The 57,671-nt window shown below is 71.4% G+C and carries 52 protein-coding genes (1 of these 52 running past the window's edge); 26 read left to right on the top strand and 26 right to left on the bottom strand.

What is annotated here, in order from left to right; translation table 11 throughout:
* The 4 genes from BKD26_RS34735 to BKD26_RS34720 form a co-directional block, all read left to right on the top strand.
* Positions 1–1,070 carry the 3' portion of a hypothetical protein gene (locus BKD26_RS34735; protein WP_084906516.1) on the top strand. Its footprint begins 64 nt before the window's first position, so 1,070 of the gene's 1,134 nt are visible here — the last part of the coding sequence; its start codon lies off the left edge, out of view; the stop codon is at positions 1,068–1,070.
* Positions 1,067–1,522, top strand: a complete 456-nt coding sequence (locus BKD26_RS34730; protein WP_084906514.1) for a hypothetical protein — start codon at positions 1,067–1,069, stop codon at positions 1,520–1,522. The genes BKD26_RS34735 and BKD26_RS34730 overlap by 4 nt, the downstream gene beginning before the upstream one ends.
* Before the next feature lie 126 nt (positions 1,523–1,648).
* A complete protein-coding gene (locus BKD26_RS34725) occupies positions 1,649–3,367 on the top strand; it encodes a hypothetical protein (RefSeq protein WP_084906511.1) in 1,719 nt (572 codons plus the stop codon).
* 131 nt (positions 3,368–3,498) lie between these two features.
* Entirely contained in the window at positions 3,499–3,867 is a 369-nt protein-coding gene (locus tag BKD26_RS34720; protein WP_143662753.1) for a hypothetical protein, read from the top strand.
* Positions 3,868–3,948: 81 nt separating this feature from the next.
* On the opposite strand, the gene BKD26_RS34715 is transcribed toward BKD26_RS34720, so the two are convergent.
* From BKD26_RS34715 to BKD26_RS34705, 3 genes are all read right to left on the bottom strand, one after another.
* The gene (locus BKD26_RS34715) at positions 3,949–4,287 is read right to left on the bottom strand and encodes a hypothetical protein (RefSeq protein ID WP_084906506.1); all 339 of its coding nucleotides are present in this window, start codon (positions 4,285–4,287) and stop codon (positions 3,949–3,951) included.
* A gap of 144 nt (positions 4,288–4,431) precedes the next feature.
* On the bottom strand, positions 4,432–4,767 hold the full coding sequence (locus BKD26_RS34710; RefSeq protein ID WP_143662752.1) for a hypothetical protein: 336 nt from the start codon (positions 4,765–4,767) through the stop codon (positions 4,432–4,434).
* Positions 4,768–4,890: 123 nt separating this feature from the next.
* On the bottom strand, positions 4,891–5,337 hold the full coding sequence (locus tag BKD26_RS34705) for a hypothetical protein (RefSeq protein WP_143662751.1): 447 nt from the start codon (positions 5,335–5,337) through the stop codon (positions 4,891–4,893).
* A 346-nt stretch (positions 5,338–5,683) separates the two neighbouring features.
* Here BKD26_RS34705 and BKD26_RS34700 point away from each other — a divergent pair, with 346 nt between their 5' ends.
* Positions 5,684–6,082: a hypothetical protein gene (locus BKD26_RS34700; protein WP_084906498.1), complete on the top strand. Its 399-nt coding sequence runs from the start codon at positions 5,684–5,686 to the stop codon at positions 6,080–6,082.
* A gap of 146 nt (positions 6,083–6,228) precedes the next feature.
* Here BKD26_RS34700 and BKD26_RS34695 read toward each other — a convergent pair whose 3' ends face one another.
* From BKD26_RS34695 to BKD26_RS34680, 4 genes are all read right to left on the bottom strand, one after another.
* Positions 6,229–6,600 (bottom strand): hypothetical protein, encoded by a 372-nt coding sequence (locus BKD26_RS34695; RefSeq protein ID WP_084906496.1) that lies wholly within the window; start codon positions 6,598–6,600, stop codon positions 6,229–6,231.
* 479 nt (positions 6,601–7,079) lie between these two features.
* Positions 7,080–8,693: an IS1182 family transposase gene (locus tag BKD26_RS34690; RefSeq protein ID WP_241518990.1), complete on the bottom strand. Its 1,614-nt coding sequence runs from the start codon at positions 8,691–8,693 to the stop codon at positions 7,080–7,082.
* Positions 8,694–9,126: 433 nt separating this feature from the next.
* Positions 9,127–20,736, bottom strand: a complete 11,610-nt coding sequence (locus BKD26_RS34685) for a hypothetical protein (RefSeq protein WP_084906492.1) — start codon at positions 20,734–20,736, stop codon at positions 9,127–9,129.
* A 77-nt stretch (positions 20,737–20,813) separates the two neighbouring features.
* Positions 20,814–21,233: a DUF6292 family protein gene (locus BKD26_RS34680; RefSeq protein WP_084906490.1), complete on the bottom strand. Its 420-nt coding sequence runs from the start codon at positions 21,231–21,233 to the stop codon at positions 20,814–20,816.
* 211 nt (positions 21,234–21,444) lie between these two features.
* Between BKD26_RS34680 and BKD26_RS34675 the strand changes: the two genes are divergently transcribed.
* The 3 genes from BKD26_RS34675 to BKD26_RS34665 all read left to right on the top strand — a co-directional run bounded on the left by BKD26_RS34675 (position 21,445) and on the right by BKD26_RS34665 (position 24,011).
* Positions 21,445–22,158 (top strand): hypothetical protein, encoded by a 714-nt coding sequence (locus tag BKD26_RS34675; RefSeq protein WP_143662750.1) that lies wholly within the window; start codon positions 21,445–21,447, stop codon positions 22,156–22,158.
* Between the two features lie 63 nt (positions 22,159–22,221).
* Complete coding sequence (locus BKD26_RS34670; protein ID WP_241518989.1) at positions 22,222–23,097, top strand: ParA family protein; 876 nt, start codon at positions 22,222–22,224, stop codon at positions 23,095–23,097.
* Complete coding sequence (locus BKD26_RS34665) at positions 23,097–24,011, top strand: hypothetical protein (protein ID WP_084906486.1); 915 nt, start codon at positions 23,097–23,099, stop codon at positions 24,009–24,011. The genes BKD26_RS34670 and BKD26_RS34665 overlap by 1 nt, the downstream gene beginning before the upstream one ends.
* 55 nt (positions 24,012–24,066) lie before the next feature.
* On the opposite strand, the gene BKD26_RS34660 is transcribed toward BKD26_RS34665, so the two are convergent.
* The 14 genes from BKD26_RS34660 to BKD26_RS34600 form a co-directional block, all read right to left on the bottom strand.
* A complete protein-coding gene (locus tag BKD26_RS34660) occupies positions 24,067–24,306 on the bottom strand; it encodes a hypothetical protein (protein ID WP_084906484.1) in 240 nt (79 codons plus the stop codon).
* 18 nt (positions 24,307–24,324) lie between these two features.
* Positions 24,325–24,636, bottom strand: a complete 312-nt coding sequence (locus BKD26_RS34655; protein ID WP_179166820.1) for a hypothetical protein — start codon at positions 24,634–24,636, stop codon at positions 24,325–24,327.
* Positions 24,637–24,681: 45 nt separating this feature from the next.
* Positions 24,682–25,191, bottom strand: coding sequence for a hypothetical protein (locus BKD26_RS34650; protein WP_084906482.1), 510 nt, complete (start codon positions 25,189–25,191; stop codon positions 24,682–24,684).
* 134 nt (positions 25,192–25,325) lie between these two features.
* Complete coding sequence (locus tag BKD26_RS34645; RefSeq protein WP_084906479.1) at positions 25,326–25,664, bottom strand: hypothetical protein; 339 nt, start codon at positions 25,662–25,664, stop codon at positions 25,326–25,328.
* A 12-nt stretch (positions 25,665–25,676) separates the two neighbouring features.
* Positions 25,677–26,177: a hypothetical protein gene (locus BKD26_RS34640; RefSeq protein ID WP_084906477.1), complete on the bottom strand. Its 501-nt coding sequence runs from the start codon at positions 26,175–26,177 to the stop codon at positions 25,677–25,679.
* Between the two features lie 86 nt (positions 26,178–26,263).
* Complete coding sequence (locus tag BKD26_RS34635; protein ID WP_143662749.1) at positions 26,264–28,633, bottom strand: hypothetical protein; 2,370 nt, start codon at positions 28,631–28,633, stop codon at positions 26,264–26,266.
* 110 nt (positions 28,634–28,743) lie between these two features.
* Entirely contained in the window at positions 28,744–29,223 is a 480-nt protein-coding gene (locus BKD26_RS34630) for a conjugal transfer protein TraB (protein WP_241518988.1), read from the bottom strand.
* Between the two features lie 11 nt (positions 29,224–29,234).
* Positions 29,235–31,448, bottom strand: a complete 2,214-nt coding sequence (locus BKD26_RS34625; RefSeq protein WP_084906473.1) for a hypothetical protein — start codon at positions 31,446–31,448, stop codon at positions 29,235–29,237.
* Positions 31,449–31,755: 307 nt separating this feature from the next.
* Positions 31,756–31,980, bottom strand: coding sequence for a hypothetical protein (locus BKD26_RS34620; protein WP_084906471.1), 225 nt, complete (start codon positions 31,978–31,980; stop codon positions 31,756–31,758).
* A 3-nt stretch (positions 31,981–31,983) separates the two neighbouring features.
* Positions 31,984–32,541: a hypothetical protein gene (locus BKD26_RS34615; protein ID WP_084906468.1), complete on the bottom strand. Its 558-nt coding sequence runs from the start codon at positions 32,539–32,541 to the stop codon at positions 31,984–31,986.
* An 85-nt stretch (positions 32,542–32,626) separates the two neighbouring features.
* Positions 32,627–34,450 carry a hypothetical protein gene (locus BKD26_RS39955; protein WP_084906466.1) on the bottom strand — a complete coding sequence of 608 codons (1,824 nt, stop codon included), beginning with the start codon at positions 34,448–34,450 and terminating at the stop codon, positions 32,627–32,629.
* Between the two features lie 58 nt (positions 34,451–34,508).
* The gene (locus BKD26_RS34605; protein WP_084906465.1) at positions 34,509–34,922 is read right to left on the bottom strand and encodes a hypothetical protein; all 414 of its coding nucleotides are present in this window, start codon (positions 34,920–34,922) and stop codon (positions 34,509–34,511) included.
* A complete protein-coding gene (locus BKD26_RS42150; RefSeq protein WP_277622441.1) occupies positions 34,919–35,044 on the bottom strand; it encodes a hypothetical protein in 126 nt (41 codons plus the stop codon). The genes BKD26_RS34605 and BKD26_RS42150 overlap by 4 nt, the downstream gene beginning before the upstream one ends.
* Complete coding sequence (locus tag BKD26_RS34600) at positions 35,041–35,427, bottom strand: hypothetical protein (protein ID WP_084906463.1); 387 nt, start codon at positions 35,425–35,427, stop codon at positions 35,041–35,043. The genes BKD26_RS42150 and BKD26_RS34600 overlap by 4 nt, the downstream gene beginning before the upstream one ends.
* A 497-nt stretch (positions 35,428–35,924) precedes the next feature.
* On the opposite strand from BKD26_RS34600, the gene BKD26_RS34595 reads away from it, so the two are divergent.
* The 13 genes from BKD26_RS34595 to BKD26_RS34535 all read left to right on the top strand — a co-directional run bounded on the left by BKD26_RS34595 (position 35,925) and on the right by BKD26_RS34535 (position 48,435).
* Positions 35,925–36,740, top strand: coding sequence for a GntR family transcriptional regulator (locus tag BKD26_RS34595; RefSeq protein WP_084906460.1), 816 nt, complete (start codon positions 35,925–35,927; stop codon positions 36,738–36,740).
* 735 nt (positions 36,741–37,475) lie between these two features.
* Positions 37,476–38,771, top strand: a complete 1,296-nt coding sequence (locus BKD26_RS34590) for a hypothetical protein (RefSeq protein WP_084906459.1) — start codon at positions 37,476–37,478, stop codon at positions 38,769–38,771.
* Between the two features lie 87 nt (positions 38,772–38,858).
* Positions 38,859–40,256, top strand: coding sequence for a replicative DNA helicase (gene dnaB / locus BKD26_RS34585; RefSeq protein ID WP_084906457.1), 1,398 nt, complete (start codon positions 38,859–38,861; stop codon positions 40,254–40,256).
* A gap of 22 nt (positions 40,257–40,278) precedes the next feature.
* Positions 40,279–40,752, top strand: a complete 474-nt coding sequence (locus BKD26_RS34580; RefSeq protein ID WP_084906455.1) for a hypothetical protein — start codon at positions 40,279–40,281, stop codon at positions 40,750–40,752.
* A complete protein-coding gene (locus BKD26_RS34575; protein WP_084906454.1) occupies positions 40,749–41,039 on the top strand; it encodes a hypothetical protein in 291 nt (96 codons plus the stop codon). Before BKD26_RS34580 ends, BKD26_RS34575 begins: the two co-directional genes overlap by 4 nt.
* Positions 41,032–41,328: a hypothetical protein gene (locus BKD26_RS34570; RefSeq protein ID WP_084906452.1), complete on the top strand. Its 297-nt coding sequence runs from the start codon at positions 41,032–41,034 to the stop codon at positions 41,326–41,328. Before BKD26_RS34575 ends, BKD26_RS34570 begins: the two co-directional genes overlap by 8 nt.
* A 684-nt stretch (positions 41,329–42,012) precedes the next feature.
* Positions 42,013–42,246 carry a hypothetical protein gene (locus tag BKD26_RS34565; RefSeq protein WP_084906451.1) on the top strand — a complete coding sequence of 78 codons (234 nt, stop codon included), beginning with the start codon at positions 42,013–42,015 and terminating at the stop codon, positions 42,244–42,246.
* 85 nt (positions 42,247–42,331) lie between these two features.
* Positions 42,332–42,901, top strand: coding sequence for a hypothetical protein (locus BKD26_RS34560; protein ID WP_241518987.1), 570 nt, complete (start codon positions 42,332–42,334; stop codon positions 42,899–42,901).
* Positions 42,902–43,040: 139 nt separating this feature from the next.
* Complete coding sequence (locus tag BKD26_RS34555; protein WP_084906449.1) at positions 43,041–43,532, top strand: hypothetical protein; 492 nt, start codon at positions 43,041–43,043, stop codon at positions 43,530–43,532.
* Between the two features lie 183 nt (positions 43,533–43,715).
* The gene (locus BKD26_RS34550; RefSeq protein ID WP_084906447.1) at positions 43,716–44,393 is read left to right on the top strand and encodes a hypothetical protein; all 678 of its coding nucleotides are present in this window, start codon (positions 43,716–43,718) and stop codon (positions 44,391–44,393) included.
* Positions 44,394–44,487: 94 nt separating this feature from the next.
* Positions 44,488–45,366 carry a phosphoadenosine phosphosulfate reductase family protein gene (locus BKD26_RS34545; RefSeq protein WP_084906445.1) on the top strand — a complete coding sequence of 293 codons (879 nt, stop codon included), beginning with the start codon at positions 44,488–44,490 and terminating at the stop codon, positions 45,364–45,366.
* Positions 45,367–45,519: 153 nt separating this feature from the next.
* On the top strand, positions 45,520–46,164 hold the full coding sequence (locus BKD26_RS34540) for a hypothetical protein (protein ID WP_084906442.1): 645 nt from the start codon (positions 45,520–45,522) through the stop codon (positions 46,162–46,164).
* A gap of 615 nt (positions 46,165–46,779) precedes the next feature.
* Positions 46,780–48,435 carry a DNA cytosine methyltransferase gene (locus BKD26_RS34535; RefSeq protein ID WP_084906441.1) on the top strand — a complete coding sequence of 552 codons (1,656 nt, stop codon included), beginning with the start codon at positions 46,780–46,782 and terminating at the stop codon, positions 48,433–48,435.
* 424 nt (positions 48,436–48,859) lie between these two features.
* Here the strand turns inward: BKD26_RS34535 and BKD26_RS34530 are convergent, their stop codons facing one another.
* The 3 genes from BKD26_RS34530 to BKD26_RS34520 form a co-directional block, all read right to left on the bottom strand.
* Complete coding sequence (locus tag BKD26_RS34530; protein ID WP_084906439.1) at positions 48,860–49,447, bottom strand: hypothetical protein; 588 nt, start codon at positions 49,445–49,447, stop codon at positions 48,860–48,862.
* Between the two features lie 204 nt (positions 49,448–49,651).
* Positions 49,652–49,879, bottom strand: a complete 228-nt coding sequence (locus BKD26_RS34525; protein ID WP_084906437.1) for a hypothetical protein — start codon at positions 49,877–49,879, stop codon at positions 49,652–49,654.
* On the bottom strand, positions 49,876–50,289 hold the full coding sequence (locus BKD26_RS34520) for a hypothetical protein (RefSeq protein ID WP_241518986.1): 414 nt from the start codon (positions 50,287–50,289) through the stop codon (positions 49,876–49,878). The genes BKD26_RS34525 and BKD26_RS34520 overlap by 4 nt, the downstream gene beginning before the upstream one ends.
* 203 nt (positions 50,290–50,492) lie before the next feature.
* Here BKD26_RS34520 and BKD26_RS34515 point away from each other — a divergent pair, with 203 nt between their 5' ends.
* Together BKD26_RS34515 and BKD26_RS34510 are read left to right on the top strand one after the other, a co-directional pair.
* Complete coding sequence (locus BKD26_RS34515) at positions 50,493–51,776, top strand: XRE family transcriptional regulator (protein WP_241518985.1); 1,284 nt, start codon at positions 50,493–50,495, stop codon at positions 51,774–51,776.
* On the top strand, positions 51,773–52,306 hold the full coding sequence (locus BKD26_RS34510) for a GNAT family N-acetyltransferase (protein ID WP_084906566.1): 534 nt from the start codon (positions 51,773–51,775) through the stop codon (positions 52,304–52,306). The genes BKD26_RS34515 and BKD26_RS34510 overlap by 4 nt, the downstream gene beginning before the upstream one ends.
* A gap of 370 nt (positions 52,307–52,676) precedes the next feature.
* Here BKD26_RS34510 and BKD26_RS34505 read toward each other — a convergent pair whose 3' ends face one another.
* On the bottom strand, positions 52,677–53,057 hold the full coding sequence (locus BKD26_RS34505) for a hypothetical protein (protein ID WP_084906435.1): 381 nt from the start codon (positions 53,055–53,057) through the stop codon (positions 52,677–52,679).
* Between the two features lie 244 nt (positions 53,058–53,301).
* On the opposite strand from BKD26_RS34505, the gene mobC reads away from it, so the two are divergent.
* The 3 genes from mobC to BKD26_RS34490 are packed head-to-tail and all read left to right on the top strand — an operon-like array spanning position 53,302 to position 56,671.
* The gene (gene mobC, locus BKD26_RS34500) at positions 53,302–53,745 is read left to right on the top strand and encodes a plasmid mobilization relaxosome protein MobC (protein WP_179166818.1); all 444 of its coding nucleotides are present in this window, start codon (positions 53,302–53,304) and stop codon (positions 53,743–53,745) included.
* A complete protein-coding gene (locus BKD26_RS42145; protein ID WP_143662748.1) occupies positions 53,742–55,511 on the top strand; it encodes a mobilization protein in 1,770 nt (589 codons plus the stop codon). The genes mobC and BKD26_RS42145 overlap by 4 nt, the downstream gene beginning before the upstream one ends.
* A gap of 14 nt (positions 55,512–55,525) precedes the next feature.
* On the top strand, positions 55,526–56,671 hold the full coding sequence (locus BKD26_RS34490; protein WP_084906430.1) for a hypothetical protein: 1,146 nt from the start codon (positions 55,526–55,528) through the stop codon (positions 56,669–56,671).
* Positions 56,672–56,733: 62 nt separating this feature from the next.
* Here the strand turns inward: BKD26_RS34490 and BKD26_RS34485 are convergent.
* Positions 56,734–57,671 (bottom strand): bifunctional lytic transglycosylase/C40 family peptidase (locus tag BKD26_RS34485; RefSeq protein ID WP_107418103.1); only part of this gene is annotated, 938 nt, incomplete at its 5' end.

The following is a 57,671-nucleotide window of genomic DNA, read 5'->3' as shown; positions in this document are numbered from 1 at the left end:
TGGACGACGACGCCCCCGGCGCCGGCGAGGTCGCCGTGCACGATCCGGTGGCCGCCGTGCTCGCCGCACTGGACACGAAGGCCGCCGAGGACCTGCACGACTCCCGCCCGCGTAAGACGAAGAAGGGGTACGCCCGGGACTGGGAGCTGTGGCAGGAGTTCCACGGGTGGCTCGAAGAACAGACCGGCACCCGCCTGCCGGACAGTGCCATCACGGTCGGCACCTACGTGGCGTTCGTGAAGTGGCTGGACGAGGTCAAGGAGGCCGCGCCGAACAGCATCGAGCGCCGGGTGACCGGGGTCGCCTCCGAGGCCCGCCGGTACGGCTACACGGTGCCCAAGGTCGCCCGGGCGGCCGCCACCCAGGCGCTCAAGCCGCTCAAGAATGACAAGGAGCGGCAGAAGCGCGGCCGCGGGAAGGCCGCCGCGATCACCCCGGCCGACCTGCGGAAGATGAACACCGCGCCGCGCGAGCGGGAGCCGCAGCCGGACGCCCGGCGCCGCCGGGTGCACATCGTGCCGGAGCTGGCCCGGCTGCGGGACCGGTCGCTGCACACCATGCGCTTCGCCGTCGCGGGCCGCAACGAGGAGATGAGCGAGCTGGACGACACGGGCATCCGGCTCGTGGCGGAGGGCCTGGAGGTGCACGTCCCCAGCGTGAAGGGGCGCCCGGCCCGCGACGTCGTCGTCTCCTACGGCGAGAACGCCGACACCTGCGCGGTGCGCTGCTGGATCGCGTGGCAGGAGGCCAAGCGCGCCGCCGGCGCGGCGCCCGACGGGCCCGCGTACCTGCCCGTCGACCAGTGGGGCAACCTCGGCGCCGAGCGGCTGTCGCCCGACGGCTGCGGCCGGGCCATCTCCCGCTCTGCGAAATACGCGGGCATGACCGGGCGGCGGATCACCGGGCACTCCGGCCGTCGCGGTCTGGTCACCACCGGCCGCCGCAAGGGCAAGCGGCCGGAGAAGCTGCGCACCCAGGGCGGTTGGTCGAAGAACTCGCCCGTGTTCTGGGAGTACGTGGACGAGGGTGAGAAGTGGGAAGACAACGCGACCGAGGGGATCGGCCTGTGAAGAGGGAGCTGGGCGGCACGCTGTACGAGGGCACGCCGCCGGTGGAGGCCGTGCCGACCGGCCTGCCGACGCCCGACGGCGTGATCGCCGCGCTGATCCTGGTGGTGGAGCCGGACGTGGACCAGGCGGAGGTGGACGACTTCGTCACCCGCTACCGCCTGGTCCCCCGGGACCAGACCGCCCGGGCCGCCGACTCGCAGGCCCGCTGGACGCTGGAGCCGGACGGGCGCGTGACGATCCAGCTCCTGTGCGAGGAGAGCGCCGCGCGCATCGTGATCCCCTCGGACCCCCGCATCCACCAGTGGACGGCCCTGGCCCGGCACGGCGGCGGCAGCCTCTCCCTGATCGTGGCCCCCGGCCTGCCCGACACCGACCTTGTGACCATCGGCCGTCACCTCGGGCCGTACGGCGGCCCGTACTGGCACATCAGCGTCGGCTGCATCCCCGTCTGACGCCCGCCCCCGCGCGTCCGGGCGGCCCAGGCCGCGGGCCGTCCGGCACGTACCCAGCAGCCCCCCACTCCTGACCGCGCCGGTCGGTGCGGCGGGAGCGCTGCGCGAGGAACAGGAAGGAAGGCCGTGGCCACCGACCACGCAGAACTCTGGAAGGCGCTGAACCCGCGTCAGCAGTTCTACCTGAAGACCATCTACGACGAGGACCAGGGCCGGGAGGCCGCGCAGCGTGAGGCGGGCGCGTCGGGCAACTGGAACCGCATTCCCGCCTCCGAATGGCGCACGATCGACGCCTACCACGAACCGGCCGTACCCGATCTGGTGGGCCGCACGGACCTGCAACTCCGTTGGCGCGGCGCGGGGCACCACGACCAGGGCACCGGTTCCACCATCAAGGTCCTGGTGTCCCACGGCCTGATCACCACCGACATGCGGCGCACCCGATTCGGGCTGATGCACCAGGTCGCCATGACCAAGCAGGGCCGGGCCCTGATGCGGTGGGTGACCAAGCCTCGCGCCGCCCGGACGAAGGTGCCGCTCAAGGAACGGGCCGCCGAGGTCCTCGGGCAGCTCTACGACGCCTCCAGAAGCCGCAAGGGATATCTGGACTGGATGCGCTCGCCCACCATCGACAAGGAACTCATCCCGCGCAGCCTGGCCCGCTCGCGCGGCGCCTACGCCGGGTTCGAGATCACCGAGGAGGGCATCTCCCACCTCACCGAGCACCACGCCGCCTACGCCGCTGCCTACCCGAAGCTGAACCTGCCCGACCCCTCCGGGTCGGTCGGCTGGCCCGAGGAGGCGGACCAGATGCTCGAAGGCCTGCGGGATGAGTGCTGGTCGCTCGCCCACGCCGCCGAGCGCGCCGGCGAGAAGGCGAAGGAAGAGAGCAAGAAGGCCGAAGGCGAGTTCAGGGAGAAGTTCTACGGGCGGACCGGGGAACTGGCTCTGGCCATGTACCGGGAGGTCTTCGAGGCCAAGAGCGGCCACGCCAAGGCCCTGGCGGACATCTACGGCCGGTACCAGGAGCAGATGCAGGTCGTCCTTGCGGAGCGGCTGCCGCAGTACACGGCCGCCACGCTCGCCGTGGTGACCGCGCTCGTGGAGGGCACCGACCCGGCAGCCGCGATCCGCACCCGGGTCGAGGGCCCGGTTTCTGCACTGCCCGCGTTCACGCCCACCGGGGTGGTCGCGGTCGACGTGGAGGCCGAGCGGCTGCACGAGGAATGCTTGCGCAAGCGCCGCCGCAAGGCGGCCACCACCCGCAGGGGCACGGCGAAGGCGGCCACCGGGCTCCAGGCCGACGCGGTCCCCACCCCGGTGCGCGGCACCGATCTGGAACACCCCTGGGCACTCGCCATGCACCTGCACAAGGCACTGCGGGACGGCTACCTGTACCGGCTGCTCACCGCGCCTCCCGAGGAGACACAGCCGCGCAAGCGGCGCCCGGCCGGGCTGCTCGACAAGCCCGCACTTCGGCTGCTCGCCGCTCTCGTCACGGCCGAGAGCCCCCACCGGTACCACCACGCCCGCAAGGAGGTCGAACGCTACGGCCGCGCCACCGAGGAGGAATTGGCGGCGATTCCGCGCGGGCTGATGGCGTACGAGATCAAGCAAGTAACCCGCAGCACGAAGGCGCCCGAGCTTCTCGTGGGCCGGAGCCTCGCCGAGTACACGAACCTGGTCCGGTTCGACGGCTTCGGGCACTACGGGGACAACTGGCCGCTGCTGCACGTCACCCAGGCCGGGCGGGACCATCTCGATGAACACCGTGCGGCGTACGCCGAGTTCCACCCCGACATCGCCCTTCCCGCCCCGGCGGGCCCGGCCGTCAAGAACGGCTGACGTCGCCCCATCTCCTCCTGCGGCCCGTCCGCCCCGCCGCTCCCGGCGACGGCGCACGGGCCGCGGTGCCGTGCCCGCCCACGACCCGCTTCCGGCCACAGTGCCGCAGGCGGTCGGGCATGCTGGGCTCCGTGGCACACACCGATGACCCGGAAACCTCGAAGACCTCCGAGCCCGCATGGGGCACGCCCGAATACCATCTGCGCGGGCTCAAGCGCGTCGTCTCCACCATCAGCAACGACACCCCAGGCGCTGCGGCGTTCCTCTCGGCGACGGTGGCGTTCACCGGGGATGGGGACCAGGTGAAGGAGGCCGACGTCTTCCAGAAGGCCGCCGACTACTTCCGCCAGCACCCCGAGCTGGCCGTGCACGCGGCGAACTGGACGACGTTCCTCAACGAGAACGGGCTGGTCCGCTACCAGCTAGAGCTGTCCGTTGCGCCCCCTGCGTACATCGACCCCGAACACGCCCGCGATCTCTACCCCCGCGCCGAACAGTAGCCACGGCGGTCAACCACGGGCGCGCGGACCGGCTCAGAAGCCGTTGTGCATCTACCGTGAGTACCGGGCCCAGCGGGGGTTCTACCGCTCGCGCAACTCGTACGGGCTGATCTCCTCGTACCGGTCGTCGGACTCATCCCGGCCGAAGCCTTCTTCCCAACGCTCCGGCCAGTTCGCCGGGCCGCCGACCCGGAACCGATCATCTGCCCATCGAGGTTCCCCCACGCAGAAGGCGTGCACCTGGGGCTGGTCGTCGCTGCTCCGGCGGACGAACTCCTCGTCGTAGATGAGGAAGTGGCCCATGTCGTCGCGGTCCTCGCGAACCTCTTCCGGCAGCGTGACCACGCGAGTCACCTTGTCGTCGTCAACATCGACCTCGACCATCACCGGCACCACATACCGGACCCACCGCTTCGCCACCGTTCCGCCCCTTCTGCCAGGTCATCCGGCTGCAAGCTATCGGGGGGAGTCCCACCAGAGGGAGCAGTACCCAAAGCATCACTCTCAGCTACTCGTCACTTCGCCGCAGCTTCGGGAGTACAGGGCCGTGACGGAGCGCCTTCGTCAGGGCACCCTCTTGGCGTGGCTCTCCAGATAGTTCACGTGCCACTGGTAGGACGTGCGGCAGGCACGCGCGGAGCGGTAGCGCCGGGCCGATACCACGATGCTGACCCCGAGGAGCATGATGCTCGCGGTCAGCATGCCTCGGACCGCGAGAGGCTGCGCCGACAGCGCGACGGCCAATCCGCATAGCACCGCGAGGGCCACATTGATGACTATGAAGACCCTGGCCTGCCTGACGCGCCGCTTCTCACCCAGGAGACAGCCGCGCATCCGGGCTAGCTCACCAGCACCCAAGTCGGCGGCATCGTTGCTCCCCTCCCGGCTCTGTTCAGACACTCTTCCCCCCCTCACGCTACGTGACGATCAATCGTAGAAGCACAACAGCTTCTCAGCGGCAGCTCACGGTGAAGGCCTCCGGGAGGCGTCCCCGGAGGCCTTCACCGTACGTACGCGCGAGACTCAGAGAACATCGCCCGCCGCGCGGAGCCGTCCGGCTTCCGCGAGGGCCTGGTGCAGCGCGGCAGAGAGCGGGTCGGCCTCTTCCCCGGCTACGTCGGCCTGCTGCGCTGCGCGGCGGAGCCGGTCCTCCAGGAGCGCGCCCCGCAGCGCCGCGGAGGCACCGACGGGCATCGTGTCGGTGAACGCGACGACCATGCCGTAGAAGCCGTGCATCAGATCGTCCAGGCACTTCTCCCTGTCCAGATCCCCCGGGCTGCTCATGACGCTGCGAGCGAGGATCTCGGCGGCGGCGAGCAGTCGCCCGGCCGCGATGGCGGGCCGCTCGATGGCGCCGCCCCCGTCGGGGTCGATGTGAAGCGCCCGCAGCGCATCGCTGATCTTCACGACAGCGTCAGGCGGTTCGGGAGCCTCGTCGGCCTCGTCGAGGGGGCGTTCCTGGTAAGTCATGGGCGGCAGCGTAGCGGCCCCGTTCCGGCCGGCGCCGGGAGTCAACGGACGAGGGCCGCTCTTGGAATACTGGCGGGCATGTCCGGCATCACCGACCACCCGAGCCCCGCGCCGACCACGCAGGACGTCGCTTTCGCCGAGCGTCTCGTCGCCCTCGCCGGAGAGGCCCTGTCCGGGCCGACCGCGCAGGTGGCCGACCAGCTCCGCGCCCACAGCGCGCACATCGCCCTGCTGGACCGTCAGGGCCCCGTCGTGGGGGCGGTGCTGAGCATGTGCCGGGCGGCGGCAGAACGCTGGCAGGCAGGCGGCTACGGGCACTTCAGCGTCGCGCGGCGGCGACCAGTGGGTGCGGGCCGACCGCATCGTGGGCGTCCGGCTGGAGCCATCCGCCGGGACCGCGCTCGGCGGCCGGTGGGCCGAAGCCCCGAGTCAGCGGCTCCTGGTGTGCACGACGCTGCCCGCCGAGGAGGACAGCGGCAAGGGCGTGTGGCAGGAGGCCGCCGTGTGCGCGCAGGAGCGCGGCGAGATAGTCGCCGGGACGCTGCTGGACGCCATGAACACCACCAAGGCGCCGGCGGGGAGCCCGCGGTACGTGTACCCGGCCCGCACGACGGAGGGGCGGGTCTCGCACTGGCAGGCCAGCACGACCCTGCCGCAGGGGCCCGCGCTCACCGGCGACCCCAAGGCCGTGCCCGCCATCAGCGGTACGCCCCTCGCGCCACCCAGGGCGCTGCGCGGCGCCTGAACTTATCTCGGGTGCCGATTGAGCGTCAGGTATGTCAGGCAAGTACCCCTCAGACCCCCGTGCCTGACGGATATCCGATGGGTTGTCAGGCACGTTCGGCACGTACGTGAAGGTGACGTGATCGAGTCACTCCGGGGTGGTGTCGGTCATGGGTGGGCGGGGGCGCCGAGCGCCTGTTGAAGGGAGGTGAGGGCCTGGCGCACGCGCTCTTGCCCGTCGGCGGCCCCGGCCTGCCGGGCGTCGTGGGCGTCGGCGAGATCGCGGACGAGGGTGACCGCGTCGGCGAAGTCGATGCCCCGCGCGACGAGTTCGGTGAGGATGTACGGCGTCCGGTCCTGGAGGGGGCGGGGGTCGGGGACGCTGTAGCCGTCCGGGTCGGGCCAGGGGCGGCCGCCCCGTGCCGCGACCGTCTCGGCCGCGTGGGCGGAGATCAGGCCCGCGAGCTGGCCGGCCCCGCACGAGTGCAGCAGGGCAGCGAACCGTTCATGTGCTTGTGGGGTCTCCGTCGGCTCTCTCACCCTGTGGTTCCTCTCCGTGGTCTATGCCGCCCATCCTGCCGGACCCCTCCGACACCGGCCCCCCTCGTTCCCTCTGGCGGCACCGCGGGAAGCTCTTGCTGGACATCTCGCGCCCCGTACCCGTGCGCGTTGCCGTCCTCCTGGCCCTGCCAGTCAGACGCTCGGCGGTACCACCAACCGGGCCTCCCTGTTGCTGCTGGCTCAAGACCGGCCACCGAGGCGCCTCGCCCGGCAGCGGCGCTACCCGACGAGGCGCCGGTCCGCCCCAGTCGAACGGACGTCCAGAAGGTGGTTCGGTCGAACCACCTTCTGGACGTATGGCCGTGTCTCGAACAGGGAAACCCTGAAACGGGTTCGGCCGAACCGTTTCCGAAGTTCCTACTTGCCGAACTTACCTGCCCCAGGGCCACCTTGGCGGACCTGTGTAAAGCGCTTCGAGCCTTAGCTTGACTCTGTCGGGGATCTTGGTGCCGCCGAGGTCAGCTGCCCAGGGTTCGCCAGGATTTCGGCCGGGGTATCTCGCGCTGGTCGAGGTAGTTCTGGAAGGCAGTCGGTCGGCGGGGCGTGGGGGCTTCTTCGGTTGGTGGCAGTCCGCTGAGGCGCTCGATGTTGACGGCGATGGCCGTCAGGACGTGCTGGATGTGGGCCTTTCCCTGTCCTCGGTAGCGGCAGCGTCGCATGCCATATCCGTGGGCAAACTCGTTAACCGTGCCCTCCACTCCGGAGCGGACCGCGTAGCGGGCCTTCCATTCGGGTGTCTGTTGCTCGGTGCGGACGCGAAGTTGCAGGTCGCGGAGTTCTCGTGGGGGAAAGCCCACGGTGCGGGTGCTTTCGCGGGAGGTGGTGCATTGGGTGCGCGCCGGGCAGGGCTGGCACTGGCTTTTGGTGAACCTGGCCACGATCAGCGGGGCCGCTGTGGGTGAGGAGGTCGGGTAGGGGCCGTGCCAGCCCTGGCTGACCTGGCCCTGGGGGCAGGTGACCTGCTGACGGTCGTAGTCGATGTGGAAGTCGTCCCGGGCGAAGCCCTCGTTGCGGCGGTGCTGACGGGTGGGGTTACTCCGCAGTGGTCCAGAGACGGTGACCTGGTGTTCACGGGTGGCTTGTTCCAGGTGGGGCAGGGAGGTGTAGCCAGCGTCGACCAGGTGCTCGGCGGGCAGGAGTCCGCGGCGGGAGAGGCGGGTGTGGATGCCGGGCAGGACCTTGCTGTCGTGGGTGGTGGCCGCGGTGGTGGCCACGTCCGTGATCACGTTGGGGCCGTCGGGAGCACAGGTCTCGGTCAGGTGAGCGGAGAACCCCTTCCAGCTGATGATGTGTCCGTGCCGTGCGTAGCGGGCCGAGGTGTCGTAGGGAGAGACGACCGCCCGGGACGAGGGCGGCAGCCCGGGTCCGCCTTCCTTCTCGGCGGTGCGCCAGCGCAGGTGTCCTGCGGCGTCACGGTGGTAGTTCTGCACCATGATCTGGCGCAGGGCCTGGATACGAGGACCGGACGCGCGGTCTGCTCCGTGCCGGTAGAGGTGTTCCAGGAGCCGGACGGCGTCGTTTCCAGTGGCAAGGATCCTGGTCTTGGGCTTGGTGGGGTTCTTGCCCAGGCGGACCGGTCGGCCGTAGCGGCGCCCCCAGTCCTCATCGACCAGCTCGTCCAGCAGGTGAGGGGAGGTGCCGGCGACCTCTTCCAGTGCGGCGCGGACCGCCTCGGTGATCAGCTCCAGGCGGGTCAGGTCACGCACCGCGGCCAGGACATGGGTGGAGTCGGTGCGCTGGGTGGTGCGCTCGTGCACCAGGCCGGCCTCCTTGAGGCGAGCTAGCGCGAGGTCGAGGAGGCGGTCAGCACGGTCGCCTTCGGCGAGACGATCGCGGAAATCGGCCAGCACGCTGTGATGGAACCCGGGGTCATCCAGCTCCATGGCCATCGCGTACTTGAAGTCGATGCGGCAGCGGACCGCCTCGGCGGCCTGCCGGTCCGACAGGCCGAGCAGGAACTGCAGCACACAGACGGTAGCCAGTTGAGCAGGCGAGAGACCCGGACGCCCGTCACGCGGGTACCAGTCGGCGAAGTCCTCGTCATGCCACAGCCCGTCCAGCCGGTCTCTCACCCATATCGCCGTCGTGCCGCCCGGGTTGCTCGCCCGCGCGACCTGCGCAGTCAGAGACGGGACCTGCTCACCGGAACGTGGACGGAGGGACAACGGGCACCTCGACAACTGCATCGGTCATCGGAACTACCCGAGCATGCCCGTTGACCATGCTGCCGCACCGCGAAACTCCAAGATCCCCGACAGAGTCAAGCTTAGATAATCCCTGAACCCAGTGGGGCCCGGCACCAGCAGTTCTCACGCTGCTGGTGCCGGGCCCCACGACGTTCCGCACCATGCCGACGAGCCCCGCCACGAGGGTCTTTGGGAACCAGCGAGGCGGGTTATCTGGCCAGATAGACCACCACACGGGGCCGGGCGGGAGCCGGGGCGCCTCGCGGGTGCCCCGGCTCCATCTCCTAACCGTTCCAATTGGAACGGTTCCCGTGACTGGTCAGCGTTGGGTGGGCTTGCGCGCCGGCGGCTTCTCGGCACCGCCTCGGCGGAGGTGCCCGGCCTGCTCGGCGCTGCCGCCCCCGGGCGCGGGCTTCTTCCCTCGCTTCGTGGTGGTCGACCGGCCCCGTGCGGCGGCCGTGGACACTCCGCGCTTGTCCCCGGGCATCGGCCGGTTCAGGGCCTCCCCCATCTTGCGCATCGCCGGGATGTCCACCGGGTCGGCCACGCCGTTCGCGGACGGCGGGGTACCGCCACCACCCGCACGCCGCGGTCCCCGATACTCGAGGGCCGCGTCTCCCAGCCGCAGCAGCGCCTCCGCGCTCGGCGGCTCCTCGCGCCGGTCCATACCACGGTCGTCGGGGCGGCGCAGCTTGTCGGCGGCGGCCTGCGCCCACCCGGCAACCTTCTCGCACGCGGTGATCGAGACCCGGCGCACGAAGTCGGCGACGCGGCTGTCGGTCATGAGCTTGCCGAAGTGCTCGCCCGCCCGCTCCTTCATGACGTGCATCAGGTGGCCGAAGGCCCCCCGCACGCTCTGGATGCGCTGCCACTCCGGCAGGTCCTGGAGCGCGGGCGCGTGAGCGTCTGCCTCCCGCAGCGCCGTGTTGACCGCGTCCGCCGACTGCTGCGGGTCACGGTCCGGCGCCTTCTCCGGTTCGGCAGGCGTCGCGGCCGCCGGGGTGGCGGGGTCGGGCTGCTTCGCCTCGGTGGCCGGCGCCGGTGTCGGCGCGGGGGCGGGCTGCGGCTCGGCGGGCGGGTTCAGCTTGGCCACGGCCTCGGCGAACAGCGCCTCCAGCCGCTGGAGTTCGTCCTCCACGGTGGCGAACAGGTCCGCGCCCGTGCCCTTGTCGGCGGGCACGTGTTCGTCCCACGCCTCTTGGACGGCCGCGAAGTCGGCGACGACGTCGAGCGGGCGGTCCCCCTCCGGGCCGGAGGCCTCCGTCGGGCCGGTCCACAGCGGCAGGTCGGCTTCCGGCTCCGCGGGTTCGGCGGGCCCGGTGCGTTCGACGCGGCCCTCTCGCTGCGTGATGTCGGCCGTTGCCTGTTCCTCGCCCGGTTCGGTGGCGCCGTCCGGGCCGGGGGTCGCCGGGCTCTCGGGGGTGGCGGGGCGGGCGGGCGTGGCCATCTCGGTGTCCTCCGGGGCGTCGGGGAGCGGGGCGGGCTGGTCGGTCGCGTCGGGCGCCGGGGCCGGTTCCGGCTGAGGGGCCGGGGTGTCCTGCGCGGCGGGCTGCGCTGTCTCGGCGGCCGCCGGGTCCGGAGCGGGCTCCGGTGTCGGCGTGGCGGCTGCGGCTTCCTGCTCCCGAGCGGCGGCGCGGTCGGCCTGCACCGCGTCCAGGGTGGCCTGGAGGCGCCCGTGCAGGCGTGTGGTCTCATGCAGCAGGTTCAGGAGCGGGAACGCGAGGTGCTGCCGCTCATCGAGGGCGGGGTCTACAGGTAGGGCGCCGCCCCACGCGTTGACCGCGTCCTGGACCGCGGTGAGGTTCGCGGCCATCTGCCGGGAGTCGTGGTTGTCGACGTCGGCCGCTCCCAGGCTCCGGAGCTGGGCGCTCAGGGCCGGGAACTGTGGGTTCTGCGGGTAGTTCGGGTTCGCTCGCGCGGCCGCCACGGTGATGGTGCGCAGGTGCTGCTCGGCGGCGGTACGCAGTTCGACGCGCAGCACGTCCGCTCGCGACTGCGGTCCCCGGACGTTGACGGCGACCGGCGGGTCGCCGTACGGCTCTCCGGTGACGACTGCGAACATCACCGCGCCCTGACGTGCGGCATCCATCGGTGAGCCGTTGAGTTCGGTGACGTCGGCGGGCATGCCGTCGACCGCGAGTCGGGCGAACCACCGCCCGGAGGCGGACAGGCGCACAGCGGCGACGGTGGCCTCGCCGTACAGCAGCTCGCCATCGCGGGGGCCTTCGCCCTCCACCATGGTCAGCCGGAGCCGGTAGCGAGCGTCGGCGGCGAGCGGGAACGTCTCGGTGAAGGTCCGGGGCGCGGGCGGGTCTTCGACGTCCACGGCCGGCGCGGCGTCCTCTGCGGGTGCCTCCGCAGGGACGTCCTCCGTGGGCGGATCGGCGACCGGGGCGACGTCCGGCGCGACGACGGTGGGTTCCGGCTCGCCTGCCACTGCTTCCTCCTGCTCGGGCTGGTCTGGTTCCTCGGTCGCCGCGACCTCCGGCGCGGGAGCGTCGTCCGGCGCAGCCGTCTCGGCGACGGGCGCGTCGACCGGAGCGTCCTCGGGCTCAGGCTCGGGGCCCGGAGCGGGCTGTACGGGTTCCTGCTGCACCGTTGCCGGGGCTGCGGTCGCCGTGGCCGCCCGCTCCGTCCGGGCTTCGCGTACGCGCTGGCGGGCCCACTCCAGTACGCCCTCCCATTGCGGATGGCGCGTGCTCGTGTCCCCGGGGCCCGTCACCTCCAGGCGGTGACCGTCCTGGCCCGGCAGTCCCTGCTGGTAGACCATCTCCACCGTGAAGTCGGTGTCACCGATGCGGAGGTCCCAGAGCGGGCCGTGCTCCAGCGGGGCCCGGTTCCGGCGGGGCCCCGTCGAGCGGGCGGTGACGGACTCGCCCTCGGGGATGCCGAGTTCCTTCAGGTCCTGGCCGTACGAGAAGTAGACCCAGTCGTCGCTGTCGGTGGGGTGGGTCTCGGCCGTACGGCCCAGCGCAGCCCGTTCGGTGAGTTCCTGGATGGTGCCGACGGAGACGCCGGTGCCCACGGACACGCCGGACAGGTCGCGCATCACGAAGCCCCGGTATCCGCTCTCGGTCTCCTTCGCGGTGCGGTAGCGCTGGCCGGTCGGCCGGTGGACGCTGGTCCACTCGTTCTCTGCGGTGCGCCGGTAGACGACTTCGTCGTCCTCCGGGTGGGGCCGGGGCTGGATGCGCACACCGTCGCGCCGGGCCTCGGCGACATCGGCGAGGCTCCGGTACTGCTGGTAGGGCAGCCCCAAGGTCAGCTCAACGCAGGGGCCGCACTCGGCAGCCATCTCTGCGTGGTCTGGGGCCATCCAGTGCAGCACCACGGTGTAGCGGTCGGTGTCGGTGGCTCCGCAGCGCTCGCACTCGCCGTGGTCGGCGTGTCCGTACACACCGAGCCGCCCGTCGGGGGCTTCCTCGGTGCCCGGTGAGACGGCGGGCTCCGGCTCGCGCCGACCGCGCCGGCGCCCGGGACGCTGGGCGGGGGCCGGAGCGGGGGCCGCCTCGCCGAAGAGGTCGAGCTGCCCTTCCTCCTCGTCCGCGTCGCCCGCCGCCTCCGACTCCGGGACGTCGGCGGCCGGCGCGGGATCGGGCGCCGGGGTCTCGGGGGCGGCATCACGCAGCCAGGCCTGCGCCGCCGCCTGCTGCACGCCGTCCGTGTCCCCGGGGTCCAGTGTTTCGGCGGCAGACCGTACGGCGGCCTCCGAGTCGATGTACGCCAGGCACTCGTCACGGGTGCCGCTGAAGATGGACTCGCTGAACGAGTACGAGCGGGTCTGGCGGTTGAGGTGGAACCGGATCGTCTCTGGCTCGCCGGGTCGCATGCTCCCGTGCATCCAGTACCGGATGTCCGCTGCTCCGGTCAGCTCGACCCTGGCGAGTTGGGAGAGGTCGTCAGCCGCAGGTGCCGCGTCGTCCGTGTCCGTGTCGGGCGGTGTCTCCTGCGGGGCGGGCGCGTTGTCCCCGCCGAACAGGCCAAGTTGCTGCTCCGGGGCGGCAGGGTCGGGTGTCGGCTCCGGGTCCGTGGCACCGGGCTGCGGGTCGGTGCCGGTGAAGAGGCCGTCGACTGCTTCCTGGAACAGCTCCTCTCGGGACTTCTCCTCGTCAGCGTCGGGCGCGGGGGCAGGGGCCGGTTCCTGCTCCGTCGCGCGAAGCTGCGCGTAGAGAGAGCCTGCCAGTTCGGCGTACAGGCCGTTGCGGTCGCCGACGGCTTCGTCGCCTCCACGGAAGTAGACGCGGACCCAGTCGGGCATGTCGCCTGGCGGGACGTCCGCCCACTCCTCGGTTGCCCAGTCGTCCACCCAGTCGGTCAGCCAGGAGGTGAAGTTGTCCAGGTCGTTGGCGCGGGCAGCCTGCGCGACCCGCGGGGCGGCCAGCGCCGCGGCGGTCATGGCCTCCAGGGCGGCCCCGCGCAGAGCCGGGTCGGTCAGGGCGGGCTGGTTACTGTCGACGTCCGGCGCGGGCGCCGGCGGCGCCGCGGGCGGTTCCGGGGCGACCGGAGCGGGGTCGACCGGACCCTGCTCCTCGGCGGCGGCCGCGGGGGCGGTCTCGTTCGAGGTGGACGCGGATTCGTCCGCCTGCCCCTCGGTGTCCGGCTCCTGCGGAGCGGCGGCGGGTTCGGTCTCCTCCGCGGCAGGGGCGGGGGCGTCCTCGGCGGCCGCGGCCTGTTCTGCGGTCAGGGCCGCGATGGTGGCCTGCGAGCGGGCGGCGAGGAGGTGGGCCGCCTCGTACACGCCCTGGAGGGGGTCGAGGAGGTCATCGTCAACGACGACCTCCAGTTCCTGGCACCAGGCGGCCACGCCGTAGACCCGGCGGACGATTTCCTGCGGGCCGCCGGGGACGGGCTCGCGCAGCGCCAACCGGGCCCGGTGGTAGGCGATGTGCAGCTCGGCGATGGGGTTGTCCGGGGTGCCGAAGCCGTCGGGACGAGCGTCGTTGTCCTGCTGGAGGTACGCCCGGACGGTGGGGTGCTGACCCCACCGGGCGTAGGCGGCCTCCAGCGCCTGGACGTCCGCCAGGTCGTCCTGGTCGGTGAAGGGCTCGGCGTTGAAGAACTGCGGCACCTCGTCCAGGTTCGGCGCCGTCACGGCCAGCTCCGGCAGCCGCGCAGGCCGCTGGGGAGGTTCCTGACGCTCCGCCCGGCTGGTGTGCACCGCGACGGTGCGCCCGGCGGCCGCGAGGACGCGCACCGCGTCGTCCACCCGCTGCCTGCGCGTCGGCTCCTTCCAGGTGCGCGGCAGGTACCAGCCGCCGACCTTGCGGGACTCCTTGAAGCCGCCGCCGGTCCACATCGCCGCCTTCGCGGTGTCGTCCTCCGGGCTCACGCCGAAGACGAGGGTGTCGGAACCGTTGTGCAGAATCCAGACCGGGTCACGGCCCTGGTCATCGAGCGTCGGCCGGTGCACCCGGTCGCCGTAGACGACCGCGTGGTGGTTGGCCATGCGCTTGGCCACGGTGGCGCCGTCCTCGGTCCCCCGGACGGTGTCGCCCTGAACGTCGCCCAGGTAGCGGTACTTGCTGTAGCTCCACTTCGCCGTGCCGACCTCCTCGCCCACCTCGGTGTAGAGGCGGACGGTGCGGCCTTCCTCGGTGTAGTGGTAGCCCTCGGCGCCCGGGACCGGTACGGCGTCCTCGGGGAGCTGCGCGGACTCCTGCGGCGCGTTCTCCTCGGCGAGGGCGTCCTCGGCGGCGGCCGCGGGCTCCGTGGCCGTGGCGGGCGCGGCCGCCGACGGGGCGTACCGGTCGCGGGCTTCGGCGAGCTGTTCGTCGGTCGGGGGCACGGTCTCGCGCAGCGCGTCGGCCAGGGCGTCCATCGCGGTGCGGATGGCCTGGTTGCGTTCGTCGCGCCGGAAGTGGATCTCCGCGGACAGGTTCCCGTACCGCCACCACGGCTTGTACGGGTCGCGGTTGGCGGTGTTGTGCGCCACCGCGGCGTCGATCCAGGCCGGGAGTTCCTCCCACAGGATCGTGGTGGTGACGTCACCCTGTTCTACGGTCAGCCCGTCCGCGCGGGTCGACAGGTGGACGTCGCCGTCGCCGCGCAGGGCGGGCGGCAGCTCGCTGCTGGTGGAGGCATAGAAGGCGGTCGTCGGCGTCTGCTGCTGCTCGGCGATCCACTCCCGTACGCGGTCGGTGGGCATGACGCCGGGCTCCGTGCTGACCGGCTGGCCGTCGACCGCGACGGCGCTGACGAGCCCGCGCACCTGGTCGTCGCTGAGGACCGCCATGATGGCCCACCCGGCGGACTGGTGGGTGCGGGCGGGCTGCGGGCCGCCGATGTGGCCGACCATGACGCGGTCGCCGAAGGCGTCGACCAGGTCCTGCAAGAGCGCCTGCCGGTCGGCGTCGCCGGTCGGCGCCTCCGCCGGGGCCGGGGCGGGTTCGGCCGCGCCCTCGGCAGGTGCCTGCGGTGCCTCCGGGGCGGCCGGCGCGGGTTCCTGCGGTCCGGCCTGCGGCGGTGCGGAAGGTGCGTCGGACTCCTCGGGCGCCGGGGCCGGTTCCGGCTGAGGGGTCGCGGTGTCCTGCGGGGCGAGCTGCGTCTCTTCGGGTTCGGCGGCGGTCCGGGCCTGCTGCCAGGCGATCCCGGCGGCCTCGGCGACCAGCATGCTGCGCGTGGCCCGGGTCTCGGGCTCGTAGTCGAGGAAGGCGCGCAACCAGGCCGGGCGCGCTTCGGAGTCGGGGATCTGCTCGGCTTGGTCGAGGGCCCATTCCTGTGCCCAGTCGGCGAAGGCCTCGCGGAACCGGTCGCCCTCGTTGGCGTCGATCTGCGCCCAGGCGGTCACGTCGTCGTCGGCGGCCGCGGCCTCGGTCAGGGCGCGCAGGGCCTCTTGGTACTGCCCCAGGTCGGCGAGGTCGGGTGTCCGCAGGTCCACGTCCGTGCGGTCGATCACGCGGGCGCCGCCGATGATCTGGCCGTCACTGATGACGACGGCGGTGCCACCGAGCATCCCGGCCATGGCGGTGGCGTCGTGCATCGCCATCTCCGCCTCGGTCATCTCGCGGCCGCCGTCGTCGGCGGCGGCGGCGCCGGGATCGAACTGCGGGCCCGACCCGCTCTCGCGGCCGGAGGCGATGGCGGCGCCCGAGATCTGCTCCTCCAGGGCGGCCTTGCGCTCGCGGACAGCTTCCAGCTCGGTGTGCTTCTCGAAGGGGCGCCCGATGTGGGACCGGGTGTCCTCCAGCGCCGCACGCTGCTTGACGACCTTCTGCTCGATCTCGACCGGGGCAGTCACCGCTTCGTCGGCGGCCTCCCCCAGCGCCTTGACGATGCGCCAGGACTGGCCCTTGCCGAACCAGCTCAGGTTCAGGCGGACGTCGACCTGGTGGCCTCCTCCGACCAGGTGCGCCCACCCCTCGTACGCCATCCCGCCGAACTGTTGGCGCCGGTGCCAGGTGAAGCCGACGTTCAGGCCGCGCCAGCGGTAGCCCGCGTCCAGGTCGAGGGTGGGCTTGGAGCCCTGCGCGGTCTGCGCGAGGACGCCGGCGACGTCGTCGGGGTCGATGAGGCGGCCGTCGGCGGTGCGCCATGTGTCGTCGTCCCCGGCGGCGGTCACCGCGTCGGCCATGGCGCGCATGGCGGGCAGGGTTCGCTCCGCGTCGCTGATCTGGTCGGAGAGGACTTCGACCTTGCGCTTCATGCGGGCCTGCGCCTGCCGGTGGCCGTCGGCCTCGTTGAGGAGCATGGTCAGCTCGCCGTTGACGTCGGCCAGCTCCAGCAGCATCGGGTTGCCCGTGGCGACGGCCTTGGCCTGCCCGAAGCCCGCCCCGACAGGGTCGATCTCCTGGATGACACGGCCGACCTTGCGGCCGGACATGATCTGCACGATGGGCCGCTGCTTGCGCTCCAGTTGCTGGAACATGTAACTGTCGAAGCTGTTCAGCGCGATGTAGCGCAGGAACTCGACTTCCATATCGAGGGCGATGAGCTGGTTGCCGGGGCGGTCGAGTCGGCCCTCACGCTGCTCCCACTCGGCAGGCTTGTGCGGCGGGTCGGCGTGGTGCAGCGCGACGCCGCGGGTCTGGACGTTGACGCCCGTCCCGCCCTTCTCCGAGGACATGAACAGCACGCTGACCTTGCCCGAGCGGGCGTCCGTGAACAACTGCTCCTTGGCGAGGTCGCTGTTGTAGTCGTGGATGAAGCGGATGCGCTCGCGCGGGATGCCGGGCAGGCCTTCCTCCGGTAGACCGTCTATCAGGCCCCGGCGGATCTTGCCGTAGACCTGACTGCCGCGGTCCTTGCTCGGGGTGCCCAGGTCGCAGAAGACGAGCTGAAGGCCGCCGGAGACGTCTTCCGGGTCGCCGGGGAACTTCAGGTCCTTGGTGCGCTCGTGGATCTGAAGGACGTTCCTGATGATGGCCCCGGCCTTGCCCGGGCCGTCCGGCTCCATCCCGACCAACTCAAGGTCCAGGGCGGCTTTGCGGCCGTCCGTGATGACGTTGAGCATGTTGTCCTCGAACGGCTTGACCTTGCCCTGCTGGATCAGGTCGATGCGGTCCGAGATGCTCCCGACGTACTGGACCAGGTTCGGGGTGGCGTCGATCTCCACGAAGCGGTCGACGCGCTTGGGCCGCTTGATCTTGAACGCTTCGCGCGGCCGCAGCTCCGCGACCTCCGCGAACATGGCCAGGGCCTCGTCGGCGTTGGTGTACTCCACCGGCCGCCGCTTGAGGCGGAAGCTGACGCCGTCGACCCCGACCTCCGGCCGGGACTCGAACTGGATGAAGTTCGCCGCCCAGGCGTCGGGACTGCCGAGCCCCAGCTTCTCCAGCCGCTTGGGCATCGTGTAGTGCTTGAAGACGTACATCTCGCGCACCGAGTTCGAGATGAACGTGCCGCTGTAGAGGGCGGTGACGTTGTCCCGGCCGGTGCGCTCGCGGGTGACGATGAGCTTCAGGTCGAGGTCGGTGGCCCGCTTGGACGGCTTGCCGAGCGACATGCCCTCGGTCGTGGCCGGCAGGGCGAGGTTCTTGAACAGGTGGGCTTCGTCGATCTGGAGGAAGTCCACGCCGAGGTTCTCGTACGTGACACCGGCGTCGGTGGCCTTCGAGCGCAGGTCGGACGCGCGGGCGTCGAACCGGTCGACCATCTTGGCGATCTCTTTGATCCGCCGCTGGTTGGCGTCGTCGCCGTCGATCGCGCTCAGCGCGACGCGGTACTCGTTGGCCAGCTCCTCCAGGTAGGTGGCCTCGGTGACGGGGTGGACCCCGAGGCGGCCGAAGGAGTTGTGCGTCATCACGATCGCGTCCCAGTCGCCGGTGGCGCACCGGGCCGCGAACAGCATGCGCGAGCGGGCGTCGGCGAGGTCCTTCTTGCCCGCCATGAGGATCTTGGCGTTCGGGAACAGCTTCTTGCCGTCCCGGGAGATCTGCTCCAGCAGATGGTTCGGGACAACGATCATCGGCTTGTTGACCAGGCCGAGCTGTTTGAGCTTGACCGCCGTCATGAACATCGTGGCCGTCTTGCCGGCGCCGACCGGGTACGGGCACAGCGAGCCCTCTTCTGCGCTGAGTACGCGCTGGACGAAGTCCCACTGGTGCTCGTACGGCGTGAACTCCGGGTCCATGCCGTCGACCGTCAGGTGGGAGCCGTCGTGCTTGGGCAGGACCGTGCTGTTGAAGATGCGGTTGTAGTCGGCGGCCAGGCGGTCCGCCCGGTCGGGGTCCTCCCACGCCCAGCTCGCGAAGCGGCGCATCAGCGCCGTCATCTTCGACTCCGCGAGCATCGTCTCCTTGTCGTTGCGCACCCGCCGCGATCCGCCGTCGGGCGTGCGGAAGGTGTCGTAGACCTTCGGGGCCTGCCCGTTCAGCGCGAGGTCGAGCAGTTCGAAGGCGTTGACGCGGGCTGTTCCCCACTCGCTGGTCGCGGCCTCCGGGATCGTCATCGGCATGTCGACGTTCCACGTCGCCGTCTTGGCCACGTGGATGATGTCGACCCGGACGCCCAGCATCTCCTCGGCGAACGCGGTGACGTCCTCCACCGGAATCCACGGGGCGCCGAGCTTGGCCTTGATGTCCTCCGGCGGCAGCGGTTCGGGCTGCACCTCGCGCAGGGCGTCGGCGTGCCGCTGAAGGTCGTCGCGGCCCTGCGACAGCAGGAACTCGGCGCGCTCCAGCTTGTCCACGACCGGACCGGACAGGTACGCGCCCCGGGTCAGCAGTTCGCCGTTGTCCGGGTCGGGGAAGACCAGCTCCCCGAGCGCGCCGGGCACCTGGTCCTCTTCGATCCCCAGGAGCTGCGCGATGGTGGGGGCGTCGATCTTGTTCTTGAAGTTGAGGCAGAGCGACAGCGCCTCTTCCGGCGTCTCCGCCGACGTCGGCCGCTCGATGCGGCGGTTGACCCGGCGCAGCAGCAGCGGGGCCTTGTCCGCCTTCTGCGTCTCGTCGTCAAAGTCCTCCAGGGCGAGGACCGACACGAAGTCCGGGTCACGGCGGAACCCGCCCAGGCGCGGGTAGCGGCGGCTGACCGCCTTCTCCCCCGTCTCCTCATCGACCTGCCCCTCGGCGAGGGTGAAGCGGTTGATCGGGCCGTGCACCCGGACGTAGGCGTCGTACAGCCGGTTCACCTCGGCGCGCATCGGGTCGAGCTGCGCGTCGGGGGTGTCGTGGTCGGTCTCCGCCTCGATCAGCTTCAGCGTGGCGTCGCGCAGCGCGATGAGCTTGGGCAGTTCCTTGCCCGCGCGCTCGACCGCGACCAGCTCGCCGTCGACCACCTCGTGCGGCTTGCCGTCCACGAGGTGGAAGGAACCTTCCTTCCGGCCGTCCTCGCGGACGGGGAAGGGCAGCGTGTCCTCGGTGAACGGCTGCGCGCCGACCGCGACCCGCCAGTCCCGGCCCTCGTTGCGGGCCGCCGCGGTGATGCCGTCGAAGGCCCGACCCAGCGCGGCCCCGAGGTCCTGGCCCTCGGGGGGCTTCACGGCCAGGGTGTGCCCGTACTGCGCGGCCCGCCCCTGCTCGAACGTGCCGAGCACGTTCTCCGGGTGCTCCAGGAAGTAGTTGTTGGCGTACTGGCCGGAGACCGTCGGGACTTCGCTGACCTCCATCCAACTGTCGTCCAGCGGGCCGTCGGTGTCGCGCCGGCGGACGATGAGGATGTCGGCGAGGACGCCGGTGCCGCCCTCGGTGAGGGCGCCGTTGGGCAGCCGGATGGCGCCCAGCAGGTCGGCGTGCTTGGCGATGGCACGGCGGGCGGTGTCGTCCGCGGAGTCCATCGTGTAGCGGGAGGTCAGCAGGATGGCGACGCCGCCCGGGCGCAGGGCCTGCACCGAGCGCCAGATGAAGTAGTTGTGGATCGAGTCGGTGACCGCCTTCGGCGCGGTCTTGTCGTGGACCTGGAAGTTGCCGTACGGCACGTTGCCCAGGACGGCGTCCACGCTGTTCGACTGGAGACCGGCGTCCTGGAGCCGGGCGTTGATGATCTGCGCGTCCGGGTGCAGCAGCGCGGCAATGCCCGCGGTGGTCGGGTCGCGCTCGACACCGAACCACTCGACCGGCATCCGGTCGGGGGTGTGGTTGATGAAGGTGCCCGCGCCGCAGCCGGGTTCGAGGATGCGGCCGCCACGGAAGCCGAGATCGCGCAGGGCCGTCCAGCAGGCCTCTGCGATCCGGTCGGGGGTGTAGTAGGCGGTCGGCGTGCCCTGTTCGGCCTGCCGGTACTCGCGCGGCGTCAGCAGGCGTTGCAGCTCCTCGCCGATCTCCGCCCAGGTTCCTTCGCGGTTCTCCGCCAGGGCGGGGGCGAGCGGCCCCCAGCCGGGCCAGTGCCGCAGGGCGGCGAGGTCTCCCGGGGTGGGCGCACTCTGGTCCTCGCGCAGCCGGAGCAGGGTCTCGATCGCCGTCAGGCTCGCGCGGGCCCGCCCGATCGGCCCGAGGCGGCCCTCCGGACCGGGCTCGGGGGCAGGGGCGACCGGGGTTTCGACGGGGTTGGACATGTCGTTCTCCAAGCTGCGGGGCCCGGCGCAGCCTCAGCGCCGACGGCCCGCGGGCGGTCGGGAGGGCAGCGAGCGCGTCAGGCCGACGCGGCGAAGGCCGACAGGCGCGTCTCGAACGCCTCGTCGTCGCTCTCGGGCAGCCGCTGCGGCCCGTCCTCCCGGCTCGGGGTCAGGCCCGGGTTCGACAGCACCATGTCGACCCAGCGGGCGACCCGGGCGGGCGCGGGCACCAGGTCCTCACCCATGAACCAGTCGCTGATCCCGGCCTCGGCGGGCAGGTGGAGCACCCAGCCGTACGACTCATCCCAGACGAGTTCGAGGTCGTCGTCCTCGTCGGCGTACGGACCACTGTCCGGCACCTCCAGCGTGACGACGGCCGTGCGGACCGCGGGCGGGCGGCCGGTCACGGCGTCCCCCGCGACGCTCAGGCCGATCTCTTCGATCTCGGCGACCACGGCCTGCACGTAAGGCTGGTGATCGGTGCGGCTGTTCGTCATGCGCGCTACTCCCCCGTTGCTCCGGCGGGCGGGCACCGGCCCGTCCCGCACCGCCTGCACCGGGTACCACCCGGCCGGCGGCAGACGTACATGATCCCTACCTGACGACCATAACGACTCAGAAGCAACCGATTTAAGTTCCCACCCCGACACAAACCTCCCGCCGCAGGGTCCGCGTTCGCCACCGGAGTTATCTGGCTACATTTCCTCCATGGCGAGGGTGAGCATGAAGTTCCACGTGGCCGTGACCGAGGACGCCTTGAAGGCGCTCAACGCGCGCCGCAAGGAGGAGCGGGAACGCGAGGAAGAGTGGATCGCCGCACGCCGGAAGGAGCTAATCCCGCCCGGCATGTCGCGGCGTGCGGCCGCCGCCGTCCGCAGCAACATCCGGGCCCGGGCCGCGCGGATGCGACGGACCGGCGAGTTCGGCGGCACCCGGGACGACATCGTGACCCGGGCGGTCCGCGAGGAGCTGCGTGCCCGCGGCCTGGACCGCAAGTGGCCCAAGCCCCCGGAGGGCGAGGTCGAGGCGCCGGGCCGCCCATGGGGCACCCCGCCGAGCGCCCCCATGGGTGACGGCGGGTACACCCATCGCATGTCGGTGAACCTGCCGTACAACCTCGGCGACACCGTCCGCCGCGCCGCGTACTGGACCAGCAAGGAAGCCGTCGAAGCACTCCAGGACTGGGCCGACCGCTGGGGCGACGGGGTCGACGTCGCACTCCGGGAAGCCGAACGCGACGGCGTCCCCGCCGAACTCGCCCTCATGTCCGCCGCCGGGCGACCCTCCGCACCGCAGTCCGCGCTGGAGATCCGCGACCGCCTCCGCGCCAAGGTCCTCACCACCGGCGACCTACTCCGGGCGGCAATCGACCGGGCAGCGAGAGCGAGCCAGCCCGAAATCCCTGAGCAGGCCCGAGAGTAGAAACAATTGTTTCCAAGTCGTTCGATTCCACTCGAACGATGTTGACCTTTCCGGTATGCCGCGATGCGCACCGACACCCCGAACGTCTGGCAAGCTGTGCGCGATCCGAGTAACCGCCTTCGCGCGGTGAAATCAACGGAAGGCCTCGGAATGAGTACACCCACAGCCCTGTCAACGGCCATCGACACGGCCGCTGACGCCGTCGCCAGAACGGCGAAAGTGATCGTCGTCATCCAGCAGAAGGGCGGCGCAGGCAAGTCAACCATCGCCGTCAACACGGCCGCGTGCGCGGGCCGGTCGGCGGTGATGTCCAACGCGGACGAGTCCGCGGGCGCTCCCGTCGTCGCGGCCGGCATCGACGTCCAGGGCACCCTGGAGAAGTGGTGCGCGGGCGTACGAGAGGAGGCCCTCCCGTTCGACTTCGTCGTCACCCGAAGCAAGCTCGACATCTTGCCCAGCATCATCAACGATCCCGAGCGGCGGCGGATCATCGTCGACACGCCCGGCTTCCTGGACGTCGATCCTGATGCCGAATGGGGAGCCGACCCGCTCGGCGAGAGCCGGACAGCCGATGCGCTGCGCGAGGTACTGGAGGTCGCGGACCTGGCGATCGTCCCGATCACTCCATCAAAGATCACCTGGGATGAGTGCGAGTACACGATCGAGCGCGTACTCAAGCCGCGAGGTATCCCCTTCCTGGTCGTGATCAACATGCACGACCCCGGCAAGGACAAGTTCGAGACGCAGCTCAACAAGGTCAAGGCGTGGATTGACGAGCGGAACTATCCGCGGGTTGCAGATCCGATCCGCCGGTACACCATCCACGAGCACGCCTACGAGAACGGCACTCTGGTCACCGAGTACAAGATGTCGGGTACGGCCCTGAAAGCGCGTGAAGACTTCATGCGCGTGGCCCTGACGATGGAGCAGATGCTCTGATGGGTAAGGCGATCAACGTAGGCGGGGCTCCAGTCGCCCCCGGGCGCCCAAACAACGCGATCGAGCTGGCTCGCGCACTCGGCGACTCCGCGAAACTCCCCACGAAGCAACTCACCGACACTCCTGCGCTTATCGCGCAGGAGCAGGACATGTTGGTCAAGTGCGAGAGCGCGATCGAGAACCTGCGCTTCGCCTTCTGGGCCGCCGGCAAGGCGCTCCAGGTGGTGCGGGATGCTCGACTGTACCGGGCAGAGTTCGAGACGTTCGAGGAGTACACCCAGGCCCGGTGGGACCTCACGCCGCAGTATGCGGGCAAGCTGATTCGCACCTGGCGCGTAGCCGAAGCTCTGTTCCAGGCCAGGCCAGGGGGCGGTTTGGAAACAATTGTTTCTACGAAGCTGGGGTACGGGCACGCGTGGGCGCTGGTCCCGCTGGTCGAGAAGCACAGCGTTCAGGCGGCCGTCTACCTGTACCTGGGACTCGTGAAGGCCAAGGGTGCGAGCGTCACCGCCGCGCTCGTCCAGGGCGCCGTGGAGGCCCTGCCGGAGGAAGTCGCCGGGCACAAGGCCAAGACCGAGGAGGCGGTGATCTCCTACCTCGCCTCCCAGGAGGACGAAGCGCGCTCGGCTCCAGGGACTGACCCCGCGAAGACCGTGCGAGCCCTGTCGAAGGCTGCGCGCACCTTCGACACGGGCGCCCTCCAGGCCGCACTGGAACACGACCCGAAGCGCGCTCGCAATGCGGTGAAGTCCCTGATCGAGGTCCTGTCCTCGGTCAGTGGGGTAACGGTCACGTTCCTGGAGAGCGAGACCGACGCTGAGGACGGCGAGCTTGAAGGCGGGGTCGCCGACGTAAGCGAAGGCCCCGAGGAGAGCAGCCCGGAGACCGAAGCCGCGGACGTGTCTGCGGCGTAAGGCCCCGAACGCAAAGAAGCGGGCCCCGTCCGAGGACGGGGCCCGCTTCTTGTTGTCAGCTCAGATGCCGTGCGCAGGCCGCGGTGAACAGCTTGGTGAACGGATCGTCGCCCGGGTCTTGGAGGAGTTCCCACCAGGCGAGGGCGACCAGGTCGGCGAGTTCGTCTGCCTGGTCGGCGTCGACCGGGATCGGGGCGGCGCCGGTTCCGCAGCGGGGGTCGGCGGCGGTGAGCCAGCCGGGTAGCCCTCCGTGCGGGAAGCAGACTTGCAGCGCGGCGTACAGGTCAGTGGGCACCGCGCATCCGAGCACGCGTCAGGCCGTCCGAGGGTGCCGGACACGCGCCGTGGGCTGGACGAGGCGCCCCAGGAGCGGCACCCGGCGGGCCCACGCGCGCCAGCGGGGCGGGTGGGCGTGGCGCCAGGCGCTGCCGAAGATGCCCTCCTCGGCGGGGAGGCGCTGGCCGATCCCGCAGGAGCACTCCCAGCCGTACGGGAGCGGGGCGGAATCGTCACGGGTGGCGATGACGACGACCTTCGTGCCGTCGTGGTTCCCGTGGTGGGTGCCGATCACCCATCGCCCGGAGCGGAGGGCGGCTTCGACAGGGTTCGGTGCTTCGGTGGTCATGCGGTGCGTGTCTCCTTGATCAGGTCGGTGTCGGACGGGGTCGGGTCAGCGAGGCGAGGAGCCGAGTGCGGCGAGCGCCGCGGCGAAGGTCTCGAACGAGTGGTGCCAGCTCTGGTCGAGGCAGTAGGCGCCGTTCATCCCGTGGTCGGCCAGCTTGTAGAACCGCTCCTTGCCGCTGGCCTTGGCGAGCCGGTGGAGGAGTCCGTTGGGCACTCGGCGGTCGGCGGCGTAGTGGGTCAGGCCGGAGAGGGCGAGCGCGCCAGCGACGGCTGCGGGGTTGAGGCGGATGCCGAGGAGTCGGGAGCCTGCGACGAGGACGAGACCTTGAGTGGCGGTGTAGTTGATGACGTGTCGGGTGCACGCGGCGCGGCCGCCCTTGGTGCCGACGGTGGTCTCCTCGCCGGTGTCCTCGTGCTTGTAGGTGACGGGGGCGTCGTCGGTGGCGCCCTTGCACTGGGCGTCGAAATCGGACTGTCCCCAGTGGTCAGCGTAGTCCGCCGCCATGCGGAAGAGGGCGTAGGCGGCGGCGAAGTGGGCGGCACGGTTGCGGGTCATACTGAGGGCTTCTCCTCGGTTGCGAACTGGACGGGGAGTGCGGGGGCGGCCGTGCATCCGGCCAGAAGTCCGGCCGCTCCCGCGTCGGTGGTCAGCCGACCTTGTGCTTGACCGCTTGCGGATGGACCGTGGCGCTACGCCGCGGCGTCGGTGTCGACGTCGAACAGTCCGATCTGCATCTCCATGAGTTCCTGGCCGCGCTGGTCGTTAGCGCGGGCCCGCTCGGCGGCGAGCGCGTCTCGCCAGCAGGGCCAGCACCAGGGCCGCAGCTCCTCCAGCGGCGCGGCCGCGTTCTGCCCGTCGGTGGCGTGTGGGGTTCGCGGAGCGGCCAGCAGGGGCTTGTTCTTGCCGCTGCTCGTGGCGTTGCAGCGCTCGCCGTCGCCCGTGTGCGTCTTGCCGCAGGCGCCGTTGCAGGCGCAGCGCCCGCCGTGCTGTTCGAGGACGGTGGTCAGGACGTTCCCGGGTCGCGTCACGGTCGGTTCCCCTCAGCGGTCGAAGCGGTTGTTGGTGCGGGCGATGACGCCGCGGGTGTGGGTGTTGATCTCGGTGTTGTCCTGGATGACCGTGCCCTCGTAGTGCTGGTGGATGACGGGCGGGGCGGCCTCCGCAACCTCCTTGGTCCGGCGGACCAGGCGGCAGAGAGCGAGGACGACGACCGTGGGGCCCCCGAGGACGATGCCGCAGACGACCGGGTCGGCGTACTGGGACAGGTACATCATGATTCCGGCGGACACGCTGACCATCGACACCGATCCGGCGCCAGCAAGCATCAGGACGCTGGCATCGGTGGCGCGCTGACTCATGGGCGCCCGGCCGTCTTGCTGGACGGGCGGGGCGTAGCCGATGGCGGGCACGGGAGCCACGTCCTTGTAGGAGGTGGCGACCGGGGCGTTGGCGCTGTACCCCTCGGCGATGAGGCGGGCGGCTTCGGCCTCCGCCTCGGCTTCGCTGAGCGCGCGGCCGGCGGGGCGTTCGGGGTGGTTCACTGGGGTGGCTCCTTCGATGCGTTGGGGGAGTGGGCAGGGGACCGGCCGGTCTTGACGGAGTAGCCGGTCCCCTGCCGTTTCGTGGGTCAGGGCAGGCGGTAGACGCCCTTGCCGAGCGGGACGAGGCCGCCTTCATTGGCGAGCGTGCTGACCTCGTTGTTCACGCTGCGGGTGGCGGGGCCGCCCTCGGTGCCGCAGCCGACGGCGGTGCGGATCTCCCTGAGCGCCAGGCCCTCGGGGTGGCCCTGGAGCACGGCGAGAATCCGCTCACGGATCGTCGGGGCCTTCGCCTTGGCGGCAGCCATGGGCGACGGCGCTTCGGGGAGGTCCTCGGCGTCCTGCTCCTTGGCCTTGTTGTCGGCCTCCCGGGGGCCCGTGGCGGGCCCCGGCTCGGTGCCGGTGGCGCCGCTGTCGACCGGCCCCCGCGAGGGTCGTGACGGGCCCTCTGCGGCCTTTCCCGCTTCCTTGGCGGCCGCGGTGCCCCGGTGGGCGTACGCGGCGCCGGCGGCGCGGGCTTCCTCCGGAGTGAGGGTCGGCATCGGGCGGCCGTCCATCAGTTCTTCGAGCTGGGGGTACAGGCCGTCGACCTTCTTCAGGACGAAGGTGCGGAAGAGGATGGCCTTGCCCTCAGTGATCAGCCATCCCATGCCGGGGGTCGGCACGCCCTCGGTGGCGGCGGTGCCCTCGAACAGCTCCTTGGCTCCGGCGCCCTCGTAGATCCGCTCCGGGATGGGGGAGACGTGCGCGCCGACCGGCGCGATGCCGTCCAGGCCCATGCCCTGGGTGGAGGAGGAGGCGGTGCGCAGCAGGAAGACGTGGCCCTCCTTGCCCTTCTCGCGGATCTCGTGGTTGTCGCCGAGTTCCTTGAGGTGGAGCGACTGGACCGCGAGGTCGACGCCGATGCCGACCTTCTGGCCGGTCTTCTGGAGGTCGCCGATCATCCAGGCGGCTTCCTTGCGGACTTCCTGGTCCAGGGAGGAGAGCAGGCGGTTGATCTCGTCTCCGGTCCACTGGATCAGGCGCCACCGGCCGTGGAAGTCGAAGTCGCCGCGGCCGCGCGAGTGGGCCTCGCGGTACTCCTTGACCGCGTGCAGGGCGCGGAGTTGCTGCATCGTCTCGACCGGGCCCTTGGCCATCCAGTCGATGCGGCCCTCCATCTCCGGCATCGACATGCCGCCCTGGACGTCGGCCATCCAGGAGATGACGCCCGAGATGCGCTGTGCGGCGCCGAGGATGCGCATCAGGCCCGACTTGCCCGCGCCGGTGGTCCCGGCGGTGATGCCGTGCTGCGCGCGGCCGGTGTCGAAGTTGAACAACTGGATGCGGGCGACCGTGCCGTCGTGGGCGACGCCGATCGAGATGCGCCCGCGGTCGTCCATCGTCAGGTCCTCGACCGTGGGGGACCGGACGTGCAGGAGGGGGTTGGCCCGGTAGATGTAGACGACCGCTTCGCGCGGGCCCGCGCCCTCCATGACGAGGCGGGAGATGTCGTCAATGCCGAGCGCGGAGCACAGGGCCTCGTGGTTGACCCGCAGCGTCTTGCCGCGCGGGGCGGCGATCCGCAGCCGGATCTGGTCCTCGCCGATCGAGTACGCGACCAGGTCGACGCCGGGGGCGGCGCCTCCGGTGCAGTTGACGTGCTCGGCCCAGATGCGTTCCAGGGCGACGCCCGGGTCCTCTGCCTCGACCTCCAGTGCTTCCTGTACGCGTCGGGCCTCGGCGAGGCGGGGGGCGACCTGGATGGCGAGGCGGCCCGGGCCGTACCCGTCGACCGCCGCGGTGCGGACCGCGTCGACCGGGACGTCGAAGACTCCGGCGATGGCCCGCTCGTCCAGGGTGCGCGGCACGGTGTGGCCGGCGGGGGCCAGGACGATCGCCTCGAAGTCCGGCTCGCTGGGGTCGTACTGGCGGATGCCCTCCAGGGTGGTGTCCCCGGTGGCCTGCGACTGGTTCCACAGGGCCCGCATGTGGTCGGCGAAGGTGACCGGCTCCGCGTCCACGACCTCCGGCTCACCGGCGAGGACCGGGAGGTTGTCGACGGCCCTCTTCAGGCCCTTGGAGCGGGTCCAGGGCGTCATGGGGATCATCACGGCCGTCCAGGCGGCCGCGCCCAGCATCGGCCACCCGTTGGGGTAGTCGAAGACGGGGACCAGGAGGCCGCCGGTGTAGGCGGCCGTCCAGCCGAGCACGGGCAGGGCCCGCAGCGACGAGGTGAGCCGTCGTGTCCAGTCGTCGGTGTCGCTGCGCTTCCACAGGCCGACGCCGGTGAGGGCGCCGGTGGCCAGGGCCGCGCCGTGCGCCCACCACGGAAGGTCCATCTGCGGGCCGACGGCGGCCCAGGTGCCGGCGGCGCCGTACACGGTGCGCTCCGCCCAGGCGAGGCGGCGGGCGGTCTTGCGTGTCAGCCCCCGCTCACCGGCGGCGGCATCGGCTTTCACGACGTCGGTCGTCGTCATCGTCATTTCCCCTCCGGGAGGAAAGAAGGGGAGGGGCCCCGGCGAATTCGCCGGGGCCCCTCCCAGGGGGCTATCCGCCCCGGCGCTTTCGCGTCCGTGCGGCTATTCGGTTACTTGACTTCGTTGAATCCGGGCTTGGGCTGTTGCACGCCCATGGACTGCACGGTCTCGTAGATCCCGCCGTATTCGCCCTGGTGGGCGCTCGCGAAGCCCTGCGCGTCCATCTGCATCTCGTCGGCGGCACTCGCCAAGTCGCCCGAGGCTTCGGCGACTTCCCGCAGCGAGGTGGAGCCCTCCATGATGAGGGCGGTGAATTGCGGCTCGACTTCCGCCGCGTCACACATCTCCGACATGTTGCTTGCCTTTTCGGCGTTGCGGCGAAAGAGCGCCTGGAGAACCCAGATCTTCTCTTTGAGCCACAGCGCCCGCGCGGCGAGCGTGGTGACGGCAAGACCGAGGCTGAGGAAGCCCAGGTTGTCGTCGGGGATCGCCGGGAGGCTGTCGCCGCTGTCGGGGACCGCGGGGACGTAGCTTTCGCGGGGGACGATCTCCCCGGACACAGGCTTCCCGGACACGAGTTCTCCGGACACGGGGTGACCTCCTAGTTCTCGTTGTGCACGCGGGCGGACGGGGTGCGAAGGCCCGCGTCGGCGGTCGCCTGGGTGAGCGGCCGGTACGCGTCGTCCATCGCGGTCTTCGCGGTCTCGCAGGTCTCGGCTGCGTGGAGCGACTTGATGGACATCTCCTCGGCCTTGCGGGAAAGGACCTCCATCGACTCGGCGAGCTTGCGCATCGCCCAGGCGGTGATGGTGCCGATGATGTTGTGCTTGGCGGCCAGCCGAGCGGCCACCTCGTCCAGCGCGTACATCAGCTCCTTGGCCTTCGCGGCGAGCAGGAGGCATTCGTCGTGGGCGGCGAAGGCCTCCGAGACCACCTCGTCCAGGAAGTCCACGACGTCATCGAGCGTCACCTCCGTCGCGTGCTCGGGGTTCATGCCGTCGTCCATCGCGGTCGTGACGGCTCCGGTCGGCACGGCGGGCGAGTTGCCCACGGGCGCCTCCTTCGTCATGTTCGTGGTGGGGCTGCCGGTTCCGGCGGGGAGCCCGCGGGCCCCGGTGGTCAGGGGCTCGCGCGAGGAGGCCTGGTAGCCGGGCGGGAAGACCTGCTCCGCCACCCACACCCCCTGTTGCTGCGGGTCGGTGTCCCGCATGGAGTCGTAGGCGCTGCGCCGTTCCTCGCGCGGCGGCGGGGTGTAGAACTCCCAGCCGCTCCCGGGGGAGTCGCTGCTGCCCTCTGCCCTGGCCCGGACCCGTTCGCTCGCGCGGCGGGCCCGCTCCTTGCGGTTGGCCTTGCGCCGGTCGGCCGGGCCGGTGCCCGAGGCGGAGCCGCGCCTCTTCTTCTTCGACTTCGGCTTCACCCGGACCTTCTTCTTCCTGCCGGGCCCGGAGGCCTTCGCGCCGCCGCCCGGCTTGGGCTTCTTGGTCAGGTCGACCTTCGGTCCGGCGCCCGTCGCGGAATCGCCGGCGGGCTTGGGCTTCTTCGTGAGGTCGACCTTCGGCGCGGCCCCCGGCTTCGGCTTCTTGGTCAGGTCGACCTTCGGCCCGGCCGGTGTGGACCCGCCGCCCTTGCCTCCCTTCTTCTTCGACTTCTTGCGCTTGACCGTGGTCAGCACCGGCGGGGAGAGGTTCTTGCGGCGCTTCTTCAACCGGCGCCGTGCCGTCTTTGCGACGGCCTGCCCGAGCGTCGTACGGTCCGCGTCGGCGGCGGCCGCCGTCTCCTTCTTCTTCCGGCGGGCCTTGGCCCGGGCCTTGCGCGCCTTCTGCTTGGCCTCGAACCGGTCCTGACGGACCTGCTCCCGGCGGGCCTGCTTCGCGTCGGCCCGGGCGTTGCGGACCCGGTCCTTGGTGTCCTGCCGGGCGTCCGCCGCGCGGGTCTTGCGGTCGCGGGCGGCGTCCCGGTCCTTCGCCCGGTTCTCCCGCCGGGCCGCCTGACGGTCCGCGCGCCGCTGGTTCCTGCCGTCCTGCCGCGCGGCGGCCCGTTCCTGGCGGCCGCTGGCTCGCACCAGCGCCGGGCTGGACTTCTTCGAGCTGGGGGACTTGCCGCCCGAGGGCGACTTGATCCCCGACCCCGAACCGCCGTTCTTCCCGGACGACCCCTTGTTCCCGGGCCCCGGCGACTTCGACGAGCCGCCCTTGCCCTTGGTGCCGAGCGAGCCGAGCCCGTTCGACGTCTTCGGCGAGGTCTTCTTGCCGCCCGGCGTCAGCCCGCTGCCGGAGCCGCCCCTGCCGCCGCGGCCGGGTCCGGTCCCCCCGGCGCCCTTGCCGCCGGGCCCGCTGCCCTTGCCGCCGCCTCCCATCAGGGAGCCGCGGCCGCCACCGAGGGCCTTGCGGCCGTAGTCCTGGCTGGAGGGGATGGACTTGCCGCGCTGCTGCGCCGCCTTGTCGCCGATGCTCTGCATGGCGAGGGCGTGCTTAGCAGCGGCCTCCTCGCCCGCGAGCCGGTGCTTGAGGCGGGCCTCGCGCAGCGGGGCCAGCTCCTCCGCCCGCTCCTGGCGCCGCTCGCGCCAGTCCGCCACCGCGGTCGCGGTACCCCGCAGCGCGGCCAGCGCGATGGCCAGGGTCGCCGCGAGGCCGAGGGCGGCGACGCCCGGGCCGTCCGCCTCCCCGTCGTCGTCCCGGCGAGCGGGCGCCGTCCCCTCCGAGCGGAGAGCGACGGTGCCCGTGGTGCCGGTCGCGGCGGGGGTCGGCGGGAGTGCCGGGGTGAGGTCGGCCAAGGAGTCGGCCGCCGACCGGCGCCGCCGGGTGGGGACCACCATCCCGTCACCGCCGCCGGGCTCCGGCTCGGCGGCCGGGGGCGGCGGGTCGGCGGGCGGGGCCGGGGGCGCCGGGGGAGGGGCGCCCGGAATCGGGGGGAGCCCCGGTGAGGGCCCTCCTCGTGATCGGAATCGGACGACGTTGCCGCTCCGGTTGTCGTCCCGAGGGTCATCAGCCACGTGCTCTCCAGGGTTGACAGAGGGTGACCGGATGGGAGATCCTCGCGCGCCCGCGCGCCCGTGCGCCCGCGCGCCCGCCTTGGCCCCCCGAATCCGGTCCGCCCCCGGGTGATGATGATGGTGATGACGCTTACGCGCCGTGACTGCCGTCGTGACGGCCGGTCCAGTTCTCCAGCGTCCGCGCGAGGTCATTCCACAATTCCGGATCGGCCTTGCAGATCGCGCGGGCCCGGTCCCACCAGGCGTCGGCCAGACCCGCTTCGCCTCGCTCGGCGACCTGCCGGGCCTGCCGCTCCTCCCAGTGGGCGGAGCGGCGGGCCCGGCGGACCTCGGAGATCGAGGGCACCTGCTGCACTGATCAGGCTCCCTTGCGGTCGAACAGGTCATTCACGCCCCGGACGGTCCGACCTCCGGACCCCTTGGCGGCACCCTGACCTGCGGTTTCCTCGCTCGACTCCTCGTCGCTGTCGGGTCGGGTCGTCATCGCGGCGACCGTCTTGTTCAGCGACTTCGTGGCGAAGGCGTTCACCTGGCCTCGCCGGTCGGCCTTCGCCTTGGCCTTGGCCGCCCGCTGGCCGGGCAAGGCCGCCACGGTACGAACGTGGTCGGCGTACGCGGTGCGCAGGCCCTCCGAGGCCTGCGCCGCGTCCCGCGAGGCCCTGACCAGGCGGTTCAGGTGCTTCTCGACCTTCTTGGCCCGGCGCCGGGCCGACCACCTGCCGTCTCCCTCCACGACCTGGGAGCGCAGCACGGTCTGGAACAGGGCCCGGACCGCCTCGTAGTCACCGTGGTCGGCGTTGTGCTCACGCTGCCGGTCCAGCGTCCAGGTGGTCAGGTGTTCCAGGTTGAGCAGGGGCCGGAACTCCGCCGGCACCCGGTTCAGGACCTCGTTGTTCATGTGCTCGATCTCGGGCACGGTGGGTTCTCCTCTCGGGGGAAGGGGCCCGCCGACTATCGGGGGCAGTGGCGGGCCCGGCCCGCGACGTACGGCGCCGCGCGGGTCAGCGAGCGGCGAGGTGCTTGGTGCGGTCCGCGGGGCTCAGGAGCCCCGCTTCGTCCAGCAGCCGTACGGCACGGTCGCGGTTGCAGCCGACGGCCGTACGGGCGGCGTTGACGGTGACGTAGCCACCATCCGTGGAGAGGTCGCGCAGAATCTGGAGCGCCTCTTCGTCCGTACGGGCAGCCGCCGTACGGCCGCCCGTACGGGGGGCGGGCGTACGGGCCGTACGGGGCTTTGCCGTACGGCCCGCCGTACGGTCCGTACGGGGTGCGTCCGTACGGTCTGCCGTACGGCCCGTACGGGCGGGGGCCGTACGGGGCTCCGTACGGTCCGGGTTCGGGTCGGCCGTACGGTCCGGCTCGTGGTTCGCCGTACGGTCCGGCTCACCCCGTCCGGCGGACGGGTCGGCCGCGTCCGTCGCGGGCTCGGCGGGCGCCGTCCCCTTCTCCTCGTGGTCGTCCTCCAGGAGGCGGTGAACGCGCCAGACGATGGCGACGACGACGAGGACCGCGACGACGATGAGCCCGATGCTCGGGTGCTGCTTGCCGTCGACCACCGTCACGCCCGTGCCCGTCATGTCGGCCACGTGGTACGTGATGTTGGTGGCGGCCATCAGCCCGAGCGCGTACGGCACGTCCTTCCGCATACGGAACGCCGTGACCGCGTAGACGTCCAGGCCAACCGGCATTGCCCACCCCAGGTCTCCGAACGGGGTGCTGCCCAGCCCGACCATCCGGGCGAAGGCCCACTCGCCGGAGGCGGTCAGGGCGATCACGGCCGCGAGGGCGATCCAGATGCTGCCCTGCTTGATGACCTCCCCCCGACCCCGGGTCCTCTTGAGCTTGGCCGCGCGCTTCTCGGCGACGCGGCGGGCCTCGCGGGCGGCGTCCAGCTCGCGTTTGGCTTCCGCGAGCTTGGCGTCCGCCTCCTTGCGCACCCCGCCGGCGGCGGCCCGGGCTTCCTTCTCCGCCTCCTTGCGCAGCTCCTCGAACTCGGCCGCGAGCCGAGTTCGCTGCGCCTGCTGCTCCTGCTCGTGTTGCTCGCCGAGCTGACGGAACTGGGTCTCGATCTCCGCCCGGGCGGCGTCCACCTCCTCGCGGTACGCGGCGAGTTCGGCGTCGATCTCCGCGCGGCGCGCGCTCAGCTCCTCGTCCAGGTCGAGCCGGGCCGACCGGCGGGTCAGGTCCAGCTCCGAGTCGAGGGCGGCCCGGGCCGTCCGGATCTCCACCGCCTGATCCTGCGCCTCACCGACGATGCGGGCGGCGTCCTCCAGGGCCTTGCGGTAGGCGGCCTCCGCCGAGGTACGGCGCAGCTCCACCAGGGCGTTCGCCCGGTCCTCCGCCTCGGCGAGCACGACGCTCACCTGCTTCTCGGCGTCGGCGAGCAGGCTCTTGGCCTGCTCCCCGGCGTCCGCCATGACCTCCTCGGTCTCGGCGGCCGCGTCGGTCCGGGCCCGGTCGAGGATCGTCTCCGCGTCGCTGCGGGCACCGGCGCGGATCGTGTCCGCGTCGCCCTCGGCTCGGCGCAGCCGCTCCCCGACCTCCTCGGCGGCTTCCACCAGGACGCGCTTGGCGTCGGCGGCCGCCGCCCGGCGGATCTGGTGGACCTCGTGCTGGGCGGCCTCAATCAGCACCGCCGCTTCCTGGGTCCCGGTCCACCGTGCGCCGTCGATCACGTCGGCGGCGCGGTCACGGAGATCCGCGGCCAGGGCCTCGCCGTCTTCCTGCACCTCCGGCTTCGGCGGCGGGGCCGCCGCCTTGGCCGGACGGCGCGGCGTCGTCGTCTTCCGGGTGTTGCGGGCGGCGGTTGGCTTACGGGCCCCCACACCGACCTCCTCTCATGCAGGTGGCCGCCTCCCGGCGGCCACCTCGGTGTTCGGTCCGTCAGCCCCGCACGCGGCGGGCGGCGGTGCGGCCAACTCCGTTGGCCACGGTCGAGATCCACTCGAAGGCGGCGCCGACGCGCTCGACCAGCGCGTGGTCACCGACCTGCCTGCACTCGGACTCGATGTTCGAGCACCGGTCGTCCAGCCGGTCCATGACCTTGTTCAGCCGCTCGGAGACCCGGTTCTGCGCGGCCCACAGCAGCTCGCCGAGGGCGTAGAACGGCATCGCCGCGCCGGTCCACATCAGCAGCGTCAGCCGCAGGCGGAGCCGGGCCAGCGGGCCGGGGGTGTTCGCGACGACGAGCAGGTCCAGCAGGTGCTCGAAGTCGTCGGCGGACCAGCCGTCCATCGGACCGTGCTGGTCGTGGAAGTTCCTGACGGCCTTCTTCGGCCTGTTGAGCAGGGCGTTCATGCGGTGACCACCTCTCCGCCCTCGACCAGGGCGACGAATCCGTTCTTGCCGTACTGGTGCTCGGACCTGCGGTTGGCCTCAGCCGCCTTACGGGCGAGTTCGGCCTGTTCCTCGGGAGTCACAGCAGGTCGGAGGGGTCGGCGTCGGCGGTGCCAGTCAGCACGGCCAGCTCCTCGGGGGTCACCCACTCCTGCGGGATCAGCACCCGCAGGGTGACCGTCCCCTGGCACATCGAGCCGGTGACGACGAGCTTCCCGTCGGGCAGCGAGCCCGGTCGGGTGTCGTCGATCTCCTCCAGCAGCGCCGGCAGTACCGTCACCGCGCCCGCGGTGACGGTGATCGTGGCGACGATGCGCGAGGGCGCCACCTCGAAGGCGACGCTCACACCGAGGCGGGCCAGGTTCTGGACCGACTCGAAGAGGGGGAAGGCGTCGGCGACCGCATCCTGAACGTCCTCGGCGATCCCGGTGGACGACAGGGGCAGGTCGGCGGGCATCATGGTCATGCGGATCGGTTCCTTTGCTGGTAGATCCGTGGACCCCCGGCACATATGGCGTTGCACCGCCGTGTCGGGGGTCACGCCGTACGGGGGACGGCGCGGTAGGCGAGCGGGGACTCGAACCCCTGTCTCCGGAGAGCCCGAACCAGTCGGGCACGCCCCTCATGACCTGTGCCTTTGGATGCCGCCGGGCGCCCCTCCATAAGGAGGAGGCCCGGCGGCATCCGGCCCAATTACTCATCTTTGGCACGCTGTTGAGTTCTCAAGGAACGAACGGCCAGCCAGCCTGAGCCCCGAAAGACCTGGTTCCGACACCGTCGTGAGCTGCGCTAAAACCTAGGTTTTTGCTCGCTCGGAGAAGATGACACCACGATCAGCGAGGCGTGTCAATAACCCTAGGTTTTTTTCGATGCGGCCTGGACAGCGGGGCGCAATGAGCGTTAAAACCTAGGTCTGAACTAGTGTGGTGGTGACGCCCAGTAGCCAAGGAGAGATGCGTTCCAATGACCGAGTCCAGCTCCATCAAGTGGCGCCAGCTCGCAAACGAGCTGCGCGCCAAAATCCAGGACGGGACTTACCCGCCTGGATCGACATTGCCGCAGCTCAAGGCGTATTCCCGAGAGCTGGGGATACACCATGAGACCGTGCGCGCCGCGTACAAGGAGTTGGAGCGGGAAGGCCTCGTCCGGACGATCCAGCGCAAGGGGTCCGTCGTCCTGGAGCCCCCGGTCCGCCGCCGGATCACACGTGGTGTGACCGTTACTCGCGACCCCGCTCGGGGCTACGTGTTCCCGGCCGCCTCCCGGCCGGATGAACCTTGGCAGGTGCACGGACAGCCCTTCCGCAAGGTGGTTCCGGCACCCGCCGAGGTAAGCGACCAGTTCGGACTGGACCCCGGCTCGGAGGTCCTGCGCCGTCGGCGTGTCACCAGCCCCGCCGGCGAACCACCCTTCCAGCTCGTGGACACGTGGCTAAGCCCCGAAGCAGTGCAGTCCGCCCCCAAGATCGCCGACCCGTCTCCTGGCCCGGGGGGGTACCTGGACAGGCTCGAAGAGGCTGGTCACGGACCGATCGAGTGGGAAGAGACCTTCCGCATCCGGATGCCCGACCGCGAGGAGGCGAAGCTCCTGGAGATCGCGGTGTCCATCCCGGTGCTAGAGACCACGATCGTCGGAACGTCAGCGCTCACCGGGAAGCCAGTCGAGGTGACGATCCGCGTGATCCCTGGCGACCGCGTCGAACTTGCGGGAAAACTCCAGAGGGGTGACTCGGCTCAGTGGCCAGTTGACCCCGTCGAGCCCCCCGAGACCGCAGCCTAAGTAGCCTGACCAGGGGATCACGGTTCGTACGCGTGGCGCGACACTCCGAGAGAGGGGGGGGTGTCGCCACGACACGAACGCAGAGGAGGAGAATGCGCGGGACGCACAGCCCCCTCCCGGCCCCCGGGCAGGTAGTGCGCGGAGCGGTAGCCGATTGTGGTGGTCGGCGCCGCGCTGATCCGAGTAGCCGCACAAGCGGTGAAACCAACGGAAGCAGGAAGGCACCACGATGACTCGCACCCGAGCCACCAAGGACTACCCGGCGCAGCCGCACGACATCAGCCCGGAAACCCGTTCGAAGGTTCCGGCTGGGCGCGGCAAGATCGCAGGATGGCCCCACCTCTGCGACAAGACCCCCACCAACACCGGTCCGCGATCCCAGCAGCCGGCGAGGGCCCCGTAAAACGCCGATGGCCGCCCTGCTTGCCACAGCAGAACGGCCATCTAGATCGACTCCCAGCCTCCACAGCGTGAGTCGCAGGTCGGCGATGACGCCGGGGCCCGAGCCTTGCCACAGGCCCGAGGTCACCACTCACAGGATAGAGCGAGAAGCGACCAGCACGCAGCAGCGTGTCCCAGCTCACCGTCTCTTTTCCGTCACTTGCCGGTCTGCGACTCCCCAAACCTCCAGGGGAGACCCCAGACGATGTTCCAGATCCACCCGACGACACGCAGCGTCGCAACGCCGCCCCTCTCGGTCGCGTCTGCTGCGAACTCCGCCGAGGCGGTGTCGCCGTGAAGCGCCCGCAGAAGGCCCTGGCCGCCGCTGCCGCTCCGCCGGACGGCGACGAGGAGTTCGAGTTCTCCGGCACCATCACCGACTACTGGTCGTACACCATGGTGCGCGACTACGTGATGCTCATGCCGGGGATGACCCACACCGCGTACCGGCTCTACAGCCTGCTGCGGTCGATGATGACCGAGGCGTCCCGCCGGCCGCGCAGCGGCATGCGGCGCATGACGATCGACCAGTTGTGCTGGTTGCTGCCCGGCCCGAACGACAAGCCCATGTCGGTCAGCGCGATGTACGAGGTCCTGAAGACCCTGGAGAAGCTCAACCTGGTCGTGCCGAAGGACGCGGTGGAGCTGGCGGGCATCACGAAGCTGAAGGGCAAGGCCCGGGCTGCCCAGGGCATCAGCCGCGGGTTCACCGTCAACGACCTCCCGCCGGACGCCGTCCACGTCGGGTGGCGGAACGCGTGGGACAAGTTGGACGCGTACACCCCGGACTGGCGGGATAACCCGCCCCAAGCGCCGACACACCTCACCGAGGTGGAGACCTCCCCGAACGGCCAGACGCTGGCCCACGTGCGGCTGGTCGACGCCCAGGGCAAGCCGTTCCAGAAAACTGGAACGCCCCAGGTCACGGGCGATGAGGGCCCCTCGTTCCAGAAATCTGGAACGCCCTTCCAGAAAACTGGAACGCCAGACCAGATTTCTGGAACGGATCTTCCCCTGACCAGCGAAAACGATCACCCTCTAAGAAGCTCTCTCAAAGAAGCTTCTCTCTCTGGTGCCCCGGGTGCCCCAACGGACCCCACCGTCACGGCTGATGCCGGGACGGGAGGAGGAGAGGAGACTTCGGCTTCGCCGGAGAACGACACCGCCCCCTCGGCTGTCGCCGAGGAGTCGGACACCCACGACGACGTGCGGGTGGCGGAGGCCTGGATCGCCTCCCGCCAGAAGCACGGGCACGGTGTCCCGGCCCGCGGCCGGAACGCGATGGTCCGCGACGCGGCCGCGCTGCTCGCCGATGGCATCGACGTCGACCACCTGATCGCCGCGGCCGCCGACATGGGCAGCCGGGGCAACTGGTACTCGCTGCCGCGTCACCTGGAGCGGTTCGTCCCGCCGAAGACCGCGGTGCCCGGCCAGCGCCCCGCGCTGCCTGACTGGTGCGGCAAGTGCAACGACGGCATCCCGCCCGCCCAGCCGGGCCAGCGGATGCGCGAGGACGACGCCGGTCGTCTGGTCCGGTGCGAGTGCCACCCGAGCCACCCCAGCAACGCCAAGAAGCCGGTGCTGGCCTAGACCCTCCGCAGCACAACGGCGGCAGGGGAGCCCGTGGAAAGGCCCCTGCCGCCGCTTGAATCACCCAGGTCAAGAAGGGATTCACTCATGAGCGTACCCACCCAGCACGACGGCATGGAGGACGGCGGCGGCTCGCTGTTCGACGAGGGCCCGGAGGCCGTCCCCTTCGAGCGCGTCCCGCCGCAGGACACGGAAGCTGAACAGTGCGTCCTCGGCGGCATGCTGCTGTCGAAGGACGCGATCGGAGACGTCAGCGAGATCGGGGTCACCACCCCGGCGTACTACCGCCCGGCGCACGGCACGATCCATGACGCAATCATGGACATGTACGGCAAGGGCCAGCCCGCCGACCCGATCACGGTCGCGGCGTACCTGACCAAGACCGGCGACATCGAGCGGATCGGCGGCGCGTCGTACCTGCACACCCTGGTGCAGACGGTGCCGACGGCGGCGAATGCCCAGTATTACGCCGGGATCGTCATGGAGCGGTACAAGCTCCGGCGCCTGGTCGAGGCGGGCACCCGGATCGTGCAGATGGGCTACGCGGGCGAGGGTGACGTCTCCGACATCGTCAACGCCGCTCAGGCCGAGATGCAGGCGGCGGCCCAGCTCGGCGCCGGCGGGGGACTGGAACGGGTCGCCGAGATTGACGACATGTTGGAGGAGTACCTCGTCAGCATGGACGCGCCGCCGCCCTCCCGGCTGCCGCTGCCGTACTCCGACCTTCAAGCCATGCTCCCGATGGAGCCCGGCGACCTGATCGTGATCGCGGCCCGCCCGGCGATCGGCAAGTCCGTGGTGCTGCTCGACATCGCCCGGCACGTCGCGATCGAGCACGGCAGCCAGGTGCTGATGTCGTCCATGGAGATGAGCCACGCCCAGTTGATGGAGCGGATCATCGCGGCCGAGGCGCGCGTCCCGCTGAACCGGGTCAAGGACCGCGAGTACCAGAACGACGACCGGCAGCGCATCCACGACGCGGCGCTGCGGATCGGCGGATCGCCGCTGGTCGTGGACGACGGTCCGGCGGCGACCATCGTCCGGCTGCGTTCGCGGCTGCGCTGGCTCCAGGCACAGGGCAAGCTCCCGCGCGTCCTGGTGGTGGACTACCTCCAGATCATGAAGGCCTCCGGCAAGGGCGGGCAGAACCGCACCGGCGAGGTGGACGAGATCAGCCGGGGCCTGAAGGAACTGGCCGGTGAGTTCAGGATCATCGTCATCACGGCGGCCCAGCTCAACCGTGAGGTCGAGAAGCGCGAGGACAAGAAGCCGATGATGGCCGACCTGCGCGAGTCGGGGGCGATCGAGGCGGAGGCCAACGCGGTGATCCTGCTGCACCGGCCCGACGCGTACGACAAGGAGCACGAGCGGGCGGGCGAGATGGACTTGATCATCGGCAAGAACAGGCAGGGACCGACGGGCACCGTCACCGTCGCCTTCCAGGGGCACTATGCGCGCGCCCGTGACCTCGGTACGGGCTTCTGACCTGCGGAAAGAGGAATCCGACATGATCGCCACCGAAGTGAAGAACAGGTTCGTTACCGAGACCCAGGCCCAGCGTATCGCCGATCGCTGGAACGCGGTCTACCCCGCGATGCGGAGCATCCTGGACACCGTGATCAAGGCCCAGCGCGGCGCCGAACGGCCGACGGTCGACGTTGCCCATCTGGAGCGGGTCCGCCGAGAGATGGGGCAGCAGGACCGGGGCACCTTCAAGGCCTGCACCCGCAGCCCGGGCGCCTTCAGCATCTTCGACGCCTTCGCCCAGGTCCGCGAGGTCGTGAACGTGACGTCGATCGGCCACGCGGACGCCGGCGCGATCCTCCGGCTGTGCGCCGAGCTGGCCGACGCGGTCGCCGAGGCGGCGGTCGCCCGCCGGGCGGAGTGGGAGGCGGAACGGGCCACGGTTCCCGCGCAGCCGGTCGACGGCGGCCGCCGCGAGCGGGCAGACTCGGAGCAGACCGAGAGGGGCACGCGATGACCGCACAGCCGATCCACCCGCACGAGCCGGAGCGGGTGCCGCGTAACGCCGAGGGCATCGCGGCCGCGCTGTCGGGCGAGCGTCGCATGGAGTTCTACCGCGAGTTGCTGGCCGCCGCGCCCGAGGAGGCGGAGGGCGTCCTGCGCCACTGGTGGTGCGAGGCGATGCTCGACACCGACCCGGCCGGGGACCGGCTGACCGCGGCCGCGCTGGACGGGACGCTGCCCACGACGGCGGTCGCCGACCTGATCGAGCGCCGCCGCGCGGCGGGTCTGCCCGTTGAGTGAGCCGTACGGCGAGGAGCCGGAGGGCCTGCCCTGCGTGCTGTCGGAGGAGGTCACCGAACTCCTCATGGACAAGGCCCTGCCCGGCGCGGTGTTCGGCGCGATCGTGGCCGCCACCGTCGTGATCAACGAGACCAGGGGCGAGGTGCCGGGCAGCACCGCATCGGCGAAGTGGCCGCAGCAGCGGCGCATGCCGCTCGGCGCGGACGGCTCGCTCGGCATCGCCGAGTACGTCATCGTCGCCGACGCCGACCCGCCGCACATCGTCCTCACCCGCATCCAGCTCTACTGACCCGACCAGCCCGACCCGAGGCCCGGCGAGACACCCGTCCGCCGGGCCCTTCGGCGTCCACGGGCGGCGGCGCCGGCGGGATGCTCCTGCTCGAGGAACGACGCTCCGCGCCGTGCCTCGTGCATCCGGCGGTCGCCCGGCCACCGGGCCGCCTCACCTCTTAAGAGGTGAGTCCATGGCGGGGGCGGGGGAGTGGGTGCGGGTTCAGGCACGCGGGGGCTCCGCCCCCACACCCCCGGGCCCTCCACAGAGGGGTGGGGGCGCCGTTTTGATCTTGCGGCCCGTGGGTGGTGGGGGGTGGTGGGGGGGTCGGGGGTGTTCCCTCCGCAACGGGGCCCCCGAGGGGACCACAGCCCGCGCCGGACCGCCAGGCCAAGCCGCCTTCGGCGGTCGCGCGAGCGCGAGCCTGGCACCCCGACACGGCCCGCGGTCGGCTGCGCCTGCCCCGCCGCGGAGGGAACACCCCCGACCGGCTCGTCGTACGGCGTCCGCCGGGGGAAATTCCGGGCCGATCCGGCGCCGGAAAACCCGCCGAAAAACCCTTCTGACCTGCGGTTTTCTGCGTGCCGAGAGTTGACCTACACCCTAAAACTTGAGAGTATTAGTTACGTCGAAAGGGGGCGGGAATCCCCGGCCGACAGGCCTCCGGGCCTCACACCGAGAACGCTCAACGAAAGGTTTCTCGTGCAGATTCAGATCCCAGGCGTCGAACGCATGGACAGCCGCGAGGGGTTCGCCAAGGGCGACCGTGTGCGGCGGGCCGGTGGGCCCGGCGGCCTCCCGGAAGACGGCGTCGTCAACGGCTGGCTCACGTTCGAGTACGGCCCGCGGGCTTGGTACTGCTGCGTGACCTGGGGTGGCCGGTACATCGGCCGCTATCAGGCGAACGAGATCGAGCACGCCGACCAGCCGAAGTGACCTGTGACCGGCGGGGGAGCGGGGCGGGAATCCCGCTCCCCCGCCGGGGCCCCACCACCGAAGAACCTCAACGAGGAGTACGAGCATGAGCGCCACCACCCTGACGACCCGCATCGGAGAGCCGGACATCGAGTGCCGCTACCCGGTGATCATCGGGCAGGACCGCGTCATCGGGCAGGCCTACCGCTGGCATCGTGACTGGCTGGTCGTCACCAGCGAGGGCGAGCACAACCTTCGCCGCCCACCCAAGGGCGAGAAGGGCATCGACATGGCCGCCGCGTACCTCGCCGAGGAGTACGCCGCCGGTCGCGTCACCGCCGTCGCGCTGGAGCAGCTCCGCGCCGACGCCCCGAAGCCGCTGAACGGCCCGGTGCCCCTGCTGCACCCGCGGATGCCCGCCAGCGCGCGCAACATCGCGGGCGCCCGCACCGCCTTCGCCGGACTCACCGAGCACCACTGGCGGGCCGTCCTCCATGGCTTCCCGGGGTCGGACAACCCGTGGTACCTGCACTGCGAGTTGTGCGACTGGTCCGGCGTCCGCTACTGGAGCCACCACCGCGGGCGCAACGGCCAGCCGCCGAGCATCTACCGCCACGACGGCGGGTGCATCGGCGCCGAGAAGGTCCGCGCCCTGATCCTCGCCTACCAGAAGTAGGCCCGCCGACCGCCGGGCCCGGATCTCCCCCGGGCCCGGCGCCACCGGCCACCAGACCACCCGGGCGCTGGCGGGGCGGGAATCCCGCCGCCGCCCGGGTCACACCGAGGAACCTCAACTCCCTTGGAGGGAACCCGCCATGACCGTCTTTGAGCCGACCGAGCAGGCCCGCGCCGCCGCCGCCCGCGCCACCGCCCTCGCGGGTATCGCCCGCCGCCGCACCCTGTTCGCCTCCGCCTGGAACGGCCGCGCGCTGCACGTGCTCGCCGACCTGCTCGACACCGTCGCCCTCTCCTTCTACGAGGAGGCCCCGGCCGTCGACGGCATCCCGACCGACGCCGACCTCGCCCTCTCCGCCGCCGAGGTCGTGGCCATCCAGACCCCGGGCACCGGCTTCCCGGCCCGGCTCGCGCAGTACGTCACCCACGCCGTCACCCGTCGCCCGCTCGTGCTCCCCGACGCCGACGGCGGCGAGTGCACCGCCGACGACGCCCGGCTCGTGACTGCGCTGGAGACCCTGCACGGCCACCTCGCCGAGGCCGCCACCGAGGACGTCGCGCAGGCCCTGCTGGAGGCGGTGCTCGCGGTGCACGACAAGCGCGCCGACCTCGCCCAGCTCGCCCGCGGCTGACGCCCCGCCGCCCCTCCCGGCCCGCCCCTCAAAAGGCGGGCCGGGAGGGGGTCTGAGCTGCGAATCAGCTTGACTTGGACCCCAAAACTTGAGAGTATTAGTTACGTCGGAAGGGGCGGGAATCCCGACCGGCACCGGCCCCGGGCCACACCGAGAACGCTCAACGAACGAAGGGCACACCCCATGACCATCAGCACGCCGCGACTCGACAGCCTCACGGCCGGCGGGACCAACCGCAACTTCGACGGCATCCGTCTCGCCGACGGGAACGTGCTCACCCTCAAGGTCAGCCCCGGCGCCGAAGATGCGGAGGTCTTCCTGCTCCCGGGCCTGACCGCCCCCGACACGGAGGCCTGGGAGAGCGAGGACGACTGGGAGATCTGGCTGACCGGCGGCGAGTTCGGCGACGGCTCGCTGTACCTGGACGTGCCGGTCGAGGCCGTGCGCGACCTGATCGTGCAGCACGGCGGCGAGCACGAGAACCAGGAGCCCCCGTACGCCCCCGAGACGGCCGAGACCATCGCGACCCGCGCTCTCACCGAGCGAGGCATCACCGTCCACCGCGACGACGACGCCGGGAACACGTGGCTGGTCGTCGGGCACAACCAGACCCGCAAGGGCTTCCCGCGCATGCTCGCCGAGCCCTACGTCGTGCTCTACCTCTACAGCGACGCCGACGACGAGGAGATCACCGTCAGCCGGGCGCCCGAGACCGGAGACGAGTGGACCGTGCTCGCCGGTGACGGCACCGGCGCCGAGCGCGAGCTGATGACGCGCCCCGCCGACCAGTTCGCCGACTGCGTCGAGGTCATCACCGCGTGGCTCGCCACGCCGCAGGTGACGCCGACCAGGACCAAGTGACCGACGCCAGTCCGGCGGGGGAGCGGGGCGGGAATCCCGCTCCCCCGCCGGGGCCCGGCACGACCACACCGAACACCTCAGCCAGGAGACGACCGTGACGAAGAAGCCCTTCACCCCGCCGTGCGCCGCCGGGTGCGCCGCCGCCCAGATGGAACTGTTCGCCGCGCCGGCCGTCGCGCCGGCCGCGCCCGCGGAGTCCGCCGAGTTCGACTTCGACGCCCACGACGTCGTGGTCATCGGCGACAGCGGCGGCAAGGACAGCGGGGCCACCGTGCACGAGGTCTGCACCCGGGCCGACAAGGCGGGCCAGCTCCACAAGGTCCGCATCCTGCACTGCGACCTCGGGACCACCGAGCGCGGCCACCTGGTCGAGTGGCCCGGAGCGCTCGAAGTCGCCCGCGCGCACGCCGAGCAGTACGGCGTCCCCTTCGCCGTCCGCCGCAGCAAGCGGTGGGGCTCGCTGTGGGAGCGGATTCGCTCCCACGGCAACTGGCCGGGCCACTTCGCGCGCTACTGCACGAGCGACACCAAGACGGCGGTGGGCCGCGACTACGTGGACGAGGTCGGCGCCGAGCTGCGACTCGGGCGCCCGGTCCGCGCCGGGTACGCGATGGGCATGCGCGCCGAGGAGTCCCGGGCCCGCGCCAAGAAGCCGGTCCTGGAGCGCAACCGCATGTCCGGAAAGGGCACGCTGCGGGTCGTGACGACGTGGCTCCCGATCCACCAGCTCACCACCGAGCAGGTCTGGGAGATCCACCGGGAGAACGGCATCGCATCCCACGAGGCATACCGCATGGGGATGCGGCGCCTGAGCTGCCGTGCCTGCCCGCTGGCCGGGAACGAGGACCTGGTGCTCTCCGCCCAGTTGAACCCCGAGATCTTCGACGAGTACGCCGAGGCCGAGGTCGACATGGGCAAGCAGTTCAAGCAGTCCATCAGCCTGCGCGAGATCATCGAGCGCGCCCGGAGCTGACCGGCCCGGAGCCGGACATCGAGCGGCCCGGCGGGGCGCAAAAGCGTGGGAATCCCGCCGGGCCGTGCGGTCCGGCCACCGAGGGCCCTCAACAGGCCCAAAACCGAACCAGGCACCATCGTATCTGCGACCGACACCACCAGGAGCACACCCGTGAAGACGATCGAGGGCCGCCAGTGGGCGAGCCGAGAGGACCTGATCGCGCACAGCGGCTACAGCCGGGACACGCTGTGGAAGCTGTGGCGCGACCGCGGGACCAACGGCCACCCCGAGGCCCGCGACATCGACGGCGTCATGCACTGGGACGTGCAGGTGTGGGACGACTGGTTCACCGAGCACTGCAAGCGTCCCCGCGACCTGTCCGGCGTCGACCGCAGCGGCGACCCGGACGAGCAGCTCCCGCCGGCGGGGCAGGCGCGCGTCCTCGGCGTCGACCCGGCCCGGATCACCCAGTACACGAAGAACCCGCCGCCGGAGTGGCCGGACCCGGTCCGCACCGAGCAACTGACCACCCGCACCCGCGAGTACCGCACCCGCGCCCAGCTCTGGGCATGGGTCGACAACCCGGTCAGCGGATTCGGCACCAAGGGCGGGCGCCCCTCCGGCCCCGACCCCAAGAAGCGCGCGGCGAAGGCGAAGACGCCCGACCCGCGCGTCCGCCTGGCCGCCGAAGCGCTGGCCGCGGCCCCCGGCCGGAAGGTCGCCGACGTCGCCGCCGCCCTCGCCGAGCGGCACGGCCAGTCCGTCGACACCTGGAAGCGACTCCTCACCCAGGCCCGCAAGCAGGCCCAGCAGTAGGCCACCGAGCCCGGCACCGGCCAGTGCACCCCGCGACCCGGGGCGCACTGGCCGTTGTCGTACCCGCCACCGGTCCGGCCGGAGCCCAATCACACCTCTTAAGAGGTGAGTTCGGGGTGCGGCCGGTCGGCGCCCGCCGGTCCAGACAGCGGGGGCTCCGCCCCCACACCCCCGGCCCTCTCTCGAAGGGGGCAGGGGGAGCGCGGTGAACTGCGGGCCCGTGATGGGTGATCGGTGGCGGGGTCGGGGGACTCCCTCCCCGGACGGGCCCCCGGAGGGGACCACAGCCCGCGCCGGGCCGCCAGGCCAAGCCGCCTACGGCGGTCGCGCGAGCGCGAGCCTGGCACCCCGACACGGCCCGCGGTCGGCTGCGCCTGCCCGACCGAGGAGGGAGCCCCCCGACCGGCCCGTCGTACGGCGTCCGCCGGGGGAGTGGCGGGGGCGCCTGAAACGCCCTCAAAAACGCTTCTGACCTGCGGTTTTGTGGGGCGTCAGGGGTTGACTCACACCCTAAAACTTGAGAGTATTAGTTACGTCGGAAGGGGCGGGAATCCCGACCGGCACCGGCCCCCGGGCCACACCGAGAACCCTCAACGACACCAAGGACGTGGCCACATGGGAACCACCCATGCCTCCGCCGGCGGGATGCTGAACCTCCTGCGCCCCGCGGCCATCGACCCGGACTACGCCACCGCCGCGGCCGAGCAGGAAGCCGAGGACGCCGCCGCCATCGCCGCGGCCGCCGGACACCCCGCGCTGACCGAGTGCCAGACGGCCGCCGCCCTGCTCACCGAGTACGCCGCCCTCAACCCCAACGAGCAGTCCGAGGAGTGGGCGTTCAACGCGGTCGAGCGCATCGCCGAGTGCGCGTACGCCGTGACCGAGGGGTACGAGGAGCGCGTCGAGGAACTCGCCCGCGAGGCCCGCGGCGAGCGCGCCGCCGTCGCGCTGGGACGGATCGAGTCCCAGTGCCCGGTCACCGCCGACCGGCTCGCCGCACTGGACGACGAGACCCGCGCACTGCTGGAGTGGTACGCGGCGCCGTTCCCGATCGAGTGGCTGTTCGCGCCCGAGCGCGACACCTTCGGCCGCATCCTGCGCAAGCGCGTGATCGTCCTCTTCCACGGTCCCGGAGGCCTCTCCCTCGGTCTGCGCGACATCCTCGGCGCGGACGTCGACATCATCGGAATCGACCTGGACGGCGGCGCCGTCGCCACCGCCGTCGCCGCCGGACTGCGCGTCATCCACGCGGACGTCACCGCGCTGGACCCGGAGAACCCCGCGCTCCAGTTCGTCAGCATCATCGCCCTCACCCCGCCGTGCCAGGCGTTCACCCCGAGCGGACTCGGCAAGGGCCGCTACACCGCCGCCATCGACACCATCTGTCGCGTCATCTGGGAGGCGGGCGCGGCCGCCGGGTTCCTTCCCTGGGAGCACTCGGAGACCGGCTACGCGCCCCGTTCCGGCGACACCTGGGACGAGGTCCGAGCCCCGCTCGCTGAGCTGGAGGACCCGCGCGCCGGGCTCATGGCGGAGGTCATCATCTGGCCGCTCGGGATGCTCGCCCGGCCCGGCAGCATCCTGGAGTGCGTCATGGTCGAGCAGTCCAGCGCACTGCCCCGCCAGATCGAGGACGCGCTGTTCGGCGAACTGACGCAGGCCGGATGGCACACCACGGAGGCGTGGACGCTGGATGCCGTCGACTACGGCGCCTCCCACCGCAAGCGCCGGTTCATGGCCGCCCACCGCGGCGCCGAGAAGCCGTTCGTGGACGTCGTCCCGGCCGCCCCGATCCCCGCGCCCACCTTCGCCCAGGTGGTCGACTGGCCCACCGGCCGGACCTACCTGACGCGCGGCCACCGGCCCGTCGACCCCGCCACCGGCCGGGCCAAGGGCGGCGGCTCGCGCAGCGCCGACCTGCCGTCGACCTGCGTCACCGCGACCGCGTACGGGTGGGCCGACTCCGAGACCGGCGAGACCATCAGCCAGTCCGACATCGGCCGCCTGGTCGGCTTCCCCGCCGACTACCCGTGGACCCACGTCGGGCGCGGCCGCGGCGTGCGCAACGTCGCCCAGCAGGCGGCGGACGCGGTCTGCCCGATGGTGTCCGCCGCGATCTTCGGCCGCATCCTCGGAGACGCCAACTGGGAGACCAAGGTCCGCGCCTACGTGCACGAGCTGTACGGCATCGACACCGGCGCGACGGTCACCGAGCCCGAGCAGTTGAACCTCTTCGGCGAGGAACCCGCACCGACCGCGACGGCGGCGTAGGGGAGTCCGCCCCGGCAACACCAAAGCCCCGGCGGGCCGCTGGAGATCAGCGGCCTCGCCGGGGCCTTCTCGCGTGCGACGGCGCTCACCCCGTACCACTGTGGGGTGAGCGCCGTCTCCGTTCCGGTGTTCCGGTCTCGGCGGGTGCCGGTGCTCCGCTACCGTGCCGTCATGAGCGAGCCGTTCGCCCAGGGCGAGGACCATCCGGCATGTGGCATCTGCCCGTCGAAGCGTCTGCCGCGCGAGGCGTTCGTCGTGTACTCGCGCCCTTCGTGGGAGTGCCCGTTCGACCCGGCCGACGGCTTCCGCTACACGCTTGGCGACCGGACACCGGCGTGCGTCCACCCGCACAAGGTAGGGCTGGAGCCGGACCGGATCGCCCCGCCGCCCAGGACGGAACCGCAGGAGCCGGAGCAGACATCGGCTACGCCGTCGCGGCGTAGCCGATGGCGCTTGTCATTCCGCGGTCGGTGATGCCGATGGAGGCGTACTTGCCGTCGAGCACCCGCCGGCGCCGCTCGGCCTCCTGCGCCGGAATCCAGTACCGGTCGTCGACCGGACCGAACGCCGCCTCGTAGGCGCGATGGGTGTAGTCACCGGTGTCCCAGGCGGTGTCGTTGACGTGTTCGTTCACCGTGGAGTGCACGAACAGATGCCCGGTGCGCTGCTGAATGCGCGACAGCGCGGTGAACTGCGCGCACAGCGCGTGGCAGGTGACGTCGACCGGCACGGGCACGGGCAGTTCGGCGAGGAGTTCGTCGCCGGTCAGCTCGTAGACGGCCGACTTGAGCGCCATCACCTTCAGCGCGTCGCCGAGGAGGTGCCGCGCGTCCCGGGCGACGCTGTAGGTGCTGATGAGCGGGCCGCCATAGAAGTCGTCCCAGTCGCTGCTGTACTTCGCGCAGCCGTCCAGGACGGTCTTCATCTCGGCGTCGGCCCGCCAGTCCTCCAGGATGTGCCCGGCCCGCGCGGCCACGGTCTCGGGCTCGGGAAGTGCTGTAGCTGTGGTCACCGTTCTTCCCTTCGTCGGTGGTGCTCTGTCGGGTGGAGCTGACCGACTGGGCCGGGGGATGTGACGTCCACCCCGACCCAGCCGGGGTCTACAGAGGGCGCAGGACTACGAGCGCCAGGGCGGCAAGCGCGCCGCCGAGCAACCAGGTCTGCCACCAGGCCCACCAGGGCAGGGCGCGGCGACGCGAACGGCGTCGGTGGCCGGTCATGAGGCGGGCGGGGTGTCCGGCGTGAGCGGGGCGGGGTTGGCGAGCGACGCCGGATCGGTGGTCCACTCCGTGCCACCGCCGGTCGGGATCAGCCACGCCACCGGACGCGGCTTGTCACCGTCAGGGGCGATGGCGCGAAGTGTTCCGCGACGACCGGTCGCGGTGTCCTCAACCTCACGGCCGAGCCAGCGGTGCTCACGGTGGAGCATGCTGCTGCGGGTCACCGGGCCGCACCGCCCATCGAGACCAGGGGCGCCCAGGTGTAGCGCACGCGCACGCCGTGTTCCAGGAGCCAGCTCGACTCGCGGTAGCGGTACTCGGAGGAAGACTCCGGAGCGATGGCTGCGGGCCATCGGACAAGCACCGAGGCGACCGCGCCGGCGGCAGCCAACTCCCGCACTCGCTGCCACCCCGGACGACGGGCCGGGTCCGGCTCGCCGAACTCGTCCGTGACCACTTCGGTGACCGCCAGAGCGTGCTCCCGCGCGAAGGCTCGACCCTCCTCTTCTGCGCGCTGGGCGGCCAGACCCGGCATCAAGGTGCCGCGGTCGGCGCACACGTACAGCACGGTCGCAGCGGGGTCCGGGGCCGCCGGTGCGGCGGAGTGTTCCTGGGGGGTTCCTGCACTGCTCATCGCTGCCTCAGCAGATAGATCGAAGGACGGTGCCCCGCCGTGCCCCACGGGGGAACGAGGCGCGGCGGGGCCGTACACATCACCTAACAGCCCGTCACCGCCGGACGTGCATGACGAAGTTGCCCGAGCCTGCTACACCCTCCCTGACATATTGACTCTTCCTTTACCTGCCGCAGGGTGGGCGCACGCCCTACCGTGCTGTCGTGGCGGAGAACAGAAACGAACCCTTAGCCGCCTGGGTGAGGCGACACCAGATGTCGGTCGGGGAGCTTGCCGACGCGGTGAACGACGCCATCGGCGCGTTCACCGGCAAGAAGGGCACGACGTCCGAGCGCACCGTGTTCCGCTGGCTGTCCGGTGAGAACCAGTGGCCCCAGGAACGTCAGCGTCGAGCCCTGGAGATCGTCACCGGTCTGCCCATCCTGGTTCTAGGGTTCGTGCCCCGGGGGAAGTCCAAGTCAAAATCAGCACTACCGGAGGACCCCGACGTGCACCGTCGCCGCTTCTTCGGCGCGGCCGCAGGTACCGCGGCGGCCGCCGCCATCCCCATCGGCCCCGCATCAGACCGACCCTCGCGCGTCGGCACGCACGACGTGATCCGGTTGCGCGACGACGTCGAGCGACTGGTCGCAGAGGACGCCGATCGAGGCGGTCACGGCTTGGAGCGGGCCGCCCTGGACGGCGCCGCCGAAGCCCTCGGCCTACAGAAGAAGTCCACCACGCAGCGGGTTCGGCAACGCCTGTTCGCGCTCGCATCCGACTTCACCGCGACGGCGGCGTGGTCCCTCATTGATGCCGGTCAACTGGACGGCGCGGGCCGCCATCTGGACCGGGCCCTGACGCTCGCCGGTCTGGCCCAGGACTCCGAGATGGCCATGCAGGTGTGGAACCTCCGGGCGATGCTCGCCCGGCAGCGCCACGAGTACGCCGAAGCGGTGGCTTCCGCGCAGGCCGCCCACGCGACAGCCATCGCCCGGCGCAGTCCACTGCACACTTCGCTCGCCCACGCCCGCACCGCCGTCGGGTTCGCTCACGGCGGCGACACCCGCGCAGCACTCCGCTCTCTCGGTCGCGCTGAGGACGCCCTGTCGAAGGCCGACCTGTCACAGCCTCGGTCGACATGGATTGCCTTCTATGGACCGGCAGAGCTGTACTCCCTGACCGCCATCGTGCGCGATGTCGTGGGTCAGCCGGCGGAGGCGGAGGCCGCCTCCCACCGGGCACTGGCCGCGCTGCCCGAGTCCTACCGTCGCAACCGCGCCCACACCACCGCCCGACTCGCACTCGCGCAGCTCCACCAGGGCGATGTCGACCAAGCCTGTGACACCAGTGGCACCGTATTTACGATCATGGAGGGCGCACCGCTTCCCGGCAGGATGCGGCAGCTCCTCGGAGACTTCCAGCGCGACCTGATCGCATGCGCTCCCTCTGCGCACATTGCGCACGAGTGGACCGACCGGTACCGGACCGAATGGAGCAGCTCTTGACCACCACAGCCGTCGAACTCCGCCGCTTCGGCCACGAAGATCTGCCGACCATCCGGCAGACGCTCCTGGACGTGCACGCGGATGCCTACGCCGACGACATGACCGAGTTCGACGAGCGGTTCCCCTGGTTCGTGGACCACTGGGGCGGCCATCCGGGATACGCCTGCGTCATCGGATACGACGGAGCCGAGCCCGTCGGTTTCGCCTACGGCGCCCCGGCCACAGAGGGCCGCGAATGGTGGCGCGAGCACCTGGCCGACCCGCCGACGGACGCCTCCACCTTCTCCGTCTCCGAGCTGATGGTGCGCCCACGGTGGCGCAAGACCGGCACCGCCGAACGGTTGCATGAGGCGCTGCTTGCGGACCGGCCGGAGGCCCTGGCCGTGCTCCTGGTCGACCCTGACCACCCGAAGGTGGAAGCGCTGTACGAGACGTGGGGGTACCGCCGGATCGGCAACCGGCAGCCATTCCCGGACAGCCCGAACTTCACGGTCATGCTCCGGGACCTCCGCACCCTTCCCACTCCCTGAACCACACTTCGCTCCACGGGCCCGGAACCTGATCGTGAGGGGTTCCGGGCATCGCTGTGTGTTCCAGTTTTCTGGATCGCCCCGCCCTTCCCGGCCGCACCCGCGAGACGGCCCGGACCACCCGCCGGACCCTGGGGCGCCGACCCTTTTTCCTCCCTCCCCGTCAAGGCCTTCCCAAGGTCGGGGGACGGAGTGTCAAGGTGGAGCGCCCGCACCGCAGACGCGTCGGGAGGAACGAGCGACGCGGCGAGGAGTGGACGTACGACCTTGATACGGAGGAGCCCGGCCGGACACTGGAAAGGCCGGGGAGGGAGTGCACAACGCGAAGGGGCCCCGCGAAGCGGGGCCCCTGTCTCTGCGTTCGTCGCGGTCAGCCGGAGACGCTTCCGGCGGTCGCCGGGGCAGCGTCTCCGGCGCTTTCCTGCGCGGGCACCGTACCCGCCGGCGGCGTAGCCGAGGACTCCTGTGCGGAGGCCTCCGGCTTCTCCCTCTTCGACGTCCGTCGGGTGCCGCGCGAGCGCCCCTTGGGACGCTTCGCGGGTTCCTCGGCACCGATCCCCTTCAACTCCTCCGCGGTCCAGCCAGCCGCCTCCGCAGCGACGAACGCCTCGGCGTACGGCGCGTCCAGTGCCGCCAACTGACGCTGGAGTTCCGCGCGCTGTCCCAGGATCTCCGCCAGCGGCTCGAAGGCCTTCTCGCGGGCCGCCTGCGCTTCCCTCATCTTCTGCATGAAGTCGTGTGCACTCGCCATGCCGTGATCGTACTGGCACCGCCCGGACGGCGGCCGCGGGGGCGGGTCTATCACCGCAGGCCGTGGGGGTTTTTGACGGGCTGCCACGTGCACCGTGTGCGCTTCCGGATGGCCTCAGCCACCGGAAGCGAGTTAGTGCAAACTGGGCCCAGTTTGCGTGAGCACCGGCTTTCGGCCCACTACTGTGGGCGGCCGGTGATCTTTGGTCCGAGCACGGACCGGGGGGTTGGGAAGGGGGGCTTGCGTGGCAGAGCCACCGGCAGCGGACGACCGGCGCCGCTCCTCCGATCGCAGCGCGCGCTACCGCGAGCGCGAGGCCGACGGCCGTCGCGACAAGCGCATCAAGGTCTCCTACACCGACACCGAGCTGACGATCGTCCGCGAGGCAGCCGCCCGCGACAACCAGGCCCTCGCCGCATGGGTCGGCGACGCCGCCCTGAAGGTGGCCAAGGAGAAGGTCGTGCCCGTCTCGGTCGACGCCCGCGACCTCATCGCCGAACTCATCCAGTCCCGTAACCAGGCCTCGCGGATCGGCAACAACGTGAACCAGATCGCGAAGGCCTTGAACGCCGACGGCACCGTGACCGGTGACCAGCTCGCGGCCACGCTGGACGCGATCCTCAAGACGATCCAGCGCATGGACGAGGCGACGCGCCAGGTGATGCGCGAACGGCGGCCGCGCGCATGATGCCGAAGAAGGCCCGGGACGGTACGGACACCTGGGGACTGCTGGACTACCTGTACGGCCCGGGCAAGCGTGACGAGCACACCGACCCGCACATGGTGGCTTCCTGGGACGACCCCTTTGTCGAGGACCCGGCGCGCTCGCCGCACATGACGATCGCCGACCTGGCGCTCATCCTGGACGCTCCGGTGCACGCCCTGCTCGGCAAGCGACCGGCCAAGCACGTCTACCACGTCGCGGTGCGCAACGCGCCCGAGGACCGGCTCCTGACGGACGAGGAATGGGCGCGGGTCGCCCGCGAGATGATGCACGCCGCCGGCATCGCCAAGCACGGCGACGACCAGGGCTGTCGGTGGGTAGCGATCCGGCACGCCGACGACCACATTCACATCGTCGCGACGCAGGCCCGGCAGGACGGTCGGCAGCCGCGGCTGCGGCAGGACATCCCGAACATGCACGCGGCCGCGCGGAAGTTCGAGGTCGAGTTTGGGCTGCGCCGGTTGAAGCACGGCGACAAGACCGCGCGGAAGTGGCCGAAGACCGGAGAGCAGGAGAAGGCGACCCGGCGCGGACTGTCGGAGCCGGTACGCGAGACGCTCCAGCGGACGGTTCGGGAGGCCGCGGCCGCCGCCGCGAACGAGGACGACTTCTTCACCCGGCTCACCGCCGCCGGGGTCCGAGTGAACAAGCGCGTCGCGCCGGACGGGAACATCACCGGGTACTCCGTCGCCCTGCCCGGCGACCGCGACGGCAGGCAGCGCGCGGTCTTCTTTCCCGGCGCCCGGCTCGCCTCCGATCTGTCCCTGCCGCGCGTGCGGGAACGCTGGACGAGACCCGTCACGGTGCCGACGGTCGTACCGGCGGAGATGTGGCAGGAGGCGGAGCGGCGCGTGCGCGCGGCCGCGGACCAGCTCGGCGCGGGCGGGCTGCACCAGGGGGCCGGGGACGTCGCCGCGCTCGGCGACCTCATCGTCATCGCGGCGGTGATCTCGCCGCGCATGGTGCGCGATCGGCTGCGGGACGCGGCGTACGAGTTCGAGCGTGCCTCGCGCGTGCCGGGCGACCGTGCGCTGGAGGGTCAGGCGCGCAGCCTCTACCGGGAGTCGGCGCAGTTGCTGTCCCAGTCGGCGGCGGCCGCCGGGCGCAGTGACACGGTCGCCGCACTCGGCTTTCTGCTCGCCCTGGTGACCGCGATCGAGGCCTCCCGCCGCTGGCACCAGGCGCAGGAGCACCGGGCCCAGGCGGAGGCCTCCGGGCGGTCCGGTCGACTGCTGCGCGAGGCGGTCGAGGTGACCGCCGGTGCGAGCGCGGCGCGCGAGTTCCGGCCGCGCCCGAAGCGCACGGCGACCCGGCCTTCGGGGGCCCGCCGGACCCCGGCGGTCTCGGGGGAGCAGCCGATGGCGGGCGTGCTCCAGGAGGCGGTTCCCGAGCATGCGCGGGCGGTGCTCGCGGACCCGGCGTGGCCCGCTCTGCGCACCCGACTGGCGGCGGTCGAGAAGGCCGGGGACGATCCGGTCGAGGTCCTCGCCGCGGTCGCCGCGCGAAGGGAGTTGACCTCAGCGGACTCGGTCGCCGAAGTGCTTACATGGCGGCTGGACGGGTGGAGTCGTCAGCGCGGTGCGACGGCGACGGCCACCGGCAAGAGCCCGTCGCCGACGTCCACGGGCGGCACTGGCCGCAGCAGTGGGCCGCGCAAGACGGGGGCGCCCGGACCGACACGTCGGCCGCCGGGTGACGAGCAGCGCAAGGGCCCGCGACGGGCCCGGTAACGAGGGGAGCGAACATGACGATGCCGACGCCAGAGGAACGCCCTGGGGAAGCCTTCGCGGAGGCCGCCGCCGAAGCGGTGCAGACCTCCGTGATGGCGTTCCGTCTGGTCATGGCCATCGCGGACGCGGTACGCCGTCAGCAGCAGAAGAAGGCCGGGAAGGAGGACGAACTCCCGGACGCCGAGAAGGCGGCGGCGGAGGCCTCGGAGGAGGTCAAGAAGTTCCTCCCGGACGACATCGCCACGGCCTTGCTGGAGGGCGCCGACTGGCCCCAGCTCGCCCAGCAGCTCATGGCGCTCAAGGGCGCCGGGGTCGACCTGGAGACGATGCTGCCGCGCGTCGGCGAGATCACCGTGACGGTGCGGGATCAGGTCGCGGCGAACGCCGAGAAGGTGAAGCGCGAGGGCACCGAGGAGTGGGCGAAGGCGCTGCGCGAGACGCTGCCGGCGGGACCGGTGCGCGAGGCGATCCTGTCCTCCCCGGCGTGGCCGGAGATGGCCCGGACGATGGCGACGCTGAACGAGCGCGGAGTCGACGTGCGGGCGATCCTCGCTTCCGCGCACGAGGAGGGCGTCGGCGTCGACCAGGCCGTCGCCAAGGTGCTCGCGGCGGCGGAGGTGCCGACCGCGAGCCGGGACGCGAAGCTGTCGTACGGGCCGCTGACGACCGGGCTGGACATCCCCAAGGATCTCGACCTGGGGGACCGGGAGCGGGCCCTTCGACAACTGTCCATCGCGCCGTCGGAGAACCAGCGGTTCGCGCGCATGGTGCGCGAGGCGATGCCCGGCGCGGAGCGGGAGGCGGACCTGCTGGTGTCGGCCCGTCAGTGGCCGTTGGTCGCCGCGCGGATGGCGGACATGGAGAGCAAGGGGCAGCCGGTCGCGGAGCACCTGGCCCGGCTGTCGAAGGACACCTCATGGCAGGAGGGTCCGCAGTCGCAGATGGGGCGGCGCCTGGTCCAGGCGGCCAACGACGCGCTGCGCAAGCCGGTCGGTACGCCGGCGGGCCCGGGGCCGAAGGTGAGCACCGCGGCGGCCCGGTCGACGTCGCCGAGCGTGGGCCCTACTAAGGCGGCCGGGAAGGGCGCGGCACCGACCACGCCCGGCGTGGCCGCGCACCGCGAGGCCGGACCCGCGCCGAAGAGCGGCAAGACCCGGTAGCACCGGCCGGACGCACGTGTGCCGCAGACCGAAGGCCGGTCTGCGGCACACGTCGTTTCGGGTCAGGGGCGGGTGGCTCCGTAGTAGTCCCGCTCGGGCATCGCAGAGGTGAGCGGGGCGAGTTCCACGTTCTTTCCGGTGCGCGGCGCCTGCACCACGTTGCCGTCGCCCGCGTAGATCGCCACGTGGTAGATCGAGCCGCTTCCACCGTGCGACCAGAACAGCAGATCGCCCTCCTTGAGGTCGCTGCGGGAGACGGGCCGGTCGGACGTCGCGCCGTACTGCGCGGCGGCCGTGCGCGGCAGTTTCAGCTTCGGCGAGAAGGCGTACTGCACGAGGCCGGAGCAGTCGAAGCCGATGGTGCTGGAGGCCACGCATTCGCCGCCGAGGTAGCCGTTGGTGCCGTCGCAGAAGCCCTTCGTGGGACCGGTGGGTCCGCCCCCGCCCCACGCGTACGGGGTGCCGATCCGGCCGACCGCCTTGCGCAGCGCGTCGGCCGCCGCGCCATGGCCGGAGACCTGGATCAGGCTCGGGCCCTGGAAGCGCGGGATGTAGCTCAGGATGAGCTGGACGTAGTCGTAGGTCTCGCCGTTCGCGAAGGACTTCGGGGGCACGCCCTTGAACTGTTGCACCCGGCCCCATCCGGCGTTGTACCCGGCCAGCGCGAGGGCGCGGACGTCGCCGGGGTAGCCGGAGGTCTTCGCCTGCTTCAGTAGGGAGCACATCATCCGGCCCTGCGCCATGACGGCGTCGCCTATGTCCCACAGGCTCGTCTCGCCGTTGCCGTCGTCGTCGCGTCCCCACGTCGCGAAGGTCGAGGGGAGGAACTGCGCCGGACCCTGCGCGCCGGCGTGGCTGGTCGCCTCCTCCTTGGAGGTCTTGAACTTGGACTCCTGCCAGAGCTGCGCGGCCAGCAGTGCCGGGGTCAGCTCCTGCTCCTTGCAGGCGGCGTCCGCCTTGAGTATCCACTCGCGGAACTCGGCGGGGACGCCCTTCAGGC

The organism is Streptomyces sp. CB03238 (genome assembly GCF_002099185.1).
GTDB lineage: Bacteria > Actinomycetota > Actinomycetes > Streptomycetales > Streptomycetaceae > Streptomyces.
The sequence above is the reverse complement of the archived record's forward strand: the minus strand, read 5'-3'. Positions and strand labels throughout refer to the sequence as shown.

What these genes read in the sequence shown, in the direction of transcription:
- BKD26_RS34550 (WP_084906447.1), top strand. Translation starts at nt 43,716, where the DNA reads ATGACCATCAGCACGCCGCGACTCGACAGCCTCACGGCCGGCGGGACC.
- BKD26_RS34705 (WP_143662751.1), bottom strand. Translation starts at nt 5,337, where the DNA reads ATGACTTACCAGGAACGCCCCCTCGACGAGGCCGACGAGGCTCCCGAA.
- BKD26_RS34685 (WP_084906492.1), bottom strand. Translation starts at nt 20,736, where the DNA reads ATGTCCAACCCCGTCGAAACCCCGGTCGCCCCTGCCCCCGAGCCCGGT.
- BKD26_RS34665 (WP_084906486.1), top strand. Translation starts at nt 23,097, where the DNA reads ATGGGTAAGGCGATCAACGTAGGCGGGGCTCCAGTCGCCCCCGGGCGC.
- BKD26_RS34505 (WP_084906435.1), bottom strand. Translation starts at nt 53,057, where the DNA reads ATGGCGAGTGCACACGACTTCATGCAGAAGATGAGGGAAGCGCAGGCG.
- BKD26_RS34575 (WP_084906454.1), top strand. Translation starts at nt 40,749, where the DNA reads ATGACCGCACAGCCGATCCACCCGCACGAGCCGGAGCGGGTGCCGCGT.
- BKD26_RS34580 (WP_084906455.1), top strand. Translation starts at nt 40,279, where the DNA reads ATGATCGCCACCGAAGTGAAGAACAGGTTCGTTACCGAGACCCAGGCC.
- dnaB (WP_084906457.1), top strand. Translation starts at nt 38,859, where the DNA reads ATGAGCGTACCCACCCAGCACGACGGCATGGAGGACGGCGGCGGCTCG.
- BKD26_RS34680 (WP_084906490.1), bottom strand. Translation starts at nt 21,233, where the DNA reads ATGACGAACAGCCGCACCGATCACCAGCCTTACGTGCAGGCCGTGGTC.
- BKD26_RS34605 (WP_084906465.1), bottom strand. Translation starts at nt 34,922, where the DNA reads ATGAACGCCCTGCTCAACAGGCCGAAGAAGGCCGTCAGGAACTTCCAC.
- BKD26_RS34520 (WP_241518986.1), bottom strand. Translation starts at nt 50,289, where the DNA reads ATGAGCAGTGCAGGAACCCCCCAGGAACACTCCGCCGCACCGGCGGCC.
- BKD26_RS34655 (WP_179166820.1), bottom strand. Translation starts at nt 24,636, where the DNA reads ATGACCACCGAAGCACCGAACCCTGTCGAAGCCGCCCTCCGCTCCGGG.
- BKD26_RS34555 (WP_084906449.1), top strand. Translation starts at nt 43,041, where the DNA reads ATGACCGTCTTTGAGCCGACCGAGCAGGCCCGCGCCGCCGCCGCCCGC.
- BKD26_RS34650 (WP_084906482.1), bottom strand. Translation starts at nt 25,191, where the DNA reads ATGACCCGCAACCGTGCCGCCCACTTCGCCGCCGCCTACGCCCTCTTC.
- BKD26_RS34625 (WP_084906473.1), bottom strand. Translation starts at nt 31,448, where the DNA reads ATGGTGGTCCCCACCCGGCGGCGCCGGTCGGCGGCCGACTCCTTGGCC.
- BKD26_RS34535 (WP_084906441.1), top strand. Translation starts at nt 46,780, where the DNA reads ATGGGAACCACCCATGCCTCCGCCGGCGGGATGCTGAACCTCCTGCGC.
- BKD26_RS34670 (WP_241518989.1), top strand. Translation starts at nt 22,222, where the DNA reads ATGCGCACCGACACCCCGAACGTCTGGCAAGCTGTGCGCGATCCGAGT.
- BKD26_RS34560 (WP_241518987.1), top strand. Translation starts at nt 42,332, where the DNA reads ATGAGCGCCACCACCCTGACGACCCGCATCGGAGAGCCGGACATCGAG.
- BKD26_RS34490 (WP_084906430.1), top strand. Translation starts at nt 55,526, where the DNA reads ATGACGATGCCGACGCCAGAGGAACGCCCTGGGGAAGCCTTCGCGGAG.
- BKD26_RS34675 (WP_143662750.1), top strand. Translation starts at nt 21,445, where the DNA reads ATGGCGAGGGTGAGCATGAAGTTCCACGTGGCCGTGACCGAGGACGCC.
- BKD26_RS34595 (WP_084906460.1), top strand. Translation starts at nt 35,925, where the DNA reads ATGACCGAGTCCAGCTCCATCAAGTGGCGCCAGCTCGCAAACGAGCTG.
- BKD26_RS34600 (WP_084906463.1), bottom strand. Translation starts at nt 35,427, where the DNA reads ATGACCATGATGCCCGCCGACCTGCCCCTGTCGTCCACCGGGATCGCC.
- BKD26_RS42145 (WP_143662748.1), top strand. Translation starts at nt 53,742, where the DNA reads ATGATGCCGAAGAAGGCCCGGGACGGTACGGACACCTGGGGACTGCTG.
- BKD26_RS34635 (WP_143662749.1), bottom strand. Translation starts at nt 28,633, where the DNA reads ATGACGACGACCGACGTCGTGAAAGCCGATGCCGCCGCCGGTGAGCGG.